Raw genomic sequence first — 56,238 nt, 5'->3', positions numbered from 1 at the left:
CGATGCCGCACCCGCCGGTGACGGCGAAATCTACCTGCGCGGGCCGCAGATGCTGCTGGGCTACCGCCATCCCCAAGACGATTCCTTCGATGCCGATGGGTTTTTCCGCACCGGGGATCTCGGGCGCTGGGTCTCGACCGGTTCCGGAGACCGGTACCTCGTCGTGACGGGACGGGCCAAGGACGTCATCATCCGCAGCGGCGAGAACATCTCGGCCAAGGAGGTCGAGGACCTGCTCGCCGACCATCCCGGCGTCGCCGAGATCGCTGTGGTCGGGCTGCCCGACGAGCGCACCGGGGAGCGGGCCTGCGCGGTGATCGTCCCCGCGGGCGCGCAGCGCCCGGACGTCGCGAGTTTGCTTGCGCTGCTGGTGAGCAAGGGCGTCGCCAAATTCAAGGCGCCAGAACAAGTCGTGATCTGGGATGCCCTGCCGAAGAACGACGCGGGCAAGGTGCTCAAGCATCGGATCCGGGCGGCGCTCACGCGGGTGGAGACTAAGGATGGGTGAGATGCAGGTCGCAATCGTCACGGGCGCAAGCAGCGGCATCGGCCTGGGCTGCGCCACCAAACTCGCCGAGATGGGCATGGCGGTCCTGGGCACGGGCCGCGACCAGGACCGGCTGGCCGAACTGCACACGGCCATCGGCGATCCGGATCGCGTTGCCACACTTGCCGTCGATCTGACCGACGACGACGCGCCGCGACGCATCGTGGACCTCGCCGTGCAGCGATGGGGCCACATCGACTTCCTGATCAACAACGCCGGAGTCGGCAGCCCCAAGCCGCTGCACGAAACCGACGACGAAACCCTGGACTACTTCCTGGGTTTGATGCTACGGGCACCGTTTCGGCTCGCGCGTGACGTGCTGCCCCACATGGGACCCGGCTCGGCGATCATCAACGTGACATCGACGTTCGCGGTCGTCGGCGGCCTGCGGGGCGGGGCCTACTCCGCGGCCAAGGGCGGGCTGACCGCGCTGACCACCCACATCGCCTGCCAGTACGGCGCGTCCGGCATCCGTTGCAACGCCGTCGCGCCTGGCGTCACGGTCACACCGATGGTCGAGAAGCGCTTGCAGGACGAGCGATTCCGCAAGATCAACACCGAGATGACGCCGCACCCGCGGTTGGGCCGCGTCGACGACATCGCTAGCACGGTCGCGTTCTTGTGCTCGCCGGGCGGAAGTTTCATCAACGGCCAGACGATCGTGGTCGACGGCGGATGGAGTTCGACGAAGTATCTGTCGGAGTTCGCCTTGTCCTCGCGGTGGACGGAGCGGTGAACCTGTTCGCGATGCTCGAGCAGGCCGCGAGCCGGCACCCCCACCGCGGCGCGATGTATCACGGCACCCGGCGCCTGTACACCTGGATCGAGCTGCGCGACAGGGCCTTACGCCTGGCCGCGTCGATCCGAAAACAGCACGCCGCCGGCGCCCGCCTCGCGATCGCGACCCACAACCGTCCCGAGATCATCGAGTTGATGTTCGCGATCTGGGCCGCCGAGTGCGTCGTCGTCCCCATCAACTACAAGCTGCATCCGCGCGAGATGGCCGAGATCCTCGACGACGCGGGCGCGGCGCGGGTGTTCGCCTCCACGGCGATTGCCGGCGAACTGGCGCCGATCACCACGACACCGATGGAAACCTTTGAGTCGCAGGACTACTCGCGGCGGGTCACCGTCGCCCCGTCGGCGAAGCCGCGCACCGATCCGTCGGCGCTCGCCTGGCTGTTCTACACCAGCGGGACCACCGGCCGATCGAAGGGCGCGATGCTGTCGCACCGCAACCTGACCGCGATGACCGTGGCCCACCTCGCCGACATCGACGACCCGGACGAACGGTGCAGCCTCCTGCACGCGGCGCCCATGTCGCACGGCTCGGGGCTCTACGTCCTGCCGTACGTGCTGCGCGCCGCCCGCCAGGTGGTGCCCGCCTCGGGCGCATTCGACCCCGACGAGTTCCTCGATCTGTGCGAGCATCACCCCGCCGGCAGCGCGTTTCTCGCCCCGACGATGGTGCAGCGCCTGGTGGGCACGGGCCGCGCCCGCCCGGCCAACCTGAAGTCGATCGTCTACGGCGGCGGCCCGATGTATGTCGAAAGCCTGCGCAAGGCGATTGCGGCGTTCGGCCCGATCTTCGCCCAGATCTACGGGCAGGGCGAGTCACCGATGACCATCACCGGGCTGCGCCGCGCCGACCACGAATCCGGCGACGACGCAATCCTGGGATCGGTCGGCTATGCGCGGTCCGGGATGGACGTCGCGGTGCTGCGCGCCGGCGGCGACCCGGCGCCCGTCGACGAGATCGGCGAGATCGTCTGCCGCGGCGACGCGGTCATGTCCGGCTACTGGCGCAACCCCGATGCCACCCGCGCCACGCTCAAAGAGGGCTGGCTGTACACCGGCGACATGGGCTCGTTCGACGCGCGCGGTTTCCTCACGCTGCGCGATCGGTCGAAGGACGTCGTCATCAGCGGCGGCAGCAACATCTACCCGCGCGAGGTCGAGGAGGTCCTGCTCGAGCACCCCGCGGTCGCGGAGGCGTGCGTGGTCGGCGCCCCCGACGCCGAGTGGGGCGAGGTGGTGGTCGCATTCGTCGTCGGCACAGGCGATCCCGTCGACGCCGCGGCGCTCGACGCGCACCTGCTGACGCGCATCGCCCGGTTCAAACGTCCCAAGCGCTACGAATTCGTCGACGAGCTACCAAAAAACAGCTACGGCAAGGTGCTCAAGCGGGAACTGCGGGCCCGCCTGGCGCCGCTGCGGGAATGCCATGAGACATCAGGGAGGTCGCAATGAAGTGTCGCGCCGCTGTGATCCGCGGGGTCGGCCAGGACTGGGAGATCCGCGAGATCGAGCTGGATCCGCCCCGCGGCGGTGAAGTCCTGGTGCGCATGGCCGTTGCCGGGATCTGCCACTCCGACGATCATCTGTTCACCGGCGATGTGGTGCCGACCCCCGAGGCGCTGGCCGCGAGCGGCCAGCCGGCGCCGGACTGGTTCCCGCTGCTCGGCGGTCACGAGGGAGCCGGCGTCGTTGAAGAAATCGGGCCCGGCGTGACCTCGGTGCGTCCGGGAGACCACGTGGCGCTCTCCTTCATCCCCGCGTGCGGCAGCTGCCGGTTCTGTGTCAACGGCCAGAGCTACATCTGCGACATCGGTGCGAGCCTGTTCGTGCGGGAGATGCCCACCGACGGCACCTGCCGGCGCCACCTCGGTGACGAAAACCTGTTGGCCTACGGGCAACTCGGCACGTTCGCCGAATACGCGGTGCTATCGGAACGCTCCGTCATCAAGATCGACGACGCGATCCCGTTCCATGCCGCCTCGCTGGTGTCGTGCGGGGTGAGCACCGGCTGGGGGTCCGCGACGATCTCGGCGGGCACCGAACCCGGCGACACCGTCGTCGTCATCGGCGCGGGCGGCGTCGGGATGAACGCCCTGCAGGGCGCGCGCGCCGTGGGCGCCAAATACGTCGTCGCGGTGGATCCTGTTGAGTCCAAGCGCGATTCGGCCAAGGTCTTCGGCGCCACGCACACCGCCGCCTCCGCCGAGGACGCGATACCTCTGGTCAGGGAGATCACCGCCGGCCTGATGGCCGACCGCGTCGTCGTCTGCCCCGGCGTGGTGCGCGTGGACCTGCTTCCGTTGGCGATGGCGCTGCTTCGCAAAGGCGGGATCTGCGTGCTCACCGGCATCACCCCGTTCACCGAACCCCCGGTCCCGTTGGTCCTGCAGGAGATGACGCTGTCGGCCAAACAGCTCAGGGGCGCGCTCTACGGCGGCATGAATCCGCGCACCAGCGTGCCGATGCTGCTGTCGTTGTATCAGGCGGGCGCGGTGAAACTCGACGAGTTGGTCACCCGCCACTACCGGCTCGACCAGATCAACGAGGCGTTCGTGGATCTGCGCGAGGGCCGCAACATTCGCGGCGTCATCGATTTCGCGGGTGCGTGACTTCGAAGTGCCTGCGGATGCCGGCCAGCATCTCGGCGTGCGCCTTGACCGCCTCGCGGACGGTCACCCCGGCCAGGAGCCGCGGCGCGGAGATCCGGATGCGCTCGGTGACCCGGGTGCCGCCGTCGTCAGGCACGAAACTCACCGTGCCGCGTAACCGCACCCCGGGTGATTGGTCGGCCTCCGTCAGCACGTCGCCGTCGGCCGGCACGCGCAGCCGGGCGTGATAGACGGTACGGATGGTCAGCGGCCCCAAGGGGATTCGATCGACCACCCGATAGCTCTGCTGGTAGCCCTCCGGGGTTTCGGCGCGGGACAACGTTTCCACGGACACGATCAGCGGGTGCACGAGCCTGATGTTGTCCAGGTCCACGTAGAAGCCGCGCACCGCATCGGGCGGCGCGGGCACGCGCTCGGACAGCGTCCGGTCGGCGTGCACGAAAAGCAGCGACCGGGCCCGCGCATGTAACGCCACGGCGACATTCTGCCGGTTTTTCCGCCGCAGCGTTACGCTCGGCGCAATGCCAGGAGCGCAGGAGCGGAGGCGTGATGGGCGACGCGGCGGAAGGTCAAGCGGTCGAGCGTTACCTGCAATGCCTGACCGATCACGACTGGGACGGACTGGCCGGCACCCTCGCCGAGGACGGCCTGACCCGGGAGGGTCCGTTCTGCGATGTCGTCGAGGGCAAGGCGCACTACGTCGCCTACCTGCGCAAGGTATGCACCGCTCTGCAGGGCCACCGGTTGCAGGTGCGGCGGATCTCGCACGTCGACGCCCGAACCTCCTACGCCGAGCTGTCCGAGACGTTCGAGATCGATGGCGTCGCGACCACGTGGCCCGAATGCATCCTCTTCGAGCGGGACGACGACGGATTGATCGTTCACGTCAGCGTGTTCTTCAAGCAGCGCCAGGCCGGCGCCGCCACGTAGCGGTCTATTCCCTCGCTTGCGGAATTGACCTAACGTGTCATGGATGGAGGCAGATGGAACTCCGGAGTCGGTGCCGGTCGAGAAATTGCACTCGGGCGACCCGATCACCGATTGTGGTCAGCGGTACATAGTTCTCGAATCGAAGGCGCTCAGCGACTGCGTGGTCCTCGAGCTCGAATCCCGGGTGGATCACCAACTGCAGGTCATCGAGAAATCGTTCCCCACCGGCTACCAGGTCGGCAGGGCGAACCACCGAATTTTATAGCCGACGAATTCTCGGCGGAACAAATGCGCGAGTAGCCGTTCGACGGCTACCGCGCATTCGTGTTTTCGGGCCGCGCCAAACAGCCTGTGCCACTTAGCTCTTCGGTGGCCGGATGTCGTTGGGGTTGTTCGGGTCGGGGTCACCGAACCAGCGTGAGGGCTCGTGCTCGCCGTACGCGTCGTGCCAGTCCCACCACTCGTAGGGAGCGGTCTGCGGATAGCCCTCCGGCGAATCCTCCCAGGTTTCCTGGCGTCCGAGCGCGGTCATGTCCAGGAAGCTCCAGGTGGTCCCCAGCGCCTCGTCGCCGCGGTTGTTGATGAAGTAGGTGCGAAACACCCGATCGCCGTCACGGATGAAGGCGTTGGTGCCGTGCCATTCGTCCACGCCGAAATCCGCGTCGAAGCCGTCGGTGATCGTGTACCAGGGCATCTTCCAGTCCATCCGCTCCTTCAGGCGCGCGATGTCGGCCTGCGGCGCGCGTGAGGCGAACACCAGCGTGGTGTCGCGGGCGTTCAGGTGGGCCAGGTTGCCGACGTGGTCGGCCATCATCGAGCAGCCCCGGCAACCGCGCTCGGGCCAGCCGTCGATGTCGGGCCCGTAGAACGCGCGGTAGACGATGAGTTGGCGCCTGCCGCCGAACAGGCCCGCCAGGTTGACCGTGCCCTCGGGTCCCTCGAACCGGTAGTCGGAGTCCACCTCCGTCCAGGGCATCCGGCGCCGCCGGGCCGCGAGCGCGTCACGGGCCCGGGTGAGCTTCTTCTCCTCTTCCAGCAGCTCTCGATGCGCGCTCGCCCACTCCTGGGCCGTCACGATCGGGGGTGTGTTCATCGTTGTGCGCCTTTCGAACTCGGGTGTTTTCAGGTCAGCGGCGCGAGGCCGGCGGAGGTGAGCAGGTAGGCGTCGTGGTCCGGGCCGGCGGTGGCGATCTCGAGCACCGACTTGCCCACCTGTTCGGCGGTGAGCGCGGGCCCGGCGGCCTGTAAGAAGGTGTCGACGTCGACGCCTTGGCGCTCGGCGTAGGCGGCGACGGCGGCCGCGCCCAGGCCGGTGGCCGGGGTCAACCGCGGCAGCACGGCGGTGAAGCCGATCCCGAGCCCGGCGCGTTGCGATTCGAGGGCGGCATAGCCGGCGAGGAACCGTACGGTCGCCTTGGCGCCCGCGTAGCCACCGGACAGCGGTGATCCGGCCAGGGCGGCACCGCTGGACATCACGATCACCGAGCTGCCCGGCGCCAGCGGGCGCCGCAGCGCGTCACGAACCCAGTGAAACGCCTGCGCGACGTCGGAGTTCCAGTTGTCGCTGAACGACTCCCAGGTCTGATCCTGCAGCGGCGCCATCCGCGGCGCCGCCCCGGCGCACAGCACCAGGGTGCGCGGCCGGTGCCGGTCGATGAGCCGGCCGGGAGTCGCCGGATCGGCGGCGTCGGCCACCACCGGGGTGAAGGTGTCGCCTAGTTGGGCGCGCACCTCCTCGAGCTGCGATCGGGTGCGCGCGACGCCGACGACCTCGGCGCCGGCGGTCGCCAACGCGGTGGCGATCGCGCGGCCGAAGCCGCGGCCGGCCCCGGTCACGATCGCGGTGCTGCCGGCGAACCCGTCGGCGCCGGGGTTTGGGGTCTGGTTCATGTCGTGCTCGCTTCCTCGCGTGGACTGCGGCCGTGCCGCGACTTCACTAATTGAGATACGGCGGGGCGGCCGAATTCATCGCTGCCGGCCGATGAATTTCGGCGGCCGGATGTCTCTACAGGAGTAGGTTCACCACGCGGCCGAGAGGAGAGGGCATTGCCGGCGCAGGAGGAGTTCGTCGAGCGGGCGGCGCCGTTTCGTGCCGAGCTGATCGCGCATTGCTACCGCATGCTGGGCTCGGTGCACGACGCCGAAGACCTCGTGCAGGAGACGTATCTGCGGGGCTGGCGGGGCTATCAGGCCTTCGAGGAACGCGCGGCGTTGAAGACCTGGCTGTACCGGATCGCGACGACGGCCTGTCTGCGCGCGCTGGAAAACCGCGCCCGCCGCGTGCTGCCGGCCGGGCTGGGCGAGGGCTCGATGGACCCGGACGCCGACCTCGGTGCGGCGGGCGCGCACGCGTGGCTCGAACCCATCCCGGACGACATGATGTTCAAGAGCCCCGAGGAGGACTTCACCGCGAAGCAGAGCGTGCGGCTGGCCGTGATGACCGCCCTGCAGGAGCTTCCGGCGCGCCAGCGCGCGGTGCTGATCCTGCGCGACGTCGTGCAGTTCAGCGCCGCCGAGGTCGCCGAGCTTCTGGAGACCACGCCGGCCGCGGTCAACAGTTCGCTACAGCGCGCCCGGGCCCACCTCGCCGAGCTGTCCCCCAGCGAGGAACAGATGGCCGAGCCGGGCGACGCCCGGCGGCGCGAACTGCTCGACCGGTATTGCGCGGCATTCGAAAACGCGGACATGGCGGTGCTGACCGCGCTGCTGCAGGCGGACGTCAAACTCGAAATGCCGCCCCTCCCAGTGTGGTTCGCCGGCCGGGACACGGTGCTGAAGTTCCTTGCCGAGCGTGCCGTGGCGCAGCCCGGCGATATCGCGATGGTTCCGACCGCCGCGAACGCGCAACCCGCCGTCGCCGAGTACCGCCGCGCCGCCGATCACGTGTTGCGGGCCCATTCGATCCACGTCTTGACCCCCGGTCGCGACGGGATCGCCGGCATCACCGTCTTTCTCGACCCCGACTTGTTCAGCGCGTTTGGTTTGTCTTCAACCCGGTAATGTTTGTCCCAGGGACGTGATCGCAGCCCTTGCCATCTTGGGAAGCCCGACCTGCATCGACCCGCATCGTCATCGATGTCGTCGGACGGTTTACCTTCCCGCCCCACGTGTGGACAGGTCCTTCACACGCCAGGATCATTAGGCGCGGGAGACGTAGTTGAAGGGTGACGAGTGAAGATTCCCGGCGTTTCCGACGTCGTCGCCGGTGTGGCCGGCGGAGCCGCGCAGGTGGTGCGGGCAGGCGTGTCGACTGCGGCGGGGGCCGCCGGCGCGCTGCAGACGTTGGCCGGCCCGGTCGCCGAGCTCGCGGGCCCCGTCCTGCAATCGGTGGTTCAAACCACGGGCCGGGCAATCGGTGCGGACACGTCCACCGACAACGCCGCCGCCCCGATCACGCCGCCGGTGCGCTGGCACAGCGGGCAACGCGTGCACCTGGACCTGGACCCGTTGCTGCCGTTCCCCCGCTGGGGCGAGTACGCGCCCGCCGTCGAGGAGCCGGTGCGCCGAATCCCGGGCGTGGCCGAGGCGCACGTCGAGGGTGCGTTGGGCCGGTTGGTGGTTGAACTGTCCGACGGCACGGACCACGACGCCGTCTTGGACGAGGTGCGCTCGACCGTCGCATCCATCGCCGCCGACATCACCTGGTCGAAGTCGGAGGCGGCGACGCCGTCCGCGCCCTTCGCCGACCCGGGCAACCCCCTGGCGATTCTGGTGCCTCTCACCGCGGCGGCACTGGATCTGATCGCGATGGGCGCCGCGGTGACCGGATTGGTGACCCGGCTGCCCGCGGCGCCGCAGACCACCCGGGCCGCGGCCGCGCTCATCAACCATCAACCGCGCATGGTCTCGATCCTCGAGGAGCGGCTGGGCCGGGTGGGCACCGACATCGCACTGGCCGCCACGACGGCCGCCGCCCACGGCCTGACGCAGTCGTTCGGCACGCCGATGCTCGACCTGACCCAGCGCACCCTGCAGGTCTCCGAGGCGGCGGCGCACCGCCGGGTGTGGCGGGACCGGGAACCCCACCTGGCCTCGCCGCAACGGCCACAGGCCCCGGTGGTCCCGGTCATCTCGTCCGCCAAGTCGGAGGTGCCCCGGCACAGCTGGGCGGCCGCGGCGGCCGGCGAGGCTTCGCACGTCGTGGTCGGGGGAACCATTGACGCGGCGATGGACAAGGCGAAGGGCTCGATGGCCGGGCCGGTGGAGAGCTACGTCGATTCCGCGGCGAACGGCTCGCTGATCGCCGCGGTCAGCGCGCTGGTGGCCGGCGGCGGCACCGACGACGCGGCCGCGGCCATCGAAGCCGGGGTGCCGCGGGCCGCGCACATGGGCCGGCAGGCGTTCGCGGCGATTTTGGGCCGCGGGCTCGCCAATTCCGGGCAGCTGGTTCTCGACCCGGGCGCGCTGCGCCGCCTGGATCGGGTGAAGGTGGTCGTCATCGACGGCGCCGCCCTGCGCGGCGACCATCGCGCGGTCCTGCGGGTCCGCGGCGACGCGCCCGGCTGGGACGACGACCGGGTCTACGAGGTCGCCGACGCCCTGCTGCACGGCGAACAGGCGCCCGAGCCCGACCCGGACGAGTTGCCGGCGACCGGCGCACGACTGAAATGGGTTCGCAATCAAGGGCCTTCGGCCACGCCCGCGCAGGGCCTGGAAAGCGCCGACCTGATCGTCGACGGCGAATGCGTCGGCAGCGTCGACGTGGGCTGGGAGGTCGACCCGTACGCGATCCCGCTGTTCCAGACCGCGCACCGCACCGGCGCGCGGGTGGTGCTCCGCCACGTCGCGGGGACCGAAGACCTGACCGCCAGCGTCGGCGCGACGCACCCGCCCGGCACCCCGCTGTTGAACGTGGTCCGCGAGCTGCGGGCCGATCGCGGACCGGTGCTGCTGATCACCGCGCTGCACCGCGACTTCGCGTCGACCGACACCCTGGCCGCGCTCGCGATCGCCGATGTCGGTGTGGCGCTTGATGATCCGCGCGCCGCCACGGCGTGGACCGCGGACATCATCACCGGTACCGACCTGGCCGACGCGGTGCGGATCCTCTCGGCGATCCCGGTGGCCCGATCGGCCAGCGAGTCGGCGGTGCACCTGGCCCAGGGCGGCACCACGTTGGCCGGGCTGCTGCTGGTCACCGGTGAGCAGGAGAAGACCACCAACCCGGTGAGCTTTCGGCGCTGGCTCAACCCGGTCAACGCCGCGGCGGCCACGGCCCTGGTGGCCGGAACGTTCTCGGCCACCCGGGTGCTGCGGCTGCCCGACCCGACCCCCCAGCCGCTGACCGCCTGGCACGCGCTGGATCCCGAGATCGTCTATTCGCGGCTCGCCGGCGGCGCGCGGCCGCTGGCCGTCGAGACCGAACCCTCGTGGCGGCGCCGTCTCGACGACCTGTCCTACAGCCCGGGCCTGGCGCCCCTGCGCAAGCCGCTGCACAACATGGCCCGGCTGGCGTCGGCGACCCGGACCGAGCTCGCCGATCCGCTGACCCCGATCCTGGCCGTCGGGGCGGCCGCGTCGGCGATCGTCGGCAGCAACATCGACGCGCTGCTGGTCGCGGGAGTCATGACCGTCAACGCGATAACCGGTGGGGCGCAACGGCTGCGGGCCGAATCCGCGGCCGCCGAGCTGTTCGCCGAGCAGGACCAGATGGTGCGCCGGGTGGTCGTCCCCGCGGTCGCGACGACGCGCCGCCGGCTCGAGGCCGCCAAGCACGCCACCCGCACGGCGACGGTGTCCGCGAAGTCGCTGCGGCCCGGCGACGTCATCGATCTGGCCGCCCCCGAGGTGGTGCCGGCCGACGCCCGCCTGTTGGTGGCCGAGGACCTCGAGGTCGACGAGTCCCTGCTCACCGGCGAGTCGCTGCCGGTGGACAAGCAGGTGGACCCCGTCGCCGTCAACGACCCCGACCGGGCCAGCATGCTCTTCGAGGGGAGCACCATCGTGGCCGGCCATGCCCGGGCGATCGTGGTGGCCACCGGCGTCGGGACCGCCGCGCACCGCGCGATTTCGGCGGTCGCCGACGTCGAGACGGCAGCCGGAATCCAGGCGCGGCTGCGGGAACTCACCAGCAAGGTGCTGCCGCTGACGCTGGCCGGAGGTGCGACGGTGTCGGCGTTGGCGCTGCTGCGCCGCGCCCCGCTGCGCCAGGCGGTGGCCGACGGCGTCGCGATCGCGGTGGCCGCCGTGCCGGAGGGGCTGCCCCTGGTGGCCACCCTGTCCCAGCTCTCTGCCGCCCAGCGGCTGACGGCCCGCGGCGCGCTGGTCCGCGCGCCGCGCACCATCGAAGCGCTGGGCCGCGTCGACACCATCTGTTTCGACAAGACCGGCACGCTCACCGAGAACCGGCTACGCGTGGTGTGCGCCGTGCCGGTCGGGGTCGACCCGCACGACCCGCTGCCCCAACTGACCGATCCGCAATCGGCGGGGCTGCTGCGGGCCGCCGCGCGGGCGTCCGCCCAGCCGCAGGACGGCCAGGGCCATGCCCACGCCACCGACGAGGCTATCCTCACCGCCGCGAATTCGCTGAACGGCCATGGCGATTCGGACTGGACGATGATCGCCGAGGTGCCCTTCGAGTCCAGTCGCGGCTTCGCCGCCGCGATCGGCGCGCTGGGTAGCTCCAACGGGCATCCCGCCGACGCGCCGGTGCTGATCCTCAAGGGCGCGCCCGAGGTCATCCTGCCGCGCTGCCGGTTCGCCGACCCGCAGGCCGACCAGGAACGGGCCGAGGGCGTCGTCCGCGGTCTCGCCGAACAGGGCCTGCGGGTGCTCGCGGTGGCGCAGCGCGGTTGGAAGCACGAGACCGACGACGACGACACCGACGCCGACGCCGTGGACGCCGCGGCCGAGGACCTCGAGCTGCTCGGCTACGTGGGCTTGGCGGACACCGCCCGGGCGTCGGCGCGCCCGTTGATCGAGGCGCTCACCGACGCCGACCGCGACGTCGTGCTGATCACCGGCGACCACCCCATCACCGCGCGGGCGATCGCCCGGCAGCTGGGCCTGCCCGCGGACGCGCGGGTGATCACCGGCGCCGAACTCGCCGGGCTCGACGAGGACGCGTGCTCCAAGATGGTCGCCGACGTGCAGGTCTTCGCCCGCGTCAGCCCGGAGCAGAAGGTGCAGATCGTGGCCGCGCTGCAGCGCTGCGGGCGGGTGACCGCGATGGTCGGCGACGGCGCCAACGACGCCGCGGCGATCCGGATGGCCGACGTGGGGATCGGGGTGAGCGGGCGGGGTTCGTCGGCCGCCCGCGGCGCCGCGGACATCGTCTTGACCGACGAGGATCTGGGCGTGCTGATGGACGCCCTGGTCGAGGGCCGCAGCATGTGGGCGGGCGTCCGGGACGCCGTGACGATTCTGGTCGGCGGCAACGTCGGTGAAGTGCTGTTCACCATCATCGGCACCGCCTTCGGCGCCGGCCGTGCACCGGTGGGCACCCGCCAGCTGCTGCTGGTCAACCTGCTCACCGACATGTTCCCCGCGCTCGCGGTGGCGGTCACGTCGCAATACGTCGAACCCGACGAAGCCGAGTACGCGTCGCCCGAGGAGGCCGAGGAGGCGCGCCGGCAGCACCGGCGCGCGGTGCTGACCGGGCCCACGCCTTCCCTCGACGCGCCGCTGATGCGCCAGATCGTCACCCGCGGCGCGGTGACCGCGGCCGGGGCGACGGCGGCCTGGGCCATCGGGCGCTGGACGCCGGGCACCGAACGCCGCACGGCGACAATGGGTTTGACCGCCCTGGTGACGACGCAGCTGGCGCAGACGCTGCTGACCCGCCGGCACAGCCCGCTGGTGATCGCGACCGCGCTGGGCAGCGCCGGTGTGCTGGTCGGCATCGTGCAGACCCCGGTGCTCAGCCAGTTCTTCGGCTGCACGCCCCTGGGTCCGGTCGCCTGGTCGGGGGTGCTGGGTTCCACCGCGGGCGCCACCGTGATCTCGGCGCTGGCGCCCAACTGGCTGGCCAAGCAGGTCGCCGCGTTGGAGCCCGCCGAGGAGTGATCGCGCGGTCCGGCGACGGCGAGCGCCGTGGAGCGGCGCGAGTAAGGAGCCGGACGATCCTGTTCAGCCGGACAGCTCCCTGCGCAGCACCTTGCCGGTCGGGTTGCGCGGGATGCGGTCTACGACGTTGATGTCGCGGGGTTGTTCGAAGCGCGAGACGCGGCTCTTCAAGTACTCCCGGAGCTCCGGCACGTCGATGTCGCTGCCGGGCCGCGCCACCACGAACGCCACCAACCGTTGGCCGAACCGCTCGTCGGGGACGCCGATCACCACGTTGTCGGCGACGGCGGGGTGGCGGGCGAGCGCGTTTTCGACCGCGCGCGGATAGACGTTCTCGCCGCCCGAGATGATCATGTCGTCTTCGCGGCCGACGATGAACAGGCGGCCGGCGTTGTCGAGGTAGCCCATGTCGCCGGTGCTCGTCATGCCGTCGACGACGGCCTTGGCTTCCCCGGCGCCTTCGGTGTAGCCCTTGCCGGCCAGGTCGCCGCCGACGAAGATGCGTCCGGTCACCCGCGGCCCCACCGGTCGGTCGCTCTTGTTGAGGATCCGCACCGGGCAGCCCGCCACCGGCCGCCCGACGGTTTCGGGGGCCTCGCGCAGGTCCGCGGGCGTCGCCAGGGATCCGATGCCGACCTCGGTGGAGCCGTAGCCGTTGTAGAGGATCTCCCCGTAGGTGTCCATGAATCGCTGCCCCAGCGTGGGATCCAGGCGGTCGCCGCTGGACATCACCACGCGCAGGTGCGGCACCGGGTTGCGCGCCCGCACCCGCTCGGGCAGCTCGAGGATGCGCGCGAGGACGACGGGCACCGCGGTGAAGGCGTCGGCGCGGTGCAGCGACGCCTGGGCGAGCGCGGCCTCGGCGTCGAACTGGCGATGCGTGAGCACGGTGCCGCCGAGGGCGATCGTCAGCATCAGCATGCCGAGCGCCAGGCCGTGAAACATCGGCATTGCCACCGAGATTCGCGAACCGGTACGCAACCGGGTGCGGTCGAGGATGGTCACCCAGACCCCCACGGCGGAGCGCAGCTGCGGTGCGCGCGGCACCCCTTTGGGTTTGCCGGTGGTGCCCGACGTCAGCAGCACGATACGTCCGGGCGCGGCCACCCGCGGCCGCCGGGCGCCCTCCTCGGCGGTGACCGTGGCCGGGTCGACCGTGACGACCGATTCGTCGGCGGCCCTTATCCGCTCGGCGAATTCGTTGTCGGCGACCATCGTTGAGATGCGGTGGGCTTGCACGGCGGCCGCCAGCGCGTCGCTGCGGAACTCCGTACTGACCGGGACGACGTCGGCGCCCAGGAGCGCGGCGGCGAAGACACCGGCGACGAAGCCGCGCCCGTTGCGGCACATGACCCCGACCACCCGGCCGGGCGCGACCCCGTCCGCGGCCAACCGCCGCGCCAGGGACTCGGTTTCGCGTTGCAGCTCGCGGTAGCTCAGGGCGCCGTCGTCGTCGACGATCGCCGTGCGGTCGGGCCACCGGGCCGCCGTGACCGCCAGCAGCGTGTAGGGGTTCGTGCCGCCCCGGCGCGCCTCGCGAAGCAGCCGCACGCCCGCCGTGGGCGACGGCGGGGTGAGCAGGCCGGAGTGCACCAGGGCGCGGGCGGCGGTGGTGGCGACGCGGTCAGTGGTCACGGTCGCCCCCGTCGGAATCGGTGAGGAATCGGCGGTGCCACAGCCGGGCGGCGTGGTCGGCCGGCCCGGCCAACAGCACCGAGGCAAACTCGGCCGGCAGCACCCAGGGCGGCTCCAGGGTGCGGGGCCGCTCGATGACCGCTTTCGCGATGACGTCGGCGGCGTCATCCGGTGACAAGCCGGGGAACCGGCCGAGCAGGGGCGTGGGCGCGATCATGCGGGTGCGGACCAGCGCGAAGTAGATGGTCGTGACGTCGACGCCGTCGGCGTGCAGTTCCGGAGCCACGCTGCGCAGCCAGCGGTCGAACGCCCCCTTCGATGCCTGATAGGCGCCCCACTGCGGGCCCGGCGCCACCCGCACGCCGACGCTGGACACGTTCACGATGTGCCCGCTGCCGTTGTCGCGCATCGCGGGCACGAGTCCCAGCAGCAGCCGGACGGGCCCCAGGTAGTTGATGTCGATGGTGCGCTGGAAGTCGTGCGGGCGGTCGTACTGGTGGTGCAGCGAGCGGCGCAGCGACTTGCCGGCGTTGCTCACCACGATGTCGAGCGGGCCGTGCTCCTCGGTGATCTGCTTGGCCAGGCCGCTCACCGCGGATTCGTCGGTGAGGTCGGTCGGGTAGGCGACCGCGTGCCCGCCGCCGGCGTGGATCGACGCCGTCAGGTCCCCGAGCCTTCCCTCGGACCGGGCGACCGCCAGCACGGTCGCGCCGGCGGCCGCGAGCCTGCGCGCGGTCGCCTCGCCGATGCCGTAGGAGGCGCCGGTCACCAACGCGGTCTTGCCGGAGGTGGCGGCGCGCAGCTTGTCGGGATCCGACACCCGCGCCGGATTGGCCACGTGGTCGCCCGCCGCGGTGAGGACCGCGTTGAGGGCCTGGGCTACTGCGTTCAACATCGCTGCCGCATTCATTCGAGCCGCTGGCCGGGACGTGGCTGCTGCTCAACCGTGTCCCGACCCGTAACTACAAGTAGCAGACCACATTGCGGCCCGGGTCCGCGCTTCGGCCCGGCCGAGACGACCCGGTGGCACTCGCAATGAGGGGCGGGACGCAAGGTGCCGGGGCGCTCACGCCGGATGAGCGCCGCGCACAACCGATCTCGCTCCGACCGCAGCAGCGGCGGTTCTTTTATGAGAACACGGTAATTTCGGCGTTTCCATTGTTTAGGCCGCGTGTCGAATGGGCACAATGGCGGCATGTTTGCGCGTCACATGGTTCGTTCTTTTGGTCCAGCAGTAGTTATCGCCGCATCGGGCATGGCCGCCTCGGCCGTCTCCGGTTCCCTCATCCCCACCGCCGCCGCCCAATGTCCCGACGTGCAAGTGGTCTTCGCCCGCGGCACCGGCGAAGAACCCGGCGTCGGCCCCACCGGCCAAGCCTTCGTCGACGCCCTGCACCAACGCGTCGGCGACCGCTCCTTCGACGTCTACCCCGTCAACTACCCCGCCACCGACCAATGGGACACCGGCATCGACGGCATCCGCGACGCCGGCGCCCACGTCGTCTCCATGGCCCATGACTGCCCCAACACCAAAATGGTCCTCGGCGGCTACTCCCAAGGCGCCGCCGTCATGGGCTTTGTCACCTCCGCCGCCGTCCCCGAAGGCATCGACCCCGCCACCGTCCCCAAACCCCTGTCCCCCGACGTCGCCAACCACGTCTCCTCAGTCGTGCTCTTCGGCATGCCCAACGTGCGCGCCATGAACTTCCTCGGCGAACCCCCCGTCGTCATCGGACCCGCCTACCAAGACAAAACCCTCAAAGTCTGCGCCACCGAAGACCCCGTCTGCTCCGACGGCATGAACTTCGCCGCCCACAACACCTACGCCGACGACGGCTCCATCATCGACAAAGGCGTCGCCTTCGCCTCCAGCCACCTCGGCATGGGTAGCCCCGGCGCGATGTCGGTCGCGTCGCCGCACGGCGGTTTCGGAGAGTGAGCGGCTAACCCGCTGGCGGGGTTTTATCGCCCTGTGTCACACGGGGTCTCGGCCCGCGCCCCGCGGGCGTACAGGGGGCGGCGCTAGCTGCCGAACATGGCGGTGATCGTTTCGTTGAACCGCGGATAGATGTCGTCGTAGGTGCCGTCACGCTCGGCGTAGCGGAACATCTTGACGCGCTCCACCACGATCTCGTTGGCCTGTGGCTGCGTCTGCAGCAGCGTCATCGTCTCGGTGATGTACTCGTCGAGCGGCATCGCCCTGGGATCGAATCCCCGCTCGCCCTGCAGGGCGGTGCGCACGTGCGGCGGGATGATCTCGATCACCTGGACCGAGGTGTCGCGCAGCTGGAAGCGCAGCGATTCGGTGTAGGAGTGCAGCGCCGCCTTGGAGGCGCAGTAGGTGGGGGTAAGCGCGCTGGGCATGAACGCCAGGCCCGACGTGACGTTGAGGATGGTGGCGTGCGACTTGCGCAGCAGCGCCGGCAGCAACGACGCGGTCAGCCGCATGGGGCCCAGCAGATTGATGGCGACGGACTGCTCGGCCAGGCCGACATTGCCGCTGGTGAGGTCCTCGACCCGCTGGATGCCGGCGTTGTTGATCAGCACATTGAGGTCCGGGTAGTGGTCGGTCACCTCGGTGGCGAACCGCCGGATGTCGGCGGCGTCACCCTGATCGAGCGACAGGGTTTGGATGCCCGGGTTGGCCTCTGCGACGGCCCGTAGCTGGTCGCTGCGTCGGGCGGCGATGATCACCTGGTTGCCCAGCCGGTGAAAAGATTCGGCCAGACCGCGGCCGATTCCGCTACCACCGCCGGTGACCAGAACCGTATTGCCCGTCATTTGCATCGCGGTTCTCCTTCGGATTCGCTCGACCGGCACACCCGACCGACGCAGCGGAATGCCCCGTTGGGAAGCCGGCTAACCACGATGCCCTATCCACCCGCGCGATGTCACGGCCGGCACCCTCGGAGGGCGGGCCGCCGGAGGCGGGATTATGCCGCGGCGGTCCGGTTGTGCAACTTCCGCGGGTCGACGCCGGCGCGGGCCCAAGCCCGGGCCGCCCAAGGGGTGTAGAGCGCCTTGACGGGGAGTCGGTTGATCAGCGGGTTGAGCGCCCGGACGACCGCGGCGAAGCGCTGGAATCGCTTCTCCTTCTTGGCATCCCAGTGCAGCTGGCACACCTCGCGCATCTGCGACGGCAGCGTTCCGACGACGACCAGCCGGGTATAGGCGTTCAGCGGAGCCGACACCACGTTCCAGATCGGCTTGGGCATCCAGCGCGGGCCCGGGATGCCCTTGCGGATGTAGCCGGTGCCGTACAGCACGGTCTTGTGCGGGACGAACCGGTCCAGCATCTCGTCCCAATAGGCCACGAAGTCGTCGTAGGTCTGCGGCTGGCCGCGGTCGCTGACGCCGTAGAGGCTGTACCAGACCTTGCCCTCGTTGAAGATCTGCTCCTTCTCGGCGTGTGACAGCCGCCGGATGAAGGTGTCGGTGTTGTAGATGACCTGGTCGACGAAGCTGGCGTGGGCCCAGTAGAACAGCTCCGGGTTCAACGCGTGATACCGCGAGCCGTCGCTGATCGTGCCCTTGATGGTCTTGTGGAAGTCCCGCACCTTTCGCCCCCACTCGTGGGGGTCCTCGGAGTAGACCGTGTTCATCAGCGGAGGCGCGGTCCGCTTGGCCCGGCCCAGCGTGTCGCTGAAGATCACCGAGTGGTCCAGCACGCCCTGCGCGAGCTGCTCGATGCAGTTCTCGACCCCGGCGGTGCGCTGGAATCCGAACAGCTGGGTTCGGTTGTCTCCGTAGAACTTCCAGATCAACGAATCGGGCCCCAGGCGCGGTGACGTATCGTCGGTGGCCGACCAGTCGGGGCCGTCGGTGGGCATGGGCACGGCCTCGCGCACGCCGCTGTCGAAACGCGATCCCGCGCTCGGGGCGGCGAGTTCGTCGTTCTGGGCGGTCATGCCCACCTCCTCATGCACGCGCTGAGCCGGCCACGCGTTGTGAACCAGTGACACAAAGTCGTATCTTTGTTTCAGAGCCTAGCAGCCGTCCCGCGGCCTCGCACATCGCCGGTGGGCCGCGCCGCTTTCCTCGCGCCGAAAAGCGCCGATGAACCGTGCCGGGGAGTTGATACGATGCCGCCAATCATGCAGTCCGAACCGGGCTCGGCCTCTCACTCCGCTTCCGCCGAGGCGCTGACCGATCTCGATCGCACCATCCTGGACACCGCGCGCGGCGTGTTCGAGACCTACGGCGTGCGTCGGGCCAATATCGACGACGTCGCCACCCGGGCCGGGGTCAGCCGCAGCACCATCTATCGCCGTTTTCCGACCAAGGAGAAGCTGTTCGGGCAGGTAGTGCGGCGCGAGGCCGAGCTGTTCTTCAGCACGCTCGATCAGGCCACGGCGGGGTGTGATCCGCGGGAGGCCGTGGTCGAGGCGTTCGCGCTCGGGGTGCGCCTGGTGCAGGACTCGCCGCTGTATTCGCGGATCGCCGAAAGCGAGCCGGAGCTGTTCGGGATGTTCTCCCGGTCGCACGTGTTCCCGATCCGCCAGTTCGCCGACGGGATCGCCCATACCCTGCGGCGGTGCGGCGCCGAGATGTCCGGGACCGACCTGGACAACGTCGCCGACATCCTGCTGCGCGTCGCGCTCGGCATCATCGTCTTTCCCACCGACCGGCTCGACACCTCGGACCCGGCGGCGGTGCGCGAGTACGCCGCCCGCTATCTGGTTCCGATCATCGGCCCCTGAAGGCCGTTGCGGTGTCGGTGCCCTGAACTACGCTCGATCCGTGGCTGGGAGTTCTGCGGCTCCACGGACCCGGTATGCCAGTTGCGGCGAGATCGACATCGCCTATCAGGTCTTCGGCGATGGCCCGATCGACCTGCTCGTGCTGCCGGGCCCGTTCATCCCCATCGACTGCGTCGACAGCGAGCCGTCGATGTACCGCTTTCATCGGCGCCTGGCGTCCTTCTGCCGGGTGATCCGCTGCGACCAACGCGGGATCGGGCTGTCCTCCCGGGTCCCGTCGCTGGACATGATCGGCGCGGAATCCTGGGCCAACGACGCGATCGCGGTCATGAACGCGGTCGGATGCGAGCGCGCGACGATCTTGGCTCCGAGCTTCACGTCGCTGGCCGGGGTGGTTCTCGCCGCCGATTTCCCCGAGCGGGTGAACAGCCTGGTGATCGTGAACGGCCAGGCGCGCACGCTGCGCGCCCCCGACTACCCGTTCGGCTCCGATCTCGCCGAGGCCGACCCCTACACCACCGTCGCCATCGAGCCGGACGCCGTCGAGCGGGGCTTCGACATCCTCGGCATCATCGCCCCCAGCGTCGCGCACGACGACGCGTTCCGGTCGTGGTGGGACATGGCCGGCAACCGGGCGGCGTCGCCCAGCATGGCGCGCGCGTTCATCGGCAAGATCCGCGAGGGCGACGTGCGCGACCGGCTGGACCGGGTCGGCGTGCCGACGCTGATCCTGCACCGGGACAACCCGCGGTTCAGCCCCGTCGGGCACGCGCGCTACCTCGCCGAGCGCATCCCCGGGTCGCGCCTGGTCGAGCTCCCCGGCGAAGACGTCCTGTACTGGGTGGGCGACACCGGGCCGATGCTGGACGAGATCGAGGAGTTCATCACCGGGATCCGCGGCGCCTCTGACGCCGAGCGGCTGCTCACGACCATCGTGTTCACCGACATCGTCGGGTCGACCGAGCGCGCCGCCGAGCTCGGCGATTACCGCTGGCGCGACCTGCTGGACAACCACGACAGGATCGTGCGGCACGAACTGCAGCGCTTCGGCGGCCGCGAGGTCAACACCGCCGGGGACGGATTCGTCGCGACGTTCAGCAGCCCGAGCGCCGCGCTCGCCTGCGCCGACGCTCTCGTGGACGCGGTGCAAGTGCTGGGCATCGAGGTGCGGGTCGGCATCCACGCCGGCGAAGTCGAGGTGCGCGGCGCCGGCAAGGACGATATCGCCGGCATGGCCGTGCACATCGGCGCGCGGGTGGCGGCCCTCGCCGGGCCGAGCGAGGTCTTGGTGTCCTCGACGCTGCGCGACATCGTCACCGGATCGCGGCACCGCTTGGGCGACCGGGGCGAGTCCGCCCTCAAGGGCGTGCCGGGCTACTGGCGCCTCTACGCCCTCGTCCGCGAGCACGCCGCCGTCCGCCGGTAACCCCGCGCGCGGCGTAGGCTGCCCAACGGGGGAATCTTCGCCAGCCCACTGTGCGATTTGGCGTCCAGCTCGGGGCTGCCGCCCGAAGGAGTTACGCATGACCGACGTGGACATCACGCTGCCTCCCGCGCTGCGGCGGGCGCTGGACCTGCTCATCGATCCGCCGGCCGATCCCGACGTCAGTCACGGCTATCTCGACCTGCTCGGCTCCGGTTCGGCCGGCGACGACGGCGTGGGGAAGAACACCGGCCCGATCCAGGCCGCGTGGGCGTCACGAGTCGGGTCGATGCTCTACGACAACGCCCAGGCCTTCGCTCGCCAGTGGATCAGCGCCTGGCAGCTGCCGCTCGAGTGGTTGCAAATCCCGCCCGGCGGTATCGCGCTGGACGTCGGCTCGGGACCGGGCAACGTCACCGCGTCGCTGGCGCGGGCCGCCGGACCGGAGGGGCTGGCCCTCGGCGTCGACATCTCCGAGCCGATGCTCGCCCGCGCCGTCCGCAATGAGGCGGGGCCCCAGGTCGGCTTCATCAAGGCCGATGCGCAGCGACTTCCGCTGCGCGACAACACCTTCGACGCGGCGGTGTCGACCGCCGTGCTGCAACTGGTTCCGGACCCGAAGGCCGCGCTCGCCGAGATCGCGCGGGTGCTGCGGCCCGGGGGCAGGGTGGCGATCATGGTCCCGACGGCCGGGCGGCTGGCCCGCTATTGGCAGCTGCTGCCCAACGTCGGGGCGCACGCGTTCGACGACGACGAGATCGGCGACACCTTGGAAGACAACGGATTTAGCAGCGTTCGGGTCAAGAACGTCGGCACCTTCCAGTGGGTGCGCGCCAAGCTGGGCTGACTTTTCGGGGCGGCTTGTTATTCGGCGCTCTGCGCCAGCGCGGCGAGCCGATCCATCGACTCGCGCAGCATGTCCGTCGTCGTCGCGCGGGCGCGCTCGAGGCGGGTGGCGTCGGTCAGCTCCGTCCAGTCGTACGTGTGGGTCACCGTGGTCAGCTCGGCGTTGACCGGGCTGAGCTCCCAGCGCCACAGGTGACCGGGCGGCTGCTTGCCGGGTTCGGCTGGGCGCCAAGCGATTTTGCTGCCCTCGACGAACTCGGTGACATGGTTCTCCCGCACCGCGCCGTTGGTCAGCGTGGTCTTGAACACGTCACCCACTGCGCGCACGCGCTGACCGGGCGCCGATGACGCCAGATTGCCGTTGCCGTCCCAGCTCGGCTGGCGCGACGGGTCGGCGATCAGTTCGAAGATCCGCGCGACGTTGGCCGACATGACCCGGGTGGCGGTCACGATGCGTTCGGTATCGGACATACCGCTATCCAAACACGGAGCGCCGCCCGCCGCGCCGGGCCACGTCGAGCCGGGCGGTTCACGGCATCCGGGGCAGCGCCTCGACCGGTCCGGCCAGCGCCGCCTTCACGTAGCGGGTGTCGTCGTCGGCCAGCACCTCCTTGTCGTCCGCCTCGATGCCGTCGACGATCGCGCGTGCCACCTGGCGCGGGTCGTTCTTGGGCGCGTCGAAGCCGGAGGTCATGTCGGTGTCGGTGAAGCTGAGATGCGCGGCAATGACCAGGGTGCCCTGCTTCTCCAGTTCGGCACGCAGGGAATTCGTCATCGACCACAGGGCGGCCTTGGAGTCGCCGTACCCACCGGATCCGGGCATCCAGGACAGGATCGAGGCGATGTCGACGAGGGCACCACCGCCGTTGTCGGCCAGGACGGGTGCGAATGCCTTGGCGACGCGCAGCGCGCCGAAGTAGTTCGTCTCGAAGACCGCTCGCACCTGTTCGATGTCGCTGTCGAGCAGGGTCCGGGCGCCGAGAACGCCGGCATTGTTGATGACGATGTCCGCGTCGGCCGCCGTCGTCGCCAGCGCGGCCACCGAGTCCGGCCGGGTGACGTCCAATTCGACGGCGATCACGCGGGGGTCCTCACTGGGCTTCGGCACCCGCGCCGTCGCGTAGATCTTCGCCGCGCCCCTGTCCAACAACTCGGCCACGATGGCCTTGCCGAGACCGCGCTGCCCGCCGGTGACCACCACGGTCGCTCCGTTGACGTTGACCATGATCCTGCTCCTTTGACTGAGGCAAAATTGCTTTGCTTACGTCAAGCTAGTTGTCGCCAGCGACGCAGTCAAGTAGTATTTGCCTATGTCTTCATCGTGGATTGCGTCACAGCGATACGGCTGCGCCGCGGCGCCTGGAGGCCTGGGCTTGGTCCAGGACTTCCTCAACACGAGGGGCGTCGACGGGTACGGACCGGACCTGCTGGCCGACCCGGGCCAGGCGCGCGAGTGGGCGGACGCCGCGGTGCGGGCCTGGTCGTCCGCGCGCGGCGTGGACGTGTCGCCACCGGAGCTGGGTGAGGCGGATTTAGGCAGGCTTCGCGCGGTGCGGTCCACCATCGAGCGGATGGTGGACGGCGAACCGCCGAGGTCTCGGGGCGCCCACGGTGTCGTCGCGTCCTTCGGGCTGTCCGATGCCGGTGAGGTGCGGCTTGATCCCAGCGGCAGCGGGTGGCGCTGGTTGGCCTCGGCGTTGTGGGGCGAAATCCTGCTGAGCCAGCACGCCGACACCTGGCGGCGGATCAAGCGCTGCCACAACCACCGGTGCGGGTCGACGTTCTACGACCGCTCGAAGAACAACAGCGGGGTCTGGCACGACGTCAAGACGTGCGGCAACGCCGTCAACCTGCGGGCGTCCCGGGCGCGCCGGCGCGAACGCGAAAAGGCAACGCGCTCAGCGGTTTCGCCACAGTAGTCGGTAACGGTAATAGAGGCCCCGCCGGATGGCGGCCCCGGGTAAGACGTCGGCGGCGACACGCCGGATCTCGTCGAGGCCCTCCCGGGGATCGGCAACGGGCACCCCGATGTCGCGGGTCTCCCGATGCAGTAACCCGCCGACGCGCGCCCCCGGCACGCACAGGCCGGCCCACACCCAGTCGGCGATGCTCTTGTTGGCGGACAGCCCGACGACGGCCAGTTGCCCGGCGGGCCGCAGCATTTGACGCGCTTTGTGCAGGGCATCGCGCAGCGGCAGGTGATGCAGACTGGCCACAAAGGTGATCAGGTCGTAGCGCCGCTCGGCCTCATCGAGGTCCTCGAACCGCCCATGTTCCACCGACGCGTTGCCGATGGACTGCAATCGCTGCGCCGCGCGCCACACCGAGATCGGGTCGGCATCGAGGCCGACAACGCTGCGGGACACCGGGGCCAACCGCTGGGCCAGCAGCCCTTCGCCGCACCCGACGTCCAGGACATCGCCGTGCCGCCGCGCGGCGAGGCCGACCAGCCACGGGTGATAGGCGGAATTGTGGTTCCAGTAGTCGTCGTGCTTCGCGTATTCAGGCACCGTTGACCAGTCTGACCGACGGGCGTCAGCAGCGTTCGACGCCCCTGGGCATGATGCGCGGGGCGGTGGCCCCCGGGCGCCGCTTGCTGCCGAGGACCGCGTACAGCGCGTCGCAGGCGCGCGCCTTCAGGGGCGCGACCACGTCGAGGTTGGCGGAGCCCTGGCTCACCCAGGGCGGAAGAGTGGTCACAGTTGATCCTTTGTTTTTCGGCCGTGCGCCGATTCATTCAATTGCACCACAGCCGTTTTGCGGGGACGCCGCGCCGAGGTAAACGTCACGAAAAGCCAGGCTGTGGGATAGCGCACATTCCCGGTGTATCGAAAGGCGCGCAACAGCAGGATTTATGGAAAGGCCCTGAACCGGCGCAGGTACCCGAACAATCGGCCTACCGGCACGGCCTTCGGCCAGTCGTCGGACCGGAAATAGGCATCGGTGCCGCCGTCGACGAATATGACTGTGCCGCACAGGAAGTCGGCTGCGTCCGACAACATGAAGCACATCCACTCGGCCATCTGCCCCGGGTCGCCGAAACCACCGACCGGGACCGGAAACGATTCGACGGCCTTGGCCTGCCGTGGGTCCGACAACTGTTCGGCCAGAAGCGGAGTCATGATCGCACCCGGCGCCAGGGCGTTGAGGCGCACGCCGGACCCGGCCCACTCGGGCAGCACCGCATGCCGCCGCATCCAACGGCTGACAGCGATTTTCGAGGCCGCGTACATCATGGTCGGCGCGGCCGGTCCGAACAGCCGCACCGAGCGCAACGCCTTGTCGGCGTCGTGTGCGAGCAGGGACCTCACGGCCCGGCGGGGCACCGCGGGCACGGTCGTCGTCGAATTACTGGTGACGACAACGGCTTTGGCGCGCCCGGAGGCCGCCAGCGCCGCCCGCCAGGCGGTCAGTAAGTCGACGACCCCGAAATAGTTGACCTGGGCGATCTGGCGAAGGCGATCCGGCCCGGGACTGGGCCCGAGTCCGGCCGCAAGCACGGCGCCGTCGAGCCTGCCGCCCGATGCCGCCAGGACGCGCTCGACGGCCTCGCTACGCCCGTGTGGCGTCGACAGATCGGCCACGACGTCGGCGTCCTTGATGTCGACTCCGATGACGGTGTGCCCGCCGTCCCGGAGGCGCTGGGCGGTCTCGCGCCCCATCCCGGACGCCGATCCGGTGATCGCGTAGGTCCCCATCGAGGTCCTCCTTCCCCAGGCAGTATGCCCGGCCCGCCGGACGCTTCCGAGGGGCGCCGCCCGCTGGGTGGACACCTGAGTTAAGTTGCGAAGATGCATGACCAAACGCCCTGCATCGACTTCGGCGAGCTCGAGTCGGTCTACGCGCCGCTGGCCGAATCGCTTCGCCGGCTCATCGATATCAGCATCCGCACCGAGGCCGGCGCCGCGGCGGTGGCGGCGGCCACGTCCAAGATCGACAGTGCGGCAGCTGAATTGAGCGGGGCGTTGAAGCCCGGGCCGTTCGGCGTGCACCGCAATCCCGATGGCCAGACCATCGCGTGGGGCAACGCGGTGGTGGGCCTGCGCAACCCGATCGCACCGCCGCTGGTCATCCATCACGAACCCGACGGACTGGTGTGGTCGGAGTTCGTGCTGGGCGCCGCCTACGAGGGCCCGCCGGACACCGTGCACGGCGGCATGTGCGCGCTGGTGCTCGATCATGTGCTGGGCGCGACCGCGCACCAGCCCGACAAGCCCGCGTTCACCGGCACGCTCACGCTGCGGTACCGGCGCCCCACGGCGCTGGGACGGCCACTACGGGCCCAGGCTCATGTCGAGCGTGTGGAGGGCGTCAAGACGTTCGCCGTCGGTCACCTGGCCGACGAGCACGGCGTCACGGTGGAGGCCGAGGGTATTTTCATTCATCCCAGACCGGCGGCGGAATAGCGGACGCGCCGCAGATTCAGGTCCTGGCCGCGGCCCGTTCGACGTCGAGCAGCTGCTCGCCGCGCCGTTCCTCGTCGTAGGCCTTGCGCCCGCCGCGCAGGCCGAACAGGCGTTTGGAGATCAGCAGATAGATCACCGCGGCGACGTTGATGGTGAACGTCACCACCCGCGTCATCGTGATGCCCTTGGCCAAATCGTGGATCTCCAGCGGTAGGAAGACCGAGGTGGCGATCACCGCGAAGTATTCGCCCCAGCGTTTCAGCAGCCACAGGCCGACGCCCTCGACGACCTCCAGCAGTGCATAGCCCGCCAGCATCAGGGTCAGCAACGCCAGGGTGGACGGCTTGGCGGCCAACGCCTTTTCCAGTTCGTGCACGATGGTCATCTGATCGACCTTGAAACCGGCGGCGCGGAAGATCGGCAGGTCCCGGTCGAGGGTGGCCTGAATGGCGCCCCGCGCTCCGCGAAACTTCCACACCGCATAGGCCGCCAGGACGATCACCACCGCGCGGAACAGGCGTTCCACCGCCAGGGCGCGAATGATGATGGCCTGGCGTAAGGCCTTGCCGCGCATGATCATCGGCGCGTCCTCGGCGTGACCGCGTCCGTGCGGCGGGCCGACGGTGAATTCACCGCACCGCAGACAGCGCCATACCTCACCCAGCCCGGTGGTGCCGCTCAGCCGCTGCGCGAGCGCGTGATCGTCGGGCGCATAGGTGACGTGTCCCGCGAGCGCGCAGGTAACCAGCTCCCACCGATTGAGGCCACGTTCTTTGGGCATGGCCGATCATCGACCGCGCGTGCCCGGACGCGCAAGGGGGCGCGCGTCAGAAGCGCGGCCCGGTGCGCGGACGCCGGGCGGTGGGGCTCACGGCGCCGAGCAGTCCGGTGAGCGTGGCGACGGGAATCTCGTCGAGCCGTGCGACCGCCGCGATGATCTCGTCACCCAGCGCCCGATCGCAAAAGGGGCCGGCGAGCCACCAGAACTTGTCCACGACACGATCCCAGGACATCGGACGGGTGGGTGATCCCTCGTAATCGTCCTGCTCGCGGCTGAATTCGCGTCCGTCGTGCGTCCTGAGGTGCACCCGCGCCGCCGTGCGCTGCGGATAGCCCGCGGTCAGATCGTCGGCCGCCGTGACGTCCACCCGCGACAAGAGGTCCTGAACGTCGGCGCGCAGAACCCGTTCGGTCTCAAGCTGTTCGGGACCGACTCCCCCGTCGAGCAGGGCGACCGCGCTCAGGTATTTGAGGTTGTAGTCGGCCTGCTCCTTGGTGCGCGGGTGGTCCTTGTTGCCGTACGCACCGCCGCCGGCGATGTCGAATGCGCCCTGAAAGACCTCGAGGCCGACCCGCGCGACGTCCTCGCCGCGCAGACTGTTCTCGGCACGCAGCGCCAGGACCGCGTCGATCACCACCTGGCCGTGGATGAGCGAACAGTACTGCTTCAGATAGGTCTGTTCGACGCAGGACAGTGCCCGGTCGGCGGTGTGGAAATCGATTCGCTGACCGAATAATTGGACCAGCCCGTGAGGGCCGTCGAACAGCGACTTGGGACCGGTGACTCCGCGCGCCGCCAGCATTGTCGTGTAGACGGCGCGCATGCCGGTGCTGGCCGGGGAGATGCCCTTCCAGTGGGAAACCGGTTCGGCATGCACGCCCGCCAGCGACACATTGTCGGCGGCGGCGGCCGCGATGGCGTTGGCGGTCTGTTCGGCACTGAGCCCGAGCAGTTTCGCGGTGCCCGCGGCCACCGACATCGCCAGTTGCAGCGCATGGTTGAGTCCGCGTGCCATCACGGGAACCTGTGCGCTGAAACGACATTGGACCTCGTAGGCGACCGCCAGTGCCAGCAGGAAGTCGGCGCCGCCGGCGCCGGTGTGCTCGGCCACTGCCAGCACGGCACCGAAGTTGTCGGCGGGATGGCACAGGCCTCCCACGGTCAGGTAGGTGTCGAGCAGATCGGGGTAGCGCACCAGCACCGCATTGAAGAACGCGGCCTGGTCCACCGATGCCCGGCCTCCGCCGACCAGTGTTGCCGTCGGGTCTCCGCTGAATTGGGCGGTGTGTTCACGGACCGTCGCGATGAGCTCCCCGTTCAACGAACCGACGGCGCACGCGACGCTGTCGAGCACGTTGCGCGTCAACAGCGCACGGGGCCGCCCGGTCAGGTCAGATGCCTGCGCGCCGACGACGAATTGGGCCAGCTCGTCCACAAGGTAGTTCTCTGCCATGACTTTTCGCCTCCGGGGCGAGGCTACCCGGCTGATGCTGGTGATCCGCTCAGTGCCGTCGTCTCGTCCGTCAGATGCGCCCCGATGTCCCGGATCTGCCGCGCGCTCAGCGGGCACAACGGGTGCACGGCCACCATCAGGGAAACGCGGCCCCGGTCGTCGAAGACCGGTGCGGCGATCGTCACCACGGGTTGCTTCCGACGCCCGGGGTTGTCGTCGGAAAGGAACCCGATGGTGGTGAATTCGACAAGCAGTTGGTCCATGATGTGCCGCACGGGTGTCGGCATCTCATTGCTGTCCAAGGTGCCGACCACCTGGACGGCCTGGGCCAGTGCGGGTGTCGTCCAGTCGATGTCGAATCCCCGTTCCCGCGTCCGTGCGAGGACCTGTTGCAGGCGCTGCGTGCGATCGGCATTGCTGCCCGCGCCGCGGCGGATCCAGGCGCGTTGTTCCTCGTCGGTGTCCCAGGCCGCCATCGCCACCCCGAAGGGTGGTGCGTAGGGGATGCGGTCGCCCGGTATGCCCGACGGCTGGGTGGCGGGTTCGCCCTCAAATGCGGTGACCACCAGGGAGTCTCCGAACTTCTCGACCACCGAACAGGCGTAGCCGACTTCACCGGACAGGCGCAGCGCGGCCGAGCGCGCCGCGTGGGCCAGCGGGCGGGCGGTGTCCGTGCGGGCGGCCACCACGGCGAGCGCCGGCCCCAGCGCGAACGTCTTTGCGATCGGATCGCGACTGGCCCAGCCGCGGTCGCACAAGGTCTTGAGGATGGCGTGCGCCGTCGCCTGCGTGAGATCGAGCTCGCGCACCACGTCGGAGAACCGCAGCCGCGCGCTTCCGGACCGCGCAAGGAGCTCGACGACATCGAGCACCCGCGCGGTCGGCGCTGACGTCGATCCGCGAATCGCTTGACTCCTCCGCTACGCGATTTTTACAGTTGTACGAACATTCGAGATCTTATGTCGATTATTCGAGAAAGCTACCGTATTGCGCGCAGTGGTGTTGCGAGACGGTCGGCTGCAGGTCCGCGAGACCGCGGACCCCATCCCCGGCCAGGGCGAGTTGTTGCTGCGCACGTTGAGCACCGCGATCTGCGCGTCCGACGTGCATTTCATGGACCACCCGGAACTCGCCATCGACGACCCGACCGGCCGCTCGCTGTATGACACCGATAGAGACATCGTGCTCGGTCACGAATTCGTGGGCGAGGTCATCGGGCACGGTCCCGGTTGCACCGACCAGTTCGCCGCCGGCACGCGCGTGACCGCCATGCCGGTGCGGCTGGTCGACGGCGGCGCGGGCGGAATGCGCATCATCGGCCAGCACCCCGAGGCGCAGGGCAGTTTCGGTGAGCTGTTGGTGGTTTCGGAGGCCGCGACCAAGCGCGTCCCGGGTGACGTGCCCAGCGACGCCGTCGCCTTGACCGACGCGTTCGCCGTCGGCGAGTTCTACGTGCGGTCGGCGCGGTTGGGACAGGGTGAGGTCGCGATCGTCATCGGCGCGGGGGCGATCGGGCTTTCGGCCGTCGCCGCCCTGGCCGCCCGCGGCGTCGAGCCCATCATCGTGGCGGACTACAAATCCGACCGGCGCGAGCTGGCCCGCGACCGCTTCGGTGCCCATGTCGTGGTCGACCCTTCCGAGAAGTCCCCGTTCGAGGCCTTCAACGAGGTCCGTGCGCGGCGCGGATTGCCCGGGCCGGCCGTCGTATTCGAATGCGTCGGCGCGCCGGGGTTGATCCAGAAGCTGGTCGAATCCGCCGAGATGGGCACCCGAATCTACTGTGCGGGTGGCTGGTACACCGGCGACACCCTCGACATCACCACCGCCACCCGCCAGGGCGTGACCATTCAGTTCGGCGGCGGCCCGCACCCGCAGGACTGGTACGGCACACTCGACGCGATCGCCTCGGGGCGGCTGAACCCGCTACCGAGCGTCGGCAAGATCATCGGCCTCGACGAGGTACCCGACGCCCTCGAGCTGGCCCGCAGGTCCGACGGTCCGCCCCGGATCATCGTCCACCCGAATGGAGATCGCCCGTGAGCGAAACAGAAGACCGGCAAGACATTTCGGACCTGCTGGTGCGTTACGCCACCGGCATCGACAGGCGCGACTGGCCGCTGTTTCGCAGCGTGTTCACCGACGACTGCGAGCTCGACTACGGCGAGATCGGCCGCTGGAGCGGTGTGGACGAAGTCACCGACTTCATGGACAAGACGCACGCGATGGCGGGCCACACCCTGCATCGGCTATCCAACCAGGTCGTCGCCGTCGAAGGCGACAATGCCACTGCCCGAACCTATGTCGACGCGGTGATCATGTTCGGTGACAACCAGGCCGGCGTCAACGCGTGGGGCTTCTACGACGACGAGATCGTGCGGACCGGCGAGGGATGGCGCATCGCGCGGCGCCGCTTCACTCAGGTGCGCGTCGCTACGTTCGGGGCCCCGTAGATGACGTTCGCGACGAAGTACGGGCCGTGGGCGTTGGTGGCAGGCGCGTCCGACGGTGTGGGGGCGGCGTTCGCCGAAGGACTGGCCGAACGCGGTGTCAACGTGGTGCTGCTCGCCCGGCGGCAAAGCGTTCTCGACCGCGTCGCGGCCGAGATCGAGAACAAGACGTCGGCGCAAACCCGCACTGTCGCTATCGATCTCGCGCAGCCCGGCGCCGCGGCGGCGATCTCCGCCGCCACCGGCGACCTGGAGATCGGGATGCTGGTCTACTGCGCCGGCGCCGACCCGAACTTCACACCGTTCCTTGCCAATTCGATCGAGGCCGCCGAGGCGATGGTGCAGCGCAACTGCATGGTGCCCATGCAGCTGTGCCACCACTTCGCGCCCGCGATGGTCGGGCGACGCAGCGGCGGCATCGTCCTCTTCGGCTCCGGTGCCGGGTTGGCCGGCGGGCCCAACATGGTCGCCTACGGCGCCTCCAAGGCGTTCGACATGGTGTTCGCCGAGGCGCTCTGGGCCGAACTAAAACCCAAGGGCGTCGACGTCCTGGGCCTCATCCTCGGCAAGACCGATACGCCGGCCCTGCGCGCGCTCGAATACAGCCGCGGTCAGATCGGCTCGCCCGACGAGGCGCCGGCCGACGCGGCCCCCGTCTCCGAGGTCATCGCCGAGGCCTTCGAGAACCTGGGCAACGGCCCGACGCTGATGGTGGGCGACACCATGCGCGCCGCCGCGCAGCTGCTGGCGTCGCTGAGCCGCAATCAGGCCGTCGAGCTTTTCGCCCAGGCCGCCGCCGCGGCCATGGGGCCGGACCACTAGTGGGAACCCGAACCGTTCGCTGCGCGTCGAACCAGTCGTGGCGAGGTTTGCCAAAGTTCGAAATCAGGGCTGCCTAACTTTCGCTTCCATAGGCCCCTGTGCAGCAAATATGGGCTTGGGCACGTCACCGACTTTGCCCACCCACCGCGTTGCTGACGGTGTGGGCGACGGGTAGCTTGGGTAATCAGTTCGTCACGGCAACCGAGCCGAAGTACCACCACCCGATCGCCGCCTCCCGCGAAGGATGACGATGCTCGCCATAGACAGGCCCGCTGCCGACGTCACGATGACGGCCCAGTGGCGGCGCCGCACCCTGACGCGTTCCGGGCTGATCACCGGGGCATTCGTCGCCCCGGCCGTGGCCATCCGGATTGCCGGGCTGCACGTGGGCGCCGTGCCCGCGCTGCTGATCTTCGGCGCCGCGGTGGTGGCGGCCAGCTTCTTGCTGGCGTGGGCCGCCGAGGCCGCCCAGATCGATGTGTCCGGCGGCCTGGCGACGGCGCTGCTCGCCTTGATCGCGGTCCTGCCCGAATACGCCGTCGACCTGTACTACGCGTACGTCTCCGGCCACAACGCCGAATACACGCAGTACGCGGCCGCCAACATGACCGGGTCCAACCGGCTGCTGATGGGGCTGGGTTGGCCGGTCGTGGTGCTGGTCAGCATCGTGGTGGCGCGCAGGTCCGGATCCGGGAAACCCACCGGGCTGACGCTGGAGCCAGCAAACCGCGTCGAACTGGGATTCCTGTTGATCGCCGGTGTCATCGCGTTCGCGGTGCCGGTGGCCGGCGAGATTCATTTCGGGCTGGGGCTGGCGTTGCTGGCCTGGTTCGGGTTCTACCTGTACAAGCTGAGCCACGGCGAGGTCGAGGAGCCCGACCTGATCGGTACCGCCGCCGCGCTGGGCGAACTGCCCGACGTCCGTCGTCGCGTCGCCGTGGTCGGCCTCTTCGCCGCCTCGGGCGCGGTGATTCTGCTGTGCGCCAAGCCGTTTGCCGACAACCTGGTGGCCGCGGGTACCGAACTGGGCGTCAACCGCTTCCTGCTGGTTCAGTGGCTGGCCCCGCTGGCGTCGGAGGCCCCGGAGTTCATCATCGCGACCATCTTCGCCACCCGCGGCAAGGGCACGGCCGCCATCGCCACGCTGATCTCTTCCAAGGTCAACCAGTGGACCCTGCTGATCGGCTCGCTGCCGATCTCCCACCTGCTCGGTGGCGGCGGGTTCGCCCTCCACCTCGACTCCCGCCAGGTGGAGGAGATGCTGCTCACGGCGACCCAGACGATGATGGGCGTGGCGCTGATCCTGGCGCTGCGCTTCCACCGCGGCGCGGCACTGGCGCTCTTGGGAATGTTCGTCGTGCAGTTCCCGATCGCCTCGACGCACGGCCGGCTGCTGCTCTGCGGCGTCTACACTGCGGTGGCCGTCGTCGCGCTGATCCGCCACCGGCGCCACCTGCCCGCGACCGTCCGGGCGCCGTTCTTCGGGACGGCCGTCCGCCACACCGGCCATCCGTTACATCCAGTGCCAGACCCGTAACGTCCCGCGATCGCGCGCCGTATACCGTCCAGGTATGAATCGAGTGTCCGTAATCACAGGCGGCGCGGGTGGCATGGGCCTGGCCACCGCGAAGATCGTCGGGCGCGACCACACGGTGGTGCTCTGCGACGTCCGGCAGGACCGGCTGACGACCGCCGCCGCCGCGCTGCAAGAGCTCGGGATCACTCCCACCATCGTGAACTGCGACGTCACCGACCGGCGAGCCGTCGTGGACCTGCTCGGCACCGCCACGAACCTCGGATCGGTCGTCTCGGTCATCCACACCGCGGGCGTGAGCCCGAGCATGGGAGCCGCCGACTACGTCATACGGACCAATGCGGTCGGCACCGTCAACGTCGACGAGGAGTTCTACGCGGTCGCCGGCGAGGGCGCGGTGATCGTCAACGTGGCCTCGATGGCGGCGCACATGCTGCCCGCGGAAATCATTCCGACAGGCCAATTCCCGCTGGCGCTCGACGACGCCGACGCCTTCATGGCCGCCATGATGACCGCGTGCGACATCGCCCCCGAGGAGGCGCGGTCCGGTCTCGCGTACGCCCTGAGCAAGAGCTTCGTGAAGTGGTACAGCCAGTCACAGGCGGAGCGCTTCAACGCGCGCGGACTGCGCATCGTCTCGGTGTCCCCCGGTTCGATCGACACCGAGATGGGCAGGCTGGAGGAGCAGGCGGGGGCGGGCGCGATGGTGGCCGACGCCGCGGTCCCGCGGTGGGGCAAGCCGGAGGAAATGGCGGAGCTGCTCGCCTTCTGCGCCAGCGAGAAGGCCGGCTACCTCACCGGCACCGACATCCTCAACGACGGCGGGGTGATCGCCTCGATGACCGAGCGGGCGAGGGCGGCCGCCGCCAGCTCAGCCTGAAGGTGCTGGCGCACACCGTGTTTCACCATCGACCGGGCGCGCGTCATCCCGCGGTGGCGCGCCGCAGCGGTGGATCCAATCTCGGCGTCGCAGCCGCCAGGTCCGGCGGGCGTAGTCCAGCTCGGTATAGGGCCATTGGGTGACGATGCGGCCGGTGGGCGAACGGAAATAGCTGTCGCACTGCGTCCAGATGGTCCGCGCCAGGTCGGCGGAAAGCTGGTCGTTGTATCGCCTTTCGGCCTCGGGACGCACGTCGAGGTAGCCGCCACGGCGCGCCAGGCGGCTCACCGCGCTGGCGACCAGCCGCGCCGCGGACTCGAGGATGTAGACGATCGAGTTGCCGCCCTGGTTGGTGTTGGGGCCGTACAGCATGAAGAAGTTCGGGAATCCGCTGACCGCTACACCCAGGTAGGCGCACGGATCGTCACCCCAGTGCTCGTGTAATCGGCGGCCACCCGTTCCGGTGACGTCGATGCCGGACAGGTAGCGGGACGTCTCGAAGCCGGTGGCGAGCACGATCGCGTCGCTGGCGATTTCGCGGCCCGACGCGGTGATCACCGACGTCTCGCCGACCCGCGCGATGGGCTCGGTGACCAATTCGACGTTGTCCCGCTGCAGGGCCCGGTAATAGTCGTCGCCCAACAACACTCGCTTACACCGGAACGGATAGTCCGGGGTCAGCGCTCGGCGCAACGGCTCGTCGTCGACGGTGCGGTCCAGGAACGACGTCGCGATCTGCGTGCGCGCGGCCACCACGGGATCGTCGGCGAACGTCGCGGTGTTGTCGTGCTGGAATTTCCAGATCTTCCACCGGGTGCGGCGCAGCGCGACCGGGCTGCGCCTGAACCGCGCCAATTCGCTTGCGCTGTACGGGCGGTCGTCCTTGGGCACCATCCACGGCGGGGTCCGCTGGAAGACCGTGACGTGTCCGGCGGTCTTCGCCAGCTCCGGCACCAACTGCACCCCGCTGGCGCCCGTCCCGATCACCGCCACGTCGCGCCCCGCCAGGTCGAGCTGGTGATCCCACTGCGCGGTATGCAGCACCGGTCCGGCGAACCCCGTCAGCCCGTCGATGTCGGGCAGCTTGGCCGAACCGAACAGCCCGACCGCGCACACGACGACGTCGGCGACCAACGTGGCGGACTCGCCGTTGCGGTCGACTCGGCACTCCCACGTCCCGGCGCCCGGGTTCCAGTGCAGGGACCGCACGGTCGTGTCGAGCATGAGGTGGCGTCGCAGATCGAAATCGTCGGCGACCGATTCGAGGTAGGCCAGGATCTCGGGCTGCCGGGCGTACGTGCGGGTCCAGGATGCGTTGGGCGCAAAGGAAAATGAGTACAGATGGCTCTGGATGTCGCAGGCGGCGCCGGGATAGGTGTTGCGGCGCCAGGTGCCGCCGACGCCGTCGGCGCCCTCGATGATCACCAGGTCGTCGATGCCGGCGCGGCGCAGCGCGACAGCGGCACCGAGACCGCCGAAGCCCGCGCCGATGATCGCCACCCGCGGCGATCGCCCGCGCCGCGTCGCCGCGCGCAGCCGCCCAACGGCGTAGAGCCAGCGGGCTTTTCGGCTGGTCACGGGCCGCCCTGCGCGCGGCGTTCTTCGGCGTGCCCACGTCGTGGCGCGTCGACGCCTATCTCCTGGCCAACGGTCTCGGTCACGGCCTCGGCTTCCTCTCCGTGGCCACGACTATATAGTCACTCGCTGCGGGCGGGATACGGCCTTGCGGTGACGCCGCCCGCGGACAGCGAGTCGCCCAGCGTCCACACGGCAACCCCGAGCAATACCAGGTCCTTGAGCAGAAACTGGCCGGGCAGCGCCGAGAGCACCGGCACGCCGCGGGCATGGGTTGCGATCACGCCGGGGGTGGTGAACAAGAAACTCACCGTGCCCAGGAACAGCACCACCGCCAGCGCGCTGCCCGCCGCCGAAACCCGCGGCCACCATGGCCGCAGCGCGATAAGCAGGGCCGCAACGATTTCCATCGTTCCGAGCGCCCGCGCGACGAAGGTGACGCTGAAGACGTCGTAGAGCCAGCTCATCAGGGGGCTGTGCTCGATGAGCACGCGCGATTCCATCTTCACGTACTTGCCCACTCCGATCCACACCAGCACCACCACCAGGCCATAGCGGCCCACGAGTTGACCCCAGCGGCTCAGCGTGTTTGCGATCATCGAGCGGTGTCCTTTCGGGCGCGGTCATCCACCCAAGCCACGGTTGGCGCCGCGAAAACGTTCACTCGCGCAGTCGTTCGAGCCCGGAGACGATGAGCCGCAACCCAAAAGCGAACTCGTCGGCCAGCGGAACGGGAAGCTCGTCGGCGACGGTGACGGTCGCGGGATAACGCGACGGATCGAGCCGATGAAACGCCGCCGACAGTTCCGCTTCACCGCCCCCATCCGTCGCGCCGGGCAGTTGTAGCGCGAAACCCAAGACGTAACGGGCCAGCGTGGCGTAGGCATGGACCGCGACCGCCGGCGCAAAGCCGTTGTCCAGCAGGATCGCCAGGCAGCGCTCGCGATTGGCCAACGCGCTCGGCCCCGTCGGCGTGTATTCGATCAACAGCGGCGCGACATTGCCATGCCGGCGCAGCGCGTCAAACATGTGTTGCGCGAACGTGATACACGCCTGCTGCCACGGTAGGGCCGCCAGCGCCCGCGCATCGAGGTCGACTTCGCCCAGTATGTGGTCGATCACCTGCGACACCAGTTCGGATCGATTGGAAAAGTGGCGGTACAGCGTGGCGGTGCCCGATCCCAGGCGCTGGGCAAGCGACCGCATCGACAACGCGTCCGCCCCCTCCGCGTCGAGGAGTTCGACGGCCGCGCCCAGGATGCGGTCCATCGGCAGGGCCGGGCGGCCGCGGGATCGCCGCGGCCCCCGGTTGACATCGTCACGCATTACGGAGACACTGTATCCGTAATTATCGCGCGGATCAACCCCGTTGACAGCAAGGAAAATTCGTCATGCTCCTCCCCCTGGCGGCAGAGCCCTTCACCGCTCCGGCCGACCGCGACATGCTTCCCTCCGAACGACGGGAATTCGTGCGCACGCATCGCACGTGCGTGTTCGGCTACCGTCGCCGCCACGACGGCCCCGCCATGTCGGTCGTGTACTACATCCCCACCGACACCGACGACTTGCTCGTCTCCACGATGGCCGGCAGGGGCAAAGCCCGGATCGTTCAGCGCGACGGCAAGGTGAGCCTGTGCGTCCTCGACGAGCGATGGCCCTTCGCCTACCTGCAGGTCTACGCCGACGCCGCCGTCGAGGACGACCGGGATCTGGCGATCGACGTGATGATGGCGGTCGCCGGCCGAATGTCCGGCCAGCCACTCGGTGACGACGCGCGTTCGCACATCGAGGCGATGTGCGAACGCGAGAACCGCGTCGTCATTCGGTGCCGGCCCTACTCCACCTACGCGACGCCTCCACGCCATCTGCACCGCAACGACCAGGCCTCGGAACTGAGCCACTGGGTGTCCGGCGTGATGCCCTGGGACGCAGCCGATCCGGTGGCGAACTGATCACCCAGCGTAGCGATCCCGCAGTTTGGTCAGCGTCGCCTCGATGCCCGAGGCGTTCGCCTTGGCGAAGCCCATCCGCTCGTAGTACTTCAGTTTGTTCTTCAGCGCACCGGCATCCCGGTAGTCGAACGTCTCGGTGACCTGCGTCAGGTTCGGTGACAGCGCCTCGAATTCCCACCGCCAGCGATGACCCAGCGGGTGGCGCCATTCGACCACCTCGTTCGGCGTCAGCGCGGTGATCGTGCTGGTGATGCGGTAGGGCACGCCGAACATCTTCATGCTCGTCGAAAACTTCGAGCCCTCAAGGAGTTGCGGCGGCATGGTGATGTTGTCGCGCACCGTGCCCGACCCGTCGAGTTCGTGGTGACGCCGCGGATCGGCGACGATGGCGTACAGCTCGGCCGCCGGCGCGGCCACTTCGACTCTGCGGCTCACCTGGCGGGGCCCCCGGTCGACAACGGTGACGGTCATTGCGAATCTCCTTTCCGCTAACCGGCAGCGTAATCCCGTTCAGTTCCGCGGCTCGGGGATGTTGGGGTCCCATACCGGTGACGGCTCGAAACGCGCCGGCCAGAAGCCGGATTTGGTCAACCGCGCCACCTCTTCGCGCAACACGATGCCGATCTTCGCCGCGAATTCGCGGGGCAGTTCCAGCGCCGCGGTGGCGGCCACGCCGAGTTGTTGGTCGATCGGGGGTTCGTGGATCGACGTCCACCGCAGCCGCCCCGCCTCCACATCGGCGCCGCACGCCGCCATCGGCAGCACCGCATAGCCGAGCCCCGCGGCGACCAGATGCTTGGCCACCTCCACCGAATCGGTCGAAAAGCGGGCCGTGATCGCAACTTTGAGCCGCAGCGCGGTGTTCTCCAGGGTGTTTCGAATGCCGGTCAGCCCGCTGGGCATGACCAGCGGGAGCTTGGCGAGATCGGTGAAGCGGATCGGGCTGGCGGGCGAGAGCTCCGACGCGGGCCCCCCGACCAGCACGAGGTCCTCGGTCACCAGGTGCCGGTGGAAGAGCCGGTCATCGGAGACCGGGTTGATCACCGCGAGGTCGATCGCGCCCTTGAGGAGGCGCTCCACCAGGTCGTCGGTCTCGGCCACGGCGACGTGGAAATGGACATTCGGGAACGCGGCGCCCACGCTTGCCGCCAGCGGCGCGGCCAGGACGCCGGCGGCGGTCGGCACGATCCCGAACAGCAGCCCGCGCTCGATGCGCGCCAACGGCGATCCCGCATACCGGACCGCGAGCTCGAGCTGACGCAGCGGCGCGGCGGTCGAGGAGCGCAGCCGTTCGCCCTCCTCGGTGAGGTGCACGCCCCGGCGGGTCCGCTCGAACAGCGTGATGCCGAGGTCCTCCTCCAGCAGCCGGATCTGGCGACTCAGCGCCGGCTGGGCGATGCCCAACACCGCGGCCGCGCGGGTGATCGAGCCTTCCTCCGCGATCCGCAAAAAGTACTTGAGCCGGTGGGTGTCCATCACCTCCACATCTACCAGCCATATAAATGCGGCATGACTGGTTTCCCGAATTGGTATTACCTGCTGGCCGTGAGGCCGTCATATCGTCAGCGAGGTGGGGCGGCGATGCCGTCCCGGTCTGACTGAGGAGGGGTCGACGTTGACGGTTCAGGACGACCAGGACTGGGTGCGGCTGCTCGGGTTGGACCGCCTACCGGAGCACATTGTCGGCAAGCGCGTGACCGAGCTGATGGACCTGTCCGGCAAGAAGGCCTTCGTCACCGGAGCCGGTGGCGACGGCCTGGGACAGGCGATCGCCAACCGGCTGGCCGGCTGCGGCGCCGAGGTCGCGCTCATCGGCCGCACCTTCGAGAAGGTCGAACGCCGGGCCGAGGAAGTCGAGCGGCGCTGGGGCGTGCGGGCCATCCCGGTCAAGGCCGACATGTCCGACTGGGACCAGGTGCACGGCGCCGTGCGGCAGGCTCACCACGAGCTCGGCGGCCTCGACATCATGGTGAACAACCCGGTGATGGTGGCCGCGGGTCCGTTCGAGAAGCAGACGAAAGAGGACATCGACTACACGGTGCTGGGCAGCCTGACGATGATGATGTACGGGGCGCACGCCGCGCTGGCGTACATGCTCGACCAGGGTTCGGGGAAGATCATCAACATCGGGTCGGTCGGCGGCCGCATTCAGCAGCGCGGCCTGGTCGTCTACAACGCGTGCAAGGCCGGCGTCATCGGGTTCACGCGCAACCTCGCCCACGAGGTCGCGCTGCGCGGTGTCAACGTGTTGGGCGTGGCGCCGGGCATCATGATCAAACCGGAGATGCGGCAGTACCTGCTCGATCCTCAGGACGACAAGCAGCGCGCCGGCCGCGGCGCCATCCAGGAAGCGATCACCCACCAGGTCCAACTGGGTCGCGCGTCGTTGCCCGAGGAGGCCGCCAACATGGTCGCGTTCCTGGCCTCCGAGGCCGCCGACTACCTGTGCGGTCAGACCATCGACGTCGCCGGCGGGCAGTGGATGGGTTGAGCGCCGCCGCAAGGACTTTGATCGAGGAGACGCCGTGCTGACATCCGGTGAGCTGATGGAGGAGGCCGCGGCGCAGACCGGGCTCACCGACTTCGGCGACGACTCCTTCACCGAGGGCCTGAACGTCCTGTTGTCGGCGTTGCGCGACGAGGCCCACCTGAGCGAGCGCGGGGAAGCCTTTCTGCGCCAACGCATCGCGGGCTATCTCTCGCAACGGCTGCAGGTCGAGGACTGGTTTCGGCGGCACCCGGAGATCGGCGACGTGCCCATCCGCGAACCGCTGGTCGGCCTGGGATTGCCCCGGACCGGATCCACCGCCCTGTCCATGCTGCTGGCCCAGGATCCCGAGGTGCGCTACCTGCGCCGGTGGGAGTCGACGCAACCGTGCCCCCCGCCCTCGACGGTGCACGGCGTCGATCCCCGCGTCCCGGCCGACCGGGGCGAGATGGTCGGCACCCGCCGCCACGTTCCCGGCGACACCCATGGGCCCATGGAGTGCCACGAGCTGATGGCGCTCGACTTCAAGTCGCACATCTTTCAGTCGTTCGCCGAAATCCCCTCGTACTCAACGTGGCTCGTGCACCACGCCGACCTCACCCCGACGTTTCGCTATCAGCGGCGGGTGATGCAGCTGCTGCAGTGGGGCGAGCCTGAGCGGCCGTGGCGGCTGAAGTGCCCGTCCCATGTGTTGTGGCTCGACGCCCTGGACGCGGTGTTCCCGGACGCCCGATTCGTGATGACCCATCGCGATCCCACCGACGTCCTGTTGTCGGTGGCCGACCTGTACGCCGACATCATCGGGTCGTTCAACACCCGGATCGACCGCCGCTACATCGGCCGGCTCAACGTCGAGCATTGGTCGCTGGGCATGGAGCGGGCGCTGCGGTTCCGCGCGGCCGGTGCCGACGATCGGTTCTACGACATCGACTTTCGGGCCATGCAGGCCGACCCGGTCGGCGAGGTCGCCGGGCTGTACGCCTGGCTCGGGGCCCCGGTGTCCGACGAGTTCGAAGCGCGGATGCACAGTTGGTGGGAGCACGCCGCCGCGCAGCGCGAGCCGAGCTCGCACGCCGACCCGGTGGAGTTCGGCATCGATCTCGACGAGGTTCGGCCCCGGTTCGCGCGCTATGTGGACAGCGCGCGGCGGTGGACGCGGCATCCAAAGATAAGGAGCGAGGAAAGCAATGGCGGTTGATCTCACCGGCGGCATCGACCCGTCGCGCGAGTACGTGCTGGCGCAGCGCCCCGAGGATCCGGAGATGCGCGACTCGGTCAGTTTCTGGGTGGTCGACGACCGCGGCGAGATCGGCCTGCCCCGCGTGGGAATCGAGGCGGTGGGCGCCAATTGGGACTCCCACGACATTCAGGTCAATGCCGCGTTTCCCGACGGGCGCGTCTACCGGCTGCGCACCAACGGGCCGTCGCTGCCGGCTCGCGGCGCCGACGGGCGGCCCACCGTGCTCGGCGCCGGCGGCCTGGCATTCCAGTGCCTCGAACCCTTCGACACCTGGACGATGTCCTACGACGGGCCGGCCGTGCAGACCTCGTCGGCCGACCTGGTGGCGGGCAGGAAGGACGGCCCGACGACGAACATCGGCTTCCGCGTCGAGGCGAGGATGGCCGTGCCCCCGTGGGTCCAGGGCGCGCTACAGGCCGACGCCGGCACGCAGCTCCAAACGACGTCTGTCGGGGCCATCATGGGCGGGCCCCGCTACGAGCAATTGTTCACCGCCACAGGGGAATTCCGGGTGGGGGATGAACGCCACACCTTCACCGGGAGCGGCCTGCGGATCCGTCGCACCGGGGTGCGCAAGCTCGCCGGCTTCTGGGGACACTGCTGGCAGTCGGCCGTGTTCGGCAGCGGCCGCGCCTTCGGCTACATCGCCTATCCGCCGCGCCCCGACGGCCAGCCCACCTTCAACGAGGGATTCGTCTTCACCGGCGACGGCGGCCTGGTCCCGGCGCGGGCGGTGCGGGCGCCGTGGCTGACCCACCTGCGGCCACTCGGCGAGGATGCCTCGCTGGTGCTGGAGACCGCCGACGGGCTAGTCGAAATCGCCGGCGAGACAGTGTTTTCCACGCACGACGTGCACCACGACGACGACATGTACTCCATGCACGCCCTCAAAGAGGAGATGGCCGAGTTCCCCGCCGTCCAGCAGGCCGGCGTGCGCTACCGATGGGACGGCGAAGAAGCGTACGGCATGCTGGAACGCTCCAACCCGCTCGACAAGATCGCGCGCGACTGAAAGGAACCCAGAGCACACATGAGCCAGTCACTCTCGGGAAAGGTCGCGCTGATCACCGGCGCCGCGCGCGGGCAGGGCCGGGCACACGCCGTGCGTCTTGCGGCCGAGGGCGCCGACATCATCGCGGTCGATCTCGCCGGGCCGCTGCCGCCGAGCGTCCCCTACGACTCGCCGACGCCCGACGATCTGGCCGAAACCGCACGGCTGGTGAGCGAAGGCGGCCGGCGGGTCGTCACCGCCGAGGCCGACATCCGCGATCTTGACGCGCTGTCCGCCGCCGTGGACAAGGCGGTCGGCGAGCTGGGCCGGCTCGACGTCATCGTCGCCAACGCCGGGATCTGCAGCCCCGCGCCCTGGGATCAGATCACCGCGCAGGCGTTCCGAGACACCATCGACACCAACGTGATCGGCACCTGGAACACCGTGATGGCGGGGGTGCGGCACATCATCGACGGCGGCCGCGGCGGCTCGATCATCCTCATCGGTTCGGCGGCCGGCATCAAGATGCAGTCGTTCATGATCCATTACACCGCAAGCAAACACGCGGTCGTGGGGATGGCGCGGGCGTTCGCCGCCGAGCTCGGCCGGTACAACATCCGCGTCAACAGCCTCAACCCCGGCGCCGTCGCCACGCCGATGGGCACCGGCCGGATGCGGGAAGCGTTACAGGCCGCCGCGGACGACTACCCACACCTGCGGGGCATGCACAAACCGCTGCTGCCCGAGGGCATCGCGCAGCCCGAGGACATCGCCGACGCCGTGGCCTGGCTGGCCTCCGACCAATCCAGATTGGTGACCGCGACCCAGGTGTCGGTCGACATCGGCGTCGGGTACGTGTGATGCGCGGCCTGGCCGGCAAGACATTTGTGGTCGCCGGGGGCGCCACCGGGATCGGCGCGGCCACCGCCGAACGCCTCGCCACCGAAGGCGCCCGTGTTGCCATCGGCGACAACAACATTGCGGGCGCCGCCGCCACCGCGCAGCGCATCGTGTCGGCCGGCGGCCACGCGGTCGCCGTCGAGTTCGACCTCGCCGACGAGCAGTCGGTGCGGCGCCTCGTCGAGACGACGCTCGACGAGTTCGGGGCCGTCGACGGCCTGCACAACGTGGGCGCCGATCTGTCCGAGGGAAACCTGGGACGCGACACCACGATTCTCGACACCGACATGGACGTCTGGCAGCGCACGCTCGACGTCAACCTGCTCGGGTACGTCCGCACGATCCGCGCGGTCCTGCCGCACCTGCTCGCCCGGGGTGGGGGCAGCATCGTGAACACCTCGTCGGGCGCCGCGCTGGGCAGCGACCCCATGCACGTCGCCTACGGCGCCTCGAAGGCGGCGGTGAACCACCTGACCCGGCACGTGGCCGTCAACTGGGGCAAACACAACATCCGCAGCAACGGGGTCATGCCGGGCCTGGTGATGGGCGAGACCCAGGAGCGCCAAAACGACGTCGCGCTCCAGCAGGCCTTCCTGACGTTCGGCAAGACCAGCCGGCTGGGCAAGCCGGACGACCTCGCGGCGATCACCGCGTTCCTGCTGTCCGACGAGGCCGAGTGGATCACCGGCCAGGTGTGGTACATCGGCGGCGGGTCGCACCTGCGCCAATAGCCCGAACCCCCCGGCAGGCAGAATGGTGGGGTCAAGTCCGCGGCGGGATCGAGAAGGAGCGGCATGCCCACCAGCGAATATCGGGTGAGCGGGATGAGCTGCGCGCACTGCGAGGCCGCCGTCCAGGGCGAGGTCGCCGGGATTCCCGGCGTCGACGGCGTGACGGTCAGCGCCGACACCGGCCGGCTCGTCGTCACCAGCGCGGTGCCCATCGACGCGGACGCCGTCCTCGCCGCGGTCGACGAGGCGGGCTTCCAGGCCGTCCAGGTCGCATGAGCACGCCCCCGCGAAACATCGACGAGGGCACCCTCCCCGAGGACACGCCGGCCGCCGCGCCCCCCATCGAGCTCGAGATCACCGGGATGACCTGCGCCTCCTGCGCCGCCCGGATCGAAAGAAAGCTCAACAAGCTCGCCGGCGTCTCGGCCACCGTCAACTATGCGACCGAGACGGCCGCCGTCAGCGCCCCCGCCGGGTACGACCCACGGATCCTGATCGCCGAGGTCGAAAAGGCCGGTTACGCGGCCGCCCTGCCGCGACGTTCGCCGGTGCGCGACGCCGACCTGACTTCGCTGCGCCGGCGGCTGATCGCCGCCGCCGTGCTGGCCGGCCCGGTGATCGCCATGGCCATGGTTCCCGCGTGGCAGTTTCACCACTGGCACTGGGCGTCGCTGGCGCTGACGGCGCCGGTCGTCCTGTGGTGCGGGCTGCCCTTCCACGCGGCCGCCTGGGCCAACCTCAAACACGGCGTCGCCACCATGGACACCCTGGTCTCGATCGGGACCCTGGCCGCGTTCCTGTGGTCGCTCTACGCGCTGTTCCTCGGGACCGCCGCCCAGCCGGGCATGCAGCACGACTTCGAGCTCACGGTCGGGCGCGATGACGCCCCGTGCCACGTCTACTTCGAGGTGGCCGCCGGCGTCACGCTGTTCGTCCTGGCCGGCCGTTATTTCGAGAAGCGGGCCAAGCGGTCCGCCGGCGACGCGCTGCGCGCGCTGGTGGCGCTGGGCGCCAAGGACGTCGGGGTCTTGCGTGACGGCACCGAGACCCGGCTCCCGATCGAGCGGCTCGCGGTGGGTGACCAGTTCGTGGTGCGTCCCGGGGAACGGATCGCGACCGACGGGGTCGTCGTCACGGGTTCCTCGGCGGTCGACGCATCGATGCTGACCGGCGAGTCGGTGCCCGTCGAGGTCGGAGCGGGCGACGCCGTCACCGGCGGCACCGTCAACGCCGGGGGCCGGCTTGTCGTCCGGGCCACCGGGATTGGCGACGACACCCAGCTGGCGCAGATGGCCAAGCTCGTCGAACGGGCCCAATCGGGCAAGGCACGTGTGCAGCGCCTCGCGGACCGGGTCTCCGGCGTGTTCGTTCCCGTCGTCCTGGCGCTCGCGGTGGCGACCCTGGGCGGCTGGCTCGCGGCGGGCTTCTCGCCCACCACCGCGCTGACGGCCGCCGTCGCGGTGCTCATCATCGCCTGCCCGTGCGCGATGGGCCTCGCGACTCCGACCGCCCTACTGGTCGGCACCGGCCGCGCGGCCCAGCTCGGCGTCCTCATCCAGGGGCCCGAAGTGCTGGAGTCCACCCGCAGGATCGACACGATCGTGCTCGACAAGACCGGCACCGTCACCACCGGCCGAATGGCCCTGGTCGACGTGGTCGTCGGGGCGGGAACCGACCGCGCCACGCTGTTGCGCTACGCCGGTGCCCTGGAGGCCGCCTCCGAACATCCGGTCGCGCAGGCCATCGCCCGGGCCGCCGCGGCGCAGCTCGGCGCGCTCCCCACGCCCGCCGATTTCGCGGGTGTCCACGGCATGGGCGTGCACGGCACGGTCGACGGCCACGCCGTCGTAGTCGGGCGCGCGAGCCTGATGGACGAGCGCGGTGCGCGCCTCGACGCCGCGCTCGCCGCGGCCAAATCCCGCGCGGAGGGCGACGGCAAGACGGCCGTCGTCGTCGGCTGGGACGGCGCGGCGCGGGGGCTCCTGGTGCTCGCCGACACCGTCAAGCCGTCCAGCGGCGACGCCGTGCGCCAGTTCCAGCGACTCGGCCTGACCCCGGTGCTGCTCACCGGCGACAACCACACCGTCGCCGTCCGCATCGCCGCCGAACTCGGCATCGCCGAGGTGATCGCCGAGGCGATGCCCGACGACAAGGTCGCGGCCGTCAAGCGTCTGCAAGCCGAGGGCAAGGTGGTCGCCATGGTCGGCGACGGCGTCAACGACGCCGCCGCGCTGGCCGCCGCCGATCTGGGTCTGGCCATGGGCGCGGGCACCGATGTCGCGATCGAGGCGGCCGACCTCACCGTGATCCGCGACGACCTGCGGGCTGCGGTGGACGCGATCCGGCTCTCCCGCCGGACGCTGGCCACCATCAAGACCAACCTGGTGTGGGCGTTCGGCTACAACCTCGCCGCGATCCCCCTCGCCGCGCTCGGCATGCTCAACCCGATGCTGGCCGGCGCCGCCATGGCGCTCTCCAGCCTTCTCGTCGTCGGCAACAGCCTGCGGCTGCGCTCGTTTACCAGCGTCATCACGGACGCGTGAACCTGGCGAAGCGTTGAGCCGGCGGGCCGCGATCGTATGGGATAGTGAGTCCGGCCGCCGGCCGCCGAGACGCCGCCCGGCCCCTTGACGATCACGACAATCACCGCACCCTCGCGCAGCGATCGATCTAGCAAAGGTCACGACCGTTGGAGCAGTTCTTCGGGCAACTGTCCCTGCTGCATGGCTGGTTTCCGCCCGCCGTTCAGGGCCTCGCGTTGCTCGTGCTGATCGTCGCGATCCAATGGCGCGCGCGAAGTTGGCTCAAGCGAGTGCTGCCCGTGGCGCTGATCGCGGCCGTCGCGGTGACCGCGCTGTCGCGCTGGTACATCACCTCGCTCGGGGTGGCCGGGGATCCCGCGCCGACGACGCTGTGGTTGTGGATCGCGATGAGCGGCCTGGCCGCCGCGGTGTTCCTGGTGGGCTGGCGGGGCGCGCGCTGGTGGCGCCGCGGGGTGGCCGTGCTGTCGATACCGCTGTGCGTCCTGTGCGCGGGCATGGCGCTCAACGGCTGGGTGGGCTACTTCCCCACGGCGCTGGCCGCGTGGAACCAGCTGACCTCGGTGCCGTTGCCCGACCAGGTCGACCGCCTGCGCGTCACCGAGATGCAGATCGCGGGAACGAGGCCCACCAAGGGCGTCGTGGTGCCGGTCGACATCGACTCCTCGGCCTCCCATTTCGCCCACCGGCGGGAATTGGTCTATCTGCCACCGGCATGGTTCAACAGCAATCCCCCGCCCCGGCTGCCGGCCGTCATGATGATCAGCTCGGCCTTCAACACCCCGGCGGATTGGCTGGGTCCGGGCGGCGCCTTCACCGCCATCGACAACTTCGCCGCCGCGCATCACGGTTTCTCGCCGGTGCTGGTGTTCGTCGATCCGACCGGGTCGTTCGACAACGACACCGAGTGCGTCAACGGCCCCCGCGGCAACGCCGCCGACCACCTTTCCAAAGACGTCATCCCGTTCACGGTGTCGAACTTCGGCGTCAGCGCCGATCGGGCCAACTGGGGCGTCGCCGGCTGGTCGATGGGCGGTACCTGCGCCGTCGACCTGGCCGTCATGCACCCGGAGCTGTTCAGCGCGTTCGTGGACATCGCGGGCGACCGCGGTCCCAACGTCGGCTCCAAGGACCAGTCCGTCGCGCGGCTGTTCGGCGGGGATCAGGCCGCGTGGGCCGCCTTCGACCCGGTCACCGTGATGACCAAGCACGGTCACTACACCGGCCTGTCCGGATGGTTCGACGTGCCCGTCTCCTCGGGGCCCGGCAACCTCGCCGAACAGGCCAGTCCGACCCTCGTCGCGTCCAGCGATCCCGCCGCCAACCCCGAGGGCCAGGACGCCGCCGCGAGGTCGCTGTGTGCGGTCGGCACCGCGCACGGCATCGCCTGTGCGGTGGTCACCCAGGAGGGCAAGCACGACTGGCCGTTTGCCGCCCAGGCGTTTGCCACCGCCCTGCCGTGGCTGGCTTTTACGCTTGGAACTCCCGCCGCCGAACCCGTGCAATTGCCGCAACGCGGCGCCGGCGAACCGCATTGATCCTCGCTGGTCGGGTCGCCGTCAGCGGCCGCGATGTCCGCCGAGAGAATTCACAGCTGACCCTCCCGTAACGCAGCCGACTATTTGGGCCTTTGAATGGTACGGTTCGCTGCTGTGGCCTCGGTGTTTTGCGCGAACGGCGGTCCCTGCGGGGACCCGCCCGGTACGCAACGCGCCGCCATCCGTTTCCGAATGACCGGGCCGAAATCTCCTTTTCTGCGCCCATCCCTTTTGATCGACGTCGCCCCTTCGCAGCCATGAACCGCCGCCAGTTTCTTGGATCGCTCGCCGCGTCGGTGGTTGCCGGCGTCGGGACGGCGCGGCTCATCGTCGACCCGCAGCCGCGCACGTTCGCCCAGACGCCCGGCGTCGACATACCGACTTCGGGCCCGACCGCCCCGCAGGCCCTGCTGCCGCCCCCGCCGCTCAGCGCCCGCATCCCCCTGCCCGGCGGCGGCGCATTGATGAAGCTCCCGGGCGAAGGCGACCTGCTCGCGCTGACCGTCGACGACGGCGTGAACAGCGAAGTGGTCCGTGCCTACACGCAGTTCGCCAGGGACACCGGCGTGCGGCTGACGTACTTCGTGAACGGGATCTACGACTCGTGGACCGAAAACTCCGAGCTGCTCCGGCCGTTGGTCGACAGCGGGCAGATCCAACTCGGCAACCACACCTGGTCACACCCGGACCTGACCACACTGACCAAAGAGCAAGTCGCCGAACAGCTCACACGAAACGACACGTTCTTGAAGAAGACGTACGGCATCGGCGCGAAACCCTATTGGCGCCCGCCCTACGCCAAGCGCAACGCCGCCGTGGATGCCGTGGCCGCCGACCTCGGTTACAAGGTGCCCACCTTGTGGTCGGGTTCGCTGTCGGATTCGACGTTGATCACCGAGGACTACATCGTGCAGATGGCCGACCAGTACTTCACGCCGCAGGCCATCGTGATCGGGCACCTCAATCATCTGCCGGTGACGCACGTCTATCCGCAGCTCGTCGACATCATCCGCGACCGCAACCTGCGCACCGTCACGCTCAACGACGTGTTCCTCAAGACACCCTGACGGCGGCTACCGCCGGCGCCGGGCGCGGACTCGTTGGCCGACAACGTCTTCGACGTCTCGCGTGGATCCCCCAGTCGGCGCTCGCGCAGAAGCCGCGCTCCGGTGAGCCGAGCCCCTGGGCGGAAGAGGCGGCCGGAATTCCGTTAACCGCGAGATCTCTAAAAAATTAGAGACTGCTCTTCCGCTGGCGGGCGGTCCATTGTTACCGTTCCGTAATGCATCGGGCCGGGGGAGTATTCACAGTACTGCTGATAATTGCTTCGGCTCTGGTGGGCACCGGAATTGCGCGCGCCGACGGCGGGGACGAGCCGCAGTATGCGGACTTTTATGCCGCGCCGGATCCGCTGCCGCCCGGTAAACCCGGCGACCTGATCCGCACCGAACCGTCGCGGCTGGTGCTGGAGCCCTCCGGCCAGCTGGGCGCGATCATGGCGACCGGCACGCGAATCATGTACCGCAGCACCGACACCCGGGGCAACCCGATCGCGGTGACGGGCACCTATTTCGAGCCCTACAACGACTGGCCGGGCGCCGGGCCGCGCCCGTTGATCAGCTACGCGCCGGGTACCCAGGGGCAGGGCAATCAGTGTGCGCCGTCGCGAATGTTCAACCAGGGCATTCACTATTCGGGTGGCTGGGACATCATGTTCAACTACGAGGAACTGTTCGTCGCCACCATGGTCGCGCGCGGCTTCGCCATTGTGATGACCGACTACGAGGGCCTGGGCACCGCGCCGATGCACACGTATGTGGGGCGGGTGGCCGAGGGACAGGCGGTGCTCGATGCCGCCCGCGCCGCCATGCGCCTACCCGGCACGTCGCTGGATCCGCATGGGCCCGTGGCGTTTTGGGGCTATTCGCAGGGCGGCGGCGCGACCGCGTCGGCGGCCGAGCTCGCCTCGCAATACGCCCCCGACCTTCACATCGTGGGCACCTACGCCGGGGCGCCACCCGCCGACCTCAAGGAGCTGTTGCCCTATGCCGACGGCAGCGCGCTGGTCGGCGTCGTCGGGTACGCGCTCAACAGCGTCATGGCCGCCTATCCCGAGTTCGCCGACATCATTCGCTCCAAGATGACGCCGCGCGGGTTGGCGATGCTGGAATCGGTGTCACGCCAATGCGTCGGACAGACGTTGCTGGACTTCATGTTTCGTCACATCCAGCCCTACTTCACCGAGGACATCAATCAGCTGGTGAACGAGGAGCCGTTCAACAGCCTGTTCGAGGCGCAACGGCTCGGGCGCTTCAAACCGAACGCGCCGGTGATGATCGACAGCAATCGCTACGACCCGCTGGTGCCGTGGACCGCGGCCAACCAGCTCGGGCGCGACTGGTGTGCCCAGGACGCCGACGTCGAATTCCGCACCAACGAAGAGCCGCCGTTCCTCAACAAGCTCGTCATCAACCACGCGCTGCCGATGCTGGTCGACGGCGAACCAGCGATGCAATGGATCGCCGCCCGCTTCAACGGCGAGCCCACCACGCCGAACTGCGGTCAGTTCTAAAGCGCGGGCTAAGTCGGCGCCGATAAACTGGGGCGCATCGCTGCACGCAGAAAGCACAACGCGCCCGAGCGGCGCCGCCAACTCGCCGACGCCGCGATCGAATTGCTGGGCAGCAATGGGATGCACGGGGTCAGTCACCCGAAAGTCGACGACCACGCGGGCGTGCCGGCCGGCACCACATCGTTTTATTTCCGGACCCGCCGGGCGCTGGTGCACGCCATCGCCACCCGGCTGGCCGAACTCGACGTCGCCGACTTTTCGATGATGGCCGAACTGGCCGAGGATCACGCCACCCAGTTCACCGGCACCGCCGGCCTGGCCCGCATCGTCATGTACGTCAACAGCGAACCCTGGCTCACCCGCGCCAAGGCCCGCTACGAGCTGGCGCTGCTGGCCGGCCGGGACCCGGAACTGGCCGCGGCCCTTAGTGAGTCGGCGGACCGGCTCTACGCCCTGGCCCGCGACGTCGTCACCCAGTGGCACCCCGAGGGCAGCGCGCCGGATCCGGCATTGGTCGACGACCAGGCGACCGCCACCCTGGCCTTCATCAACGGGATCATGCTGACCTTCGTCGCGGGCCAGCCGGCCGTCGACGACCCCGAGCACCTCGACCGGCTCATCCAGGGCGTCATCGCCGGCGTCGCGCACGTGCGCGGTGACTGACCGCGTCGTCAGCGCGCGTCGAACATCCCGTCGATGAGCCGGTGCAGCACTTCCCGGGTCTCGTCGCGCGTGCGGTCCGGGTCATCGGCGGTGGCGATGACCATCGCGGCCTCGTCGAGCGCGCCGATGAGCACGTGCGCCAGCGGCCGCACCGGCTGCTCGGCCAACTCGCCGGCCCGTATCGCCTCGGTGAGCATCTGCTCGGTCATGCCCAGGCTGTACCGCTGTGCGACGTCGCGGAATCCCGCCCAGCCGAGCACGCTCGGCGCGTCCAGCAGGATCAGTTGCCGCACTTCGGGATCGGCGGACACCTCGAGCCAGGCGTCGACCGCGCCCCGGACCGCGGCCGTCGGCGTCGCCGCCCCCGACTCGGCGACCACCACGGCCATCCGCGCCATCACATCCTGCTCGACGACCTCGACGACCTCACGGAACAGCGCCGCCTTGTCGGCGAATTGGTGATACATCGCGCCGCGGGTGACCCCGGCGGCCGAGGCGATTTCGGGCGTTCCCACGTCGGCGTATCCCCGCAGGCCCCAGAGTTTGCGGGCAGCCGCGATCAGCGCCTCGCGGGTGGCCGCGGAGCGCTCCTCCTGGGTGCGTCTCTTGCTTTCCATACAACCTGTTGGTAACTTACGAACAGACAGCCTGTTTGTAAGTGTATCTCTGACGTAGGAGTCCTCATATGTCGACGATCGACATTAGTGCCGGAACCATCCATTACGAAGCAACCGGACCCGAGAACGGCAGGCCCGTGGTCTTCGTGCACGGTTACATGATGGGCGGCCAACTGTGGCGCCAGGTCAGCGAACGGCTGGCCGCCCGCGGATTGCGGTGCATCGCCCCGACCTGGCCGCTGGGCGCGCACCCCGAGCCGCTGCGCCGCGGCGCCGATCGCACCATCACCGGCGTGGCGGCCATGGTCGCCGAGGCGCTCGCCGCGCTCAACCTCGAGGACGTGGTGCTGGTCGGCAACGACACCGGCGGCGTCGTCACCCAGTTGGTCGCCGTGCACCACCGCGAGCGGCTGGGTGCGCTGGTGCTCACGAGTTGCGATGCGTTCGAACACTTTCCACCGCCGATCCTCAAACCGGTGATCCTGGCGGCCAAGTCGAAGACGACGTTCCGGGCCGTCGCCCAGGCCATGCGGGTGCCCACGGTGCGCAAGCGCGCGTTCGACGGCCTGACGCACCGCAACATCGACGACCTCACCGAGCTCTGGGTGCGCCCGGCGCAGTCGCTGCCGGCGGTCGCCGAGGACCTGCGCCAGTTCACCCTTTCCATGCGCCCCGAGGTGACGACGACGGTGGCGGCCAGGCTGTACGACTTCGACAAGCCGACGCTCGTCGCGTGGTCGGCCGACGACCTGTTCTTCGAGCAGGAGGACGGCGCCCGGCTGGCGGCGACCATCCCCAACGCCCGCCTCGAGGTGATCGCCGGGGCGCGGACGTTCTCCATGGTCGACCAGCCGGACCGCCTGGCCGATCTGCTGTCGACGGTCGCGGTGCGCGCGTAACGCATTCTGCTTCGCGGTCGTAACGCCACGGCGGAGATCCGAGCGGGATTTCGCCGTGGCGTTACGCTCGCGGGCATGGAACATGTCCTGCAGGGCCGGCGGATCCTGGTGACCGGCGCCGCCACCGGCATCGGCGCCGCCGCGGTAGGGGTCCTGATCGAGGCGGGCGCCGAGGTGGCCGCGACCTATCACCGGACGCCGCCACCGGAGGGCCTCGCCGCCAAGTGGTTTCAGTGCGACGCGCGTGATCCCGACGGCGTCTCGGCGACGGTCACGGACGCGGCGCACCACCTGGGCGGGCTCGACGTGCTGGTGAACGCCGCGGGGCTCTGGCAGGCCGGCATCCCCGGCTATATCGGCGCCGACGACATCTCGTTCCTGTTGGACACCAACGTCAAGGCAACCATCCTCACCAACCAGGCCGCCTACGCCGTCATGAGGGACCAGGACCCCAAGGGCGGACGGATCATCAACTTCGGCTCGTCGGAAGCCGTTATGGGCAGCCCGATCTCGGCCGTCTACGCCGCGACCAAGGGCGCGGTGCAGGCGTGGACGCGGTCGGCCGCCAAGGCCTGGGCCGCCGACAACGTCACCGTCAACGCCCTGGCTCCCGCCGTGCAGACGCCGGGTGCCGACCGGCTGCGCGACTTCCTCGGCCCCGACGCCGCCGCCCTGATCGATCAGCAGATGAAGATGATGATCCCGCTGGGCGGGACGCTGGGGGACCCCACCCGCGACCTCGGGCCGATGCTGGTGTTTCTGGCCGGTCCCGGCTCGGGCTTCATCACTGGGCAACTGCTGGCGGTGGACGGCGGCCTGATGATGGTGGGTGGATAGGCGGCACGCCGACCGCCGCCGGCCGCTACTATAAGACGGACCGTCTCGTCTCGTAGGGCAGGCAGAGTGAGGGTGAATCGGACCGATGGCTGACGACACGATTCAAGCGCTGCTGCGCAAGCGCCTATCCGATTCATCGATCGCGGTGAAATACGGTGATGCGCAATGGAGTTGGCGCCAGTATCTGGAGGGCTCGACGGCGCGGGCCGCGGCCCTGCTGGCCGCCGCCGATCCGTCCCGGCCGGTGCACGTCGGCGCCCTGCTGGGAAACACCCCCGAGATGCTGAGCCAGATGGCGGCGGCCGGGCTCGGCGGCTACGTGCTGTGCGGCCTGAACACCACCCGCCGTGGCGAGGCGCTGGCCGCCGACATCCGCCGCGCGGACTGCCAGTTCGTGGTGACCGACGCCGAGCACCGCCCGCTGCTGGACGGCCTGGACCTGGCGAACACGCGCGTCCTCGACACCTCGACGCCGCAGTGGGCCGAGCTCATCGACTCCGCCGGCGAGCTGACGCCGCATCGGCAGGTCACCGCGATGGACGCCTTCATGATGATCTTCACGTCGGGAACGAGCGGAAATCCCAAGGCGGTGCAGGTATCTCACTTCATGGCCACGGTCGCCGGGCTCAGCCTGGCCGAGCGATTCACCCTCACCGACCGGGACACCTGTTACGTGTCGATGCCGCTGTTTCATTCCAACGCGGTGGTCGCGGGATGGGCGCCGGCGGTGTGCTCGGGCGCCGCGATCGTGCCGGCGAAATTCTCGGCGAGCAACTTCCTCGACGACATCCGCCGCCACGGCGCCACCTACATGAACTACGTCGGCAAGCCGCTGGCCTACATCCTGGCCACCGCCGAACGCGACGACGACGCCGACAATCCGCTGCGGGTGGCGTTCGGCAACGAGGCCAACGACAAGGACATCGAGGAGTTCGCGCGCCGGTTCGGTGTGCAGGTCGAGGACGGCTTCGGGTCGACCGAGAACGCCGTCATCGTGATCCGCGAACCCGGCACGCCCAAGGGCTCGATCGGACGGGGCGCCGACGGGGTGGCCATCTACCACAGCGATACCGTCACCGAATGCGCGGTCGCCCGGTTCGACGCCGACGGGGCACTCGTCAACGCCGACGAAGCGGTGGGCGAGCTGGTGAACACGGCCGGCTCCGGTTTCTTCACCGGCTACTACAACGACCCGGACGCCAACGCCGAGCGCATGCGCCACGGCATGTACTGGTCCGGAGACCTGGCCTACCGCGACTCCGACGGCTGGATCTACCTGGCCGGCCGCACCGCCGACTGGATGCGGGTCGACGGCGAGAACCTGGCCGCCGCGCCCATCGAGCGGATCCTGTTGCGCCACAGCGCGATCAACCGGGTCGCGGTCTACGCCGTCGCGGACGGCCATGTCGGCGATCAAGTGATGGCGGCCGTCGTGCTCAACGACGGCCACACGCTGGCGCCCGACGAATTCGAGGCGTTCCTCGACGCCCAGCCCGACCTGTCCCCCAAGGCGCGCCCACGCTACGTCCGCATCGCCGCCGACCTGCCCAGCACCGCCACCCACAAGGTGCTCAAGCGCCAGTTGATCGCCCAGGGAACCGCGATCGGGCAGGGAGAAATGTTGTGGGAGCGCGAATCCCGCGGGACAGCCTATGCGGTCACGGGCTCCGGGGCGCCCTCCGGCGGATCTGCCCCTTCGACCGTCGCACCCGTTTGACCGGATCGCGGGTGGTGCCGGCGGCGATCTCGTCGCGCAGTTGGGAGATGTTGGAGATCTCCGCGTACAGCCCGCGGATCGCGTAGTCCAAAACGGCGAAGGAGTAGCGCTGTTCGGGGTCGTCGGTGATGCCGAGCTCGCGGGAACGCTGCCGCGACCACAGCGCCTCGTCGAGCCGGGCCCGGGTCGCGTCGAGATGGCGGTCCAGGGTGTCCAGGACGTGTTCGGGGTCCTCGCCGCGGGCCAGCCAGGTTTTGAGGATGACGGGGTGTTTGATGACCACTTGGTCCTGCCCCGGGAAGTGCTGCACCCAGCGGCGCAGCGCGTCGAGCCCGGCCTCGGTGGTCTCGTACAGGGTGATGGCGCGCTTGCCGGACTGGGCGCCGGTCTCGCTGACCATTCCCCGGGCCAGCAGTCTGGTCAGTTCGCGCCGCACGTGGCTGACCGACGGGGACCAGTAGAAGTGGCCGACGGACAGTTCGGCGCGCATCTTGATCTCGCCGGCGGTGAGTTGCTCGTCGTTGGCCGCCAGCACGCCCAGGACCAGGTAGGCGGTGACCGGAAGTCCGTTGCTGGTACGGGGACTCACGAACTGTCGGTTCCTTCCGCGGTGAAGTACGGAAGCGTCACGCCGGGACCGACGTCGTGGAATCGCACCCGCACGCGCAGGCCGACCTCGATGTCCTCCGGGGGCACACCGACGACGTTGGTCAGCATCTGATAGCCCTCGTCGAGCGTGACGATCGCCGGCGCATACGGCGGTTCGAACTCGGGTGTCACCGGCCGATAAACCACCGTCCAGCTGTAGATCTCGCCGCGACCGCTGCCCTCCCGCCAGTCGACGACCTCCGAAAGGCATTGGCGGCAATGCTCGGTCGGGGGAAAGTTCGCCACGCCACACCCCGCGCAACGCTGATAACGCAGCTGCCGCGACCGGCAGCCCTCCCAGAACGGCACGCTGACCTGGCTGCTCGCGTGCGGGACGGGGCCGGTTTGGGGTCGCAATGGATCAGAGGTCACCGTGGCTCGTCTCCCAAGATCAGCACCGTCGTGAACAACGCCCCCGCTCCCCCGTTGCTACACAACGCGATATGCGCATCGGGGACTTGGAGATCGCCGGCCTGGCCGCGCAACTGCTGAACCGCTCGGATGGCGCGCTGCAT

The 56,238-nt window shown here is 69.4% G+C and carries 58 protein-coding genes (2 of these 58 only partly in view); 34 read left to right on the top strand and 24 right to left on the bottom strand.

What is annotated here, in order from left to right:
- The 4 genes in view from QGN30_RS03105 to QGN30_RS03090 are tightly spaced (at most 14 nt apart) and all read left to right on the top strand, a layout consistent with a single transcriptional unit that may run on beyond the window.
- Positions 1-508: the end of an AMP-binding protein gene (locus tag QGN30_RS03105; protein ID WP_202284553.1), read on the top strand. Its footprint begins 1,115 nt before the window's first position; the window shows 508 of its 1,623 coding nt (coding positions 1,116-1,623); its start codon lies beyond the left edge, outside the window; it ends in the stop codon at positions 506-508.
- Positions 501-1,283, top strand: a complete 783-nt coding sequence (locus tag QGN30_RS03100; RefSeq protein ID WP_009957131.1) for an SDR family NAD(P)-dependent oxidoreductase — start codon at positions 501-503, stop codon at positions 1,281-1,283. Before QGN30_RS03105 ends, QGN30_RS03100 begins: the two co-directional genes overlap by 8 nt.
- On the top strand, positions 1,268-2,797 hold the full coding sequence (locus QGN30_RS03095) for an acyl-CoA synthetase (RefSeq protein ID WP_248923287.1): 1,530 nt from the start codon (positions 1,268-1,270) through the stop codon (positions 2,795-2,797). Before QGN30_RS03100 ends, QGN30_RS03095 begins: the two co-directional genes overlap by 16 nt.
- A 14-nt stretch (positions 2,798-2,811) precedes the next feature.
- Positions 2,812-3,954, top strand: coding sequence for an NDMA-dependent alcohol dehydrogenase (locus QGN30_RS03090; RefSeq protein WP_014381512.1), 1,143 nt, complete (start codon positions 2,812-2,814; stop codon positions 3,952-3,954).
- Here the strand turns inward: QGN30_RS03090 and QGN30_RS03085 are convergent.
- Positions 3,932-4,429, bottom strand: a complete 498-nt coding sequence (locus QGN30_RS03085) for an SRPBCC family protein (protein WP_225346245.1) — start codon at positions 4,427-4,429, stop codon at positions 3,932-3,934. The genes QGN30_RS03090 and QGN30_RS03085 overlap by 23 nt on opposite strands.
- 74 nt (positions 4,430-4,503) lie before the next feature.
- Between QGN30_RS03085 and QGN30_RS03080 the strand changes: the two genes are divergently transcribed.
- Positions 4,504-4,884, top strand: coding sequence for a nuclear transport factor 2 family protein (locus tag QGN30_RS03080; RefSeq protein ID WP_009957136.1), 381 nt, complete (start codon positions 4,504-4,506; stop codon positions 4,882-4,884).
- A gap of 43 nt (positions 4,885-4,927) precedes the next feature.
- Positions 4,928-5,149 carry a hypothetical protein gene (locus QGN30_RS03075; protein ID WP_009957137.1) on the top strand — a complete coding sequence of 74 codons (222 nt, stop codon included), beginning with the start codon at positions 4,928-4,930 and terminating at the stop codon, positions 5,147-5,149.
- Positions 5,150-5,242: 93 nt separating this feature from the next.
- On the opposite strand, the gene QGN30_RS03070 is transcribed toward QGN30_RS03075, so the two are convergent.
- Both QGN30_RS03070 and QGN30_RS03065 read right to left on the bottom strand, forming a co-directional pair.
- Positions 5,243-5,977: a DUF899 domain-containing protein gene (locus QGN30_RS03070; protein WP_014383504.1), complete on the bottom strand. Its 735-nt coding sequence runs from the start codon at positions 5,975-5,977 to the stop codon at positions 5,243-5,245.
- A 29-nt stretch (positions 5,978-6,006) separates the two neighbouring features.
- Positions 6,007-6,774, bottom strand: a complete 768-nt coding sequence (locus QGN30_RS03065) for an SDR family oxidoreductase (protein WP_225331191.1) — start codon at positions 6,772-6,774, stop codon at positions 6,007-6,009.
- A 156-nt stretch (positions 6,775-6,930) separates the two neighbouring features.
- Between QGN30_RS03065 and QGN30_RS03060 the strand changes: the two genes are divergently transcribed.
- Together QGN30_RS03060 and QGN30_RS03055 are read left to right on the top strand one after the other, a co-directional pair.
- Positions 6,931-7,884 (top strand): sigma-70 family RNA polymerase sigma factor, encoded by a 954-nt coding sequence (locus QGN30_RS03060; protein WP_225346247.1) that lies wholly within the window; start codon positions 6,931-6,933, stop codon positions 7,882-7,884.
- Between the two features lie 171 nt (positions 7,885-8,055).
- Positions 8,056-12,888: a cation-translocating P-type ATPase gene (locus tag QGN30_RS03055; protein WP_225346248.1), complete on the top strand. Its 4,833-nt coding sequence runs from the start codon at positions 8,056-8,058 to the stop codon at positions 12,886-12,888.
- Between the two features lie 63 nt (positions 12,889-12,951).
- On the opposite strand, the gene QGN30_RS03050 is transcribed toward QGN30_RS03055, so the two are convergent.
- Both QGN30_RS03050 and QGN30_RS03045 read right to left on the bottom strand, forming a co-directional pair.
- Positions 12,952-14,523, bottom strand: a complete 1,572-nt coding sequence (locus QGN30_RS03050; protein ID WP_225346249.1) for an AMP-binding protein — start codon at positions 14,521-14,523, stop codon at positions 12,952-12,954.
- On the bottom strand, positions 14,513-15,418 hold the full coding sequence (locus QGN30_RS03045; RefSeq protein WP_014386102.1) for an SDR family NAD(P)-dependent oxidoreductase: 906 nt from the start codon (positions 15,416-15,418) through the stop codon (positions 14,513-14,515). Before QGN30_RS03045 ends, QGN30_RS03050 begins: the two co-directional genes overlap by 11 nt.
- Before the next feature lie 300 nt (positions 15,419-15,718).
- Here QGN30_RS03045 and QGN30_RS03040 point away from each other — a divergent pair, with 300 nt between their 5' ends.
- Positions 15,719-16,462 carry a cutinase family protein gene (locus QGN30_RS03040; protein WP_038538215.1) on the top strand — a complete coding sequence of 248 codons (744 nt, stop codon included), beginning with the start codon at positions 15,719-15,721 and terminating at the stop codon, positions 16,460-16,462.
- A gap of 83 nt (positions 16,463-16,545) precedes the next feature.
- On the opposite strand, the gene QGN30_RS03035 is transcribed toward QGN30_RS03040, so the two are convergent.
- Entirely contained in the window at positions 16,546-17,310 is a 765-nt protein-coding gene (locus tag QGN30_RS03035) for an SDR family oxidoreductase (RefSeq protein ID WP_008262286.1), read from the bottom strand.
- A 146-nt stretch (positions 17,311-17,456) separates the two neighbouring features.
- On the bottom strand, positions 17,457-18,431 hold the full coding sequence (locus QGN30_RS03030; RefSeq protein WP_225346269.1) for an oxygenase MpaB family protein: 975 nt from the start codon (positions 18,429-18,431) through the stop codon (positions 17,457-17,459).
- A gap of 186 nt (positions 18,432-18,617) precedes the next feature.
- On the opposite strand from QGN30_RS03030, the gene QGN30_RS03025 reads away from it, so the two are divergent.
- The 3 genes from QGN30_RS03025 to QGN30_RS03015 all read left to right on the top strand — a co-directional run bounded on the left by QGN30_RS03025 (position 18,618) and on the right by QGN30_RS03015 (position 21,493).
- Positions 18,618-19,223 (top strand): TetR/AcrR family transcriptional regulator, encoded by a 606-nt coding sequence (locus QGN30_RS03025; protein ID WP_008262290.1) that lies wholly within the window; start codon positions 18,618-18,620, stop codon positions 19,221-19,223.
- 40 nt (positions 19,224-19,263) lie between these two features.
- Positions 19,264-20,649, top strand: coding sequence for an adenylate/guanylate cyclase domain-containing protein (locus QGN30_RS03020; RefSeq protein ID WP_248913466.1), 1,386 nt, complete (start codon positions 19,264-19,266; stop codon positions 20,647-20,649).
- A 97-nt stretch (positions 20,650-20,746) separates the two neighbouring features.
- Positions 20,747-21,493, top strand: coding sequence for a methyltransferase domain-containing protein (locus QGN30_RS03015; protein WP_095562983.1), 747 nt, complete (start codon positions 20,747-20,749; stop codon positions 21,491-21,493).
- 17 nt (positions 21,494-21,510) lie between these two features.
- Here the strand turns inward: QGN30_RS03015 and QGN30_RS03010 are convergent, their stop codons facing one another.
- On the bottom strand, positions 21,511-21,963 hold the full coding sequence (locus QGN30_RS03010) for an SRPBCC family protein (RefSeq protein ID WP_009954461.1): 453 nt from the start codon (positions 21,961-21,963) through the stop codon (positions 21,511-21,513).
- Between the two features lie 58 nt (positions 21,964-22,021).
- Positions 22,022-22,717 (bottom strand): SDR family oxidoreductase, encoded by a 696-nt coding sequence (locus tag QGN30_RS03005; RefSeq protein ID WP_095562984.1) that lies wholly within the window; start codon positions 22,715-22,717, stop codon positions 22,022-22,024.
- A 148-nt stretch (positions 22,718-22,865) separates the two neighbouring features.
- Between QGN30_RS03005 and QGN30_RS03000 the strand changes: the two genes are divergently transcribed.
- Positions 22,866-23,411, top strand: a complete 546-nt coding sequence (locus QGN30_RS03000) for a CGNR zinc finger domain-containing protein (RefSeq protein ID WP_009954463.1) — start codon at positions 22,866-22,868, stop codon at positions 23,409-23,411.
- Here QGN30_RS03000 and QGN30_RS02995 read toward each other — a convergent pair.
- From QGN30_RS02995 to QGN30_RS02985, 3 genes are all read right to left on the bottom strand, one after another.
- Positions 23,391-24,002 carry a class I SAM-dependent methyltransferase gene (locus tag QGN30_RS02995; RefSeq protein WP_095562985.1) on the bottom strand — a complete coding sequence of 204 codons (612 nt, stop codon included), beginning with the start codon at positions 24,000-24,002 and terminating at the stop codon, positions 23,391-23,393. The two genes, QGN30_RS03000 and QGN30_RS02995, sit on opposite strands and share 21 nt — an antisense overlap.
- Before the next feature lie 25 nt (positions 24,003-24,027).
- A complete protein-coding gene (locus QGN30_RS02990) occupies positions 24,028-24,192 on the bottom strand; it encodes a hypothetical protein (RefSeq protein ID WP_009954465.1) in 165 nt (54 codons plus the stop codon).
- Between the two features lie 152 nt (positions 24,193-24,344).
- Complete coding sequence (locus tag QGN30_RS02985) at positions 24,345-25,190, bottom strand: SDR family oxidoreductase (protein WP_095562986.1); 846 nt, start codon at positions 25,188-25,190, stop codon at positions 24,345-24,347.
- 93 nt (positions 25,191-25,283) lie between these two features.
- On the opposite strand from QGN30_RS02985, the gene QGN30_RS02980 reads away from it, so the two are divergent.
- Positions 25,284-25,898, top strand: coding sequence for a PaaI family thioesterase (locus QGN30_RS02980; protein WP_095562987.1), 615 nt, complete (start codon positions 25,284-25,286; stop codon positions 25,896-25,898).
- Between the two features lie 16 nt (positions 25,899-25,914).
- Here the strand turns inward: QGN30_RS02980 and QGN30_RS02975 are convergent, their stop codons facing one another.
- The 3 genes from QGN30_RS02975 to QGN30_RS02965 are packed head-to-tail and all read right to left on the bottom strand — an operon-like array spanning position 25,915 to position 29,004.
- A complete protein-coding gene (locus QGN30_RS02975) occupies positions 25,915-26,679 on the bottom strand; it encodes a DUF2127 domain-containing protein (RefSeq protein ID WP_038538224.1) in 765 nt (254 codons plus the stop codon).
- Positions 26,680-26,725: 46 nt separating this feature from the next.
- Positions 26,726-28,114 carry an MmgE/PrpD family protein gene (locus tag QGN30_RS02970; protein ID WP_095562988.1) on the bottom strand — a complete coding sequence of 463 codons (1,389 nt, stop codon included), beginning with the start codon at positions 28,112-28,114 and terminating at the stop codon, positions 26,726-26,728.
- 41 nt (positions 28,115-28,155) lie between these two features.
- A complete protein-coding gene (locus QGN30_RS02965; protein WP_014383514.1) occupies positions 28,156-29,004 on the bottom strand; it encodes a helix-turn-helix domain-containing protein in 849 nt (282 codons plus the stop codon).
- A gap of 124 nt (positions 29,005-29,128) precedes the next feature.
- Between QGN30_RS02965 and QGN30_RS02960 the strand changes: the two genes are divergently transcribed.
- From QGN30_RS02960 to QGN30_RS02940, 5 genes are all read left to right on the top strand, one after another.
- Positions 29,129-30,172 carry a zinc-binding dehydrogenase gene (locus QGN30_RS02960; protein WP_095562989.1) on the top strand — a complete coding sequence of 348 codons (1,044 nt, stop codon included), beginning with the start codon at positions 29,129-29,131 and terminating at the stop codon, positions 30,170-30,172.
- Positions 30,169-30,582, top strand: coding sequence for a nuclear transport factor 2 family protein (locus QGN30_RS02955; RefSeq protein ID WP_038538229.1), 414 nt, complete (start codon positions 30,169-30,171; stop codon positions 30,580-30,582). The genes QGN30_RS02960 and QGN30_RS02955 overlap by 4 nt, the downstream gene beginning before the upstream one ends.
- On the top strand, positions 30,583-31,401 hold the full coding sequence (locus tag QGN30_RS02950; protein WP_095562990.1) for an SDR family NAD(P)-dependent oxidoreductase: 819 nt from the start codon (positions 30,583-30,585) through the stop codon (positions 31,399-31,401).
- A gap of 244 nt (positions 31,402-31,645) precedes the next feature.
- A complete protein-coding gene (locus QGN30_RS02945; protein ID WP_038538233.1) occupies positions 31,646-32,938 on the top strand; it encodes a sodium:proton exchanger in 1,293 nt (430 codons plus the stop codon).
- A gap of 73 nt (positions 32,939-33,011) precedes the next feature.
- Complete coding sequence (locus QGN30_RS02940) at positions 33,012-33,815, top strand: SDR family oxidoreductase (protein ID WP_038538235.1); 804 nt, start codon at positions 33,012-33,014, stop codon at positions 33,813-33,815.
- Here the strand turns inward: QGN30_RS02940 and QGN30_RS02935 are convergent.
- The 3 genes from QGN30_RS02935 to QGN30_RS02925 all read right to left on the bottom strand — a co-directional run bounded on the left by QGN30_RS02935 (position 33,807) and on the right by QGN30_RS02925 (position 36,659).
- A complete protein-coding gene (locus tag QGN30_RS02935) occupies positions 33,807-35,393 on the bottom strand; it encodes a flavin-containing monooxygenase (protein ID WP_038538237.1) in 1,587 nt (528 codons plus the stop codon). The two genes, QGN30_RS02940 and QGN30_RS02935, sit on opposite strands and share 9 nt — an antisense overlap.
- Before the next feature lie 119 nt (positions 35,394-35,512).
- A complete protein-coding gene (locus QGN30_RS02930; RefSeq protein WP_248923288.1) occupies positions 35,513-35,989 on the bottom strand; it encodes a YkgB family protein in 477 nt (158 codons plus the stop codon).
- Positions 35,990-36,050: 61 nt separating this feature from the next.
- Positions 36,051-36,659: a TetR/AcrR family transcriptional regulator gene (locus QGN30_RS02925; protein WP_218832295.1), complete on the bottom strand. Its 609-nt coding sequence runs from the start codon at positions 36,657-36,659 to the stop codon at positions 36,051-36,053.
- Between the two features lie 122 nt (positions 36,660-36,781).
- Here QGN30_RS02925 and QGN30_RS02920 point away from each other — a divergent pair, with 122 nt between their 5' ends.
- Positions 36,782-37,342 (top strand): pyridoxamine 5'-phosphate oxidase family protein, encoded by a 561-nt coding sequence (locus tag QGN30_RS02920; RefSeq protein ID WP_095762654.1) that lies wholly within the window; start codon positions 36,782-36,784, stop codon positions 37,340-37,342.
- Here QGN30_RS02920 and QGN30_RS02915 read toward each other — a convergent pair whose 3' ends face one another.
- Complete coding sequence (locus QGN30_RS02915) at positions 37,343-37,813, bottom strand: SRPBCC family protein (protein WP_009954482.1); 471 nt, start codon at positions 37,811-37,813, stop codon at positions 37,343-37,345.
- Positions 37,814-37,852: 39 nt separating this feature from the next.
- On the bottom strand, positions 37,853-38,818 hold the full coding sequence (locus tag QGN30_RS02910; RefSeq protein ID WP_014712576.1) for a LysR family transcriptional regulator: 966 nt from the start codon (positions 38,816-38,818) through the stop codon (positions 37,853-37,855).
- 139 nt (positions 38,819-38,957) lie between these two features.
- Between QGN30_RS02910 and QGN30_RS02905 the strand changes: the two genes are divergently transcribed.
- From QGN30_RS02905 to QGN30_RS02855, 11 genes are all read left to right on the top strand, one after another.
- On the top strand, positions 38,958-39,833 hold the full coding sequence (locus tag QGN30_RS02905) for an SDR family NAD(P)-dependent oxidoreductase (protein WP_038538243.1): 876 nt from the start codon (positions 38,958-38,960) through the stop codon (positions 39,831-39,833).
- A 34-nt stretch (positions 39,834-39,867) separates the two neighbouring features.
- Positions 39,868-41,028, top strand: a complete 1,161-nt coding sequence (locus tag QGN30_RS02900; RefSeq protein ID WP_038538246.1) for a sulfotransferase family protein — start codon at positions 39,868-39,870, stop codon at positions 41,026-41,028.
- Positions 41,018-42,082: a hypothetical protein gene (locus tag QGN30_RS02895; RefSeq protein WP_038538248.1), complete on the top strand. Its 1,065-nt coding sequence runs from the start codon at positions 41,018-41,020 to the stop codon at positions 42,080-42,082. The genes QGN30_RS02900 and QGN30_RS02895 overlap by 11 nt, the downstream gene beginning before the upstream one ends.
- Positions 42,083-42,100: 18 nt before the next feature.
- Positions 42,101-42,922 (top strand): mycofactocin-coupled SDR family oxidoreductase, encoded by an 822-nt coding sequence (locus tag QGN30_RS02890; protein WP_038538251.1) that lies wholly within the window; start codon positions 42,101-42,103, stop codon positions 42,920-42,922.
- Positions 42,922-43,692 (top strand): SDR family NAD(P)-dependent oxidoreductase, encoded by a 771-nt coding sequence (locus QGN30_RS02885; RefSeq protein ID WP_038538254.1) that lies wholly within the window; start codon positions 42,922-42,924, stop codon positions 43,690-43,692. The genes QGN30_RS02890 and QGN30_RS02885 overlap by 1 nt, the downstream gene beginning before the upstream one ends.
- Before the next feature lie 63 nt (positions 43,693-43,755).
- Positions 43,756-43,968, top strand: a complete 213-nt coding sequence (locus QGN30_RS02880; RefSeq protein ID WP_008262354.1) for a heavy-metal-associated domain-containing protein — start codon at positions 43,756-43,758, stop codon at positions 43,966-43,968.
- Positions 43,965-46,235: a heavy metal translocating P-type ATPase gene (locus QGN30_RS02875; protein ID WP_038538258.1), complete on the top strand. Its 2,271-nt coding sequence runs from the start codon at positions 43,965-43,967 to the stop codon at positions 46,233-46,235. The genes QGN30_RS02880 and QGN30_RS02875 overlap by 4 nt, the downstream gene beginning before the upstream one ends.
- A gap of 146 nt (positions 46,236-46,381) precedes the next feature.
- Positions 46,382-47,770 (top strand): alpha/beta hydrolase, encoded by a 1,389-nt coding sequence (locus QGN30_RS02870; RefSeq protein WP_038538261.1) that lies wholly within the window; start codon positions 46,382-46,384, stop codon positions 47,768-47,770.
- 257 nt (positions 47,771-48,027) lie between these two features.
- Positions 48,028-48,837 (top strand): polysaccharide deacetylase family protein, encoded by an 810-nt coding sequence (locus tag QGN30_RS02865; RefSeq protein WP_008262367.1) that lies wholly within the window; start codon positions 48,028-48,030, stop codon positions 48,835-48,837.
- Positions 48,838-49,052: 215 nt separating this feature from the next.
- On the top strand, positions 49,053-50,342 hold the full coding sequence (locus QGN30_RS02860) for a lipase family protein (RefSeq protein ID WP_029384307.1): 1,290 nt from the start codon (positions 49,053-49,055) through the stop codon (positions 50,340-50,342).
- A 102-nt stretch (positions 50,343-50,444) separates the two neighbouring features.
- Positions 50,445-51,005: a TetR/AcrR family transcriptional regulator gene (locus QGN30_RS02855; protein WP_020188387.1), complete on the top strand. Its 561-nt coding sequence runs from the start codon at positions 50,445-50,447 to the stop codon at positions 51,003-51,005.
- Positions 51,006-51,013: 8 nt separating this feature from the next.
- Here QGN30_RS02855 and QGN30_RS02850 read toward each other — a convergent pair whose 3' ends face one another.
- On the bottom strand, positions 51,014-51,622 hold the full coding sequence (locus QGN30_RS02850) for a TetR/AcrR family transcriptional regulator (protein WP_014383532.1): 609 nt from the start codon (positions 51,620-51,622) through the stop codon (positions 51,014-51,016).
- A gap of 68 nt (positions 51,623-51,690) precedes the next feature.
- Between QGN30_RS02850 and QGN30_RS02845 the strand changes: the two genes are divergently transcribed.
- The 3 genes from QGN30_RS02845 (at position 51,691) to fadD1 (ending at position 55,075) form a co-directional block, all read left to right on the top strand.
- On the top strand, positions 51,691-52,521 hold the full coding sequence (locus QGN30_RS02845) for an alpha/beta fold hydrolase (RefSeq protein WP_038538264.1): 831 nt from the start codon (positions 51,691-51,693) through the stop codon (positions 52,519-52,521).
- A 75-nt stretch (positions 52,522-52,596) separates the two neighbouring features.
- The gene (locus QGN30_RS02840; protein ID WP_009953161.1) at positions 52,597-53,358 is read left to right on the top strand and encodes an SDR family NAD(P)-dependent oxidoreductase; all 762 of its coding nucleotides are present in this window, start codon (positions 52,597-52,599) and stop codon (positions 53,356-53,358) included.
- 85 nt (positions 53,359-53,443) lie between these two features.
- The gene (gene fadD1, locus QGN30_RS02835; RefSeq protein ID WP_038538267.1) at positions 53,444-55,075 is read left to right on the top strand and encodes a fatty-acid--CoA ligase FadD1; all 1,632 of its coding nucleotides are present in this window, start codon (positions 53,444-53,446) and stop codon (positions 55,073-55,075) included.
- Here fadD1 and QGN30_RS02830 read toward each other — a convergent pair.
- The 3 genes in view from QGN30_RS02830 to QGN30_RS02820 are tightly spaced (each overlapping or abutting the next) and all read right to left on the bottom strand, a layout consistent with a single transcriptional unit that may run on beyond the window.
- The gene (locus QGN30_RS02830; RefSeq protein ID WP_009953158.1) at positions 55,017-55,664 is read right to left on the bottom strand and encodes a PadR family transcriptional regulator; all 648 of its coding nucleotides are present in this window, start codon (positions 55,662-55,664) and stop codon (positions 55,017-55,019) included. The two genes, fadD1 and QGN30_RS02830, sit on opposite strands and share 59 nt — an antisense overlap.
- Positions 55,661-56,095: a Zn-ribbon domain-containing OB-fold protein gene (locus QGN30_RS02825; protein WP_026071103.1), complete on the bottom strand. Its 435-nt coding sequence runs from the start codon at positions 56,093-56,095 to the stop codon at positions 55,661-55,663. Before QGN30_RS02825 ends, QGN30_RS02830 begins: the two co-directional genes overlap by 4 nt.
- Positions 56,092-56,238 carry the final stretch of a thiolase family protein gene (locus QGN30_RS02820; protein WP_009953155.1) on the bottom strand. It continues 1,014 nt past the right edge of the window, so 147 of the gene's 1,161 nt are visible here — the last part of the coding sequence; its start codon lies off the right edge, out of view; it ends in the stop codon at positions 56,092-56,094. The genes QGN30_RS02825 and QGN30_RS02820 overlap by 4 nt, the downstream gene beginning before the upstream one ends.

Source organism: Mycobacterium sp. 3-98 (assembly GCF_035918355.1).
In the GTDB taxonomy this organism is placed as follows: Bacteria; Actinomycetota; Actinomycetes; order Mycobacteriales; family Mycobacteriaceae; genus Mycobacterium; species Mycobacterium intracellulare.
The sequence above is the reverse complement of the archived record's forward strand: the minus strand, read 5'-3'. Positions and strand labels throughout refer to the sequence as shown.

Bases quoted from the DNA above. Each gene is read 5' to 3' on its own strand.
- QGN30_RS02850 (WP_014383532.1), bottom strand. From the start codon at position 51,622: ATGGAAAGCAAGAGACGCACCCAGGAGGAGCGCTCCGCGGCCACCCGC.
- QGN30_RS02840 (WP_009953161.1), top strand. From the start codon at position 52,597: ATGGAACATGTCCTGCAGGGCCGGCGGATCCTGGTGACCGGCGCCGCC.
- QGN30_RS02975 (WP_038538224.1), bottom strand. From the start codon at position 26,679: ATGCCCAAAGAACGTGGCCTCAATCGGTGGGAGCTGGTTACCTGCGCG.
- QGN30_RS03010 (WP_009954461.1), bottom strand. From the start codon at position 21,963: ATGTCCGATACCGAACGCATCGTGACCGCCACCCGGGTCATGTCGGCC.
- fadD1 (WP_038538267.1), top strand. From the start codon at position 53,444: ATGGCTGACGACACGATTCAAGCGCTGCTGCGCAAGCGCCTATCCGAT.
- QGN30_RS03065 (WP_225331191.1), bottom strand. From the start codon at position 6,774: ATGAACCAGACCCCAAACCCCGGCGCCGACGGGTTCGCCGGCAGCACC.
- QGN30_RS02860 (WP_029384307.1), top strand. From the start codon at position 49,053: ATGCATCGGGCCGGGGGAGTATTCACAGTACTGCTGATAATTGCTTCG.
- QGN30_RS03040 (WP_038538215.1), top strand. From the start codon at position 15,719: ATGTTTGCGCGTCACATGGTTCGTTCTTTTGGTCCAGCAGTAGTTATC.
- QGN30_RS02890 (WP_038538251.1), top strand. From the start codon at position 42,101: ATGAGCCAGTCACTCTCGGGAAAGGTCGCGCTGATCACCGGCGCCGCG.
- QGN30_RS02895 (WP_038538248.1), top strand. From the start codon at position 41,018: ATGGCGGTTGATCTCACCGGCGGCATCGACCCGTCGCGCGAGTACGTG.
- QGN30_RS03075 (WP_009957137.1), top strand. From the start codon at position 4,928: ATGGAGGCAGATGGAACTCCGGAGTCGGTGCCGGTCGAGAAATTGCAC.
- QGN30_RS02945 (WP_038538233.1), top strand. From the start codon at position 31,646: ATGACGATGCTCGCCATAGACAGGCCCGCTGCCGACGTCACGATGACG.
- QGN30_RS02950 (WP_095562990.1), top strand. From the start codon at position 30,583: ATGACGTTCGCGACGAAGTACGGGCCGTGGGCGTTGGTGGCAGGCGCG.
- QGN30_RS02880 (WP_008262354.1), top strand. From the start codon at position 43,756: ATGCCCACCAGCGAATATCGGGTGAGCGGGATGAGCTGCGCGCACTGC.
- QGN30_RS02865 (WP_008262367.1), top strand. From the start codon at position 48,028: ATGAACCGCCGCCAGTTTCTTGGATCGCTCGCCGCGTCGGTGGTTGCC.
- QGN30_RS03070 (WP_014383504.1), bottom strand. From the start codon at position 5,977: ATGAACACACCCCCGATCGTGACGGCCCAGGAGTGGGCGAGCGCGCAT.
- QGN30_RS03015 (WP_095562983.1), top strand. From the start codon at position 20,747: ATGACCGACGTGGACATCACGCTGCCTCCCGCGCTGCGGCGGGCGCTG.
- QGN30_RS02920 (WP_095762654.1), top strand. From the start codon at position 36,782: ATGCTCCTCCCCCTGGCGGCAGAGCCCTTCACCGCTCCGGCCGACCGC.
- QGN30_RS02930 (WP_248923288.1), bottom strand. From the start codon at position 35,989: ATGATCGCAAACACGCTGAGCCGCTGGGGTCAACTCGTGGGCCGCTAT.
- QGN30_RS02910 (WP_014712576.1), bottom strand. From the start codon at position 38,818: ATGGACACCCACCGGCTCAAGTACTTTTTGCGGATCGCGGAGGAAGGC.
- QGN30_RS02980 (WP_095562987.1), top strand. From the start codon at position 25,284: ATGCATGACCAAACGCCCTGCATCGACTTCGGCGAGCTCGAGTCGGTC.
- QGN30_RS03080 (WP_009957136.1), top strand. From the start codon at position 4,504: ATGGGCGACGCGGCGGAAGGTCAAGCGGTCGAGCGTTACCTGCAATGC.
- QGN30_RS02940 (WP_038538235.1), top strand. From the start codon at position 33,012: ATGGGCCTGGCCACCGCGAAGATCGTCGGGCGCGACCACACGGTGGTG.
- QGN30_RS02845 (WP_038538264.1), top strand. From the start codon at position 51,691: ATGTCGACGATCGACATTAGTGCCGGAACCATCCATTACGAAGCAACC.
- QGN30_RS03025 (WP_008262290.1), top strand. From the start codon at position 18,618: ATGCAGTCCGAACCGGGCTCGGCCTCTCACTCCGCTTCCGCCGAGGCG.
- QGN30_RS02925 (WP_218832295.1), bottom strand. From the start codon at position 36,659: ATGGACCGCATCCTGGGCGCGGCCGTCGAACTCCTCGACGCGGAGGGG.
- QGN30_RS03100 (WP_009957131.1), top strand. From the start codon at position 501: ATGGGTGAGATGCAGGTCGCAATCGTCACGGGCGCAAGCAGCGGCATC.
- QGN30_RS02915 (WP_009954482.1), bottom strand. From the start codon at position 37,813: ATGACCGTCACCGTTGTCGACCGGGGGCCCCGCCAGGTGAGCCGCAGA.
- QGN30_RS02885 (WP_038538254.1), top strand. From the start codon at position 42,922: ATGCGCGGCCTGGCCGGCAAGACATTTGTGGTCGCCGGGGGCGCCACC.
- QGN30_RS03005 (WP_095562984.1), bottom strand. From the start codon at position 22,717: ATGGTCAACGTCAACGGAGCGACCGTGGTGGTCACCGGCGGGCAGCGC.
- QGN30_RS02985 (WP_095562986.1), bottom strand. From the start codon at position 25,190: ATGGGGACCTACGCGATCACCGGATCGGCGTCCGGGATGGGGCGCGAG.
- QGN30_RS03035 (WP_008262286.1), bottom strand. From the start codon at position 17,310: ATGCAAATGACGGGCAATACGGTTCTGGTCACCGGCGGTGGTAGCGGA.
- QGN30_RS03045 (WP_014386102.1), bottom strand. From the start codon at position 15,418: ATGTTGAACGCAGTAGCCCAGGCCCTCAACGCGGTCCTCACCGCGGCG.
- QGN30_RS02875 (WP_038538258.1), top strand. From the start codon at position 43,965: ATGAGCACGCCCCCGCGAAACATCGACGAGGGCACCCTCCCCGAGGAC.
- QGN30_RS03030 (WP_225346269.1), bottom strand. From the start codon at position 18,431: ATGACCGCCCAGAACGACGAACTCGCCGCCCCGAGCGCGGGATCGCGT.